The sequence below is a fragment of the Anaerosacchariphilus hominis genome (genome assembly GCF_014290175.1).
GTDB classification, from domain to species: domain Bacteria; phylum Bacillota; class Clostridia; order Lachnospirales; family Lachnospiraceae; genus Laedolimicola; species Laedolimicola hominis.
Genome location: NZ_JACOOR010000002.1, coordinates 115,343 through 173,013 on the forward strand (window position 1 = coordinate 115,343; position 57,671 = coordinate 173,013).

Consider the following 57,671-nt stretch of genomic DNA (forward strand, 5'->3'; position numbering starts at 1 on the left):
GGAGCGGAGATCCGGGGCGATGGCGGCTGCGGCGGAGCCGTTGTTTTCCAAAACGCCGGACTGTCCGAGCGTGGATTTCGCACGGGAGTATTTCCAGGCGATTGTGGAGTGGATCGCCGCCCCGGAAAATCAGTCCAAGATAGAAGCGATAGGGCTGGAAGCCTGGGCGAACGGGCCGAATCAGTACCTGATTACAGGAACCGGCTCTGGGAGCCCGCTGGAGGAATTGGGGGCCTATGCCCGCATTGAGTTTACCAAAATGGACAGCGAGACAGGGCGGATCATTGCAGATAACGCGCAGTTTTCCGTTTATGAGTGGAATGGCGGCGGCTATGAAAAGTCCGATGTTGCTGTTAATCGTGAGGGGGACAAGTATATTTCCGATGATTTGTTCCGTACCGATGAGAATGAAGGGAAGTTTTACCTGGAGGAAACGCTGGCCCCGGCTACAGGGACATTGACCGGTTACTATGGGGATTTTGAAGGAGCTTCCAAACGGAATTATGAGTTTATAGTGGAAGAGGACATGCAGAGTGCGGCGATAAACATCACCAACAGTGGGGATTCTTTCACAAATAAGCGTGTGACCGGGAGCATTCAGGTAAAGAAAACGGATATTGTTCATCCGGATGGCGTGACAGGGGTACTGTATCGGAAAGATGAATTGGTGAAATCTGCCACGATCCAAAATGGTGCGTGTGAGTATACCAGCCTTTATCTGGGTTCTTACTATATACAGGAGAGGCAGAAGGGAGAGACTCTGGCAGACGGCAAGAAGTTTACCTATGCGGAAGGGTATCTGCTGGACGAAACCATTTATCAGGTGACGCTACCCTATGAGGGGGAAACGGTTCCGAATGTATACCGGCAGGTGGAGAGTGATAAGGAGCAGGTCATTAAGGCGAAGGCTCTCATTGAAAAAGTGGAGAGTGCCGCCGGACAGGGAAATATCAATTATTTAGAGGGAGCGGGCTTTACCATTTATCGCATTGATAAGCTGAGTAAAGCCACTTTTTTTGTGCAGAACGCAGATGGAACCTATGACGAGCAGAGTATCCGGGACGCATACCTTGTGGAGAACTATGACCAGGATAGCCCGAAATATGATTTCCGGGGCGAGACGTCGGTCATTGTAACGGTTTACCTGCGGGACACGGATCTCAGGGAGAATACCGCATTTTATTGGGAGGATGCGCAGAAGGATATCAGGGATGGAAAGCTCATCAGCCTGCTACTGTTTATCTCATGAAGGGTGAAAGCTATCGAGGACGAAACTTAAAAACTTATTCGATAGAAATCAGCGATCCCGCTGAATAACTGTCAGTAATCTATCAGCCAAGTAGGTGCATTGGCTATTTCTAATGAGCTTGGCTTGGTTGTTTCTGTTGGACTCTGAGTGGTTAATTTCTCCGGGCTCTAACAATATTTGAGATCCTAGAATAAATCAAAGATAAATTGCTGTATTTAGCTGTCTTTATGCTAACTTATCCTTTTCAAGGTAAAGACAGCCTAGAAAAGAAAACATATCTTAGATCTCATTTATCTACTTTTGCAACAGGCTCCGAGAATGTTATAGATTAAATTCTGCAAAGAGTGCGTCCCGGTATGCGGGATCTTCGGTAACGCGTTTGACATCATCGATGCGGTTACTGTCCAGTAATTTAATGATGAGGGCTGATAATCGTGAGATACCTTGAGAAATACCTTCGGCAATTCCTTCCTGTCGGCGTTCCTCCAGTCGGGGTGCAAATAATTCTTCCAATGCTTCACACATAGATTCTTCATCTCCTTTATTTAGCGAGTTGGCGCGGATGAGCGCATTCATAAAGGTCTTGTATAATGGGTCATCCTCATGAGGCTTGTAAGCGCGACCGAGTTCCTCAAGAGGCATATCTTTCGTAAGTTGGTTTGTCAGGCAGTGCAGCCAGAGGTATTGAACCGATGGAAGCTACGGTAAGACAAGCAGTTGGATAGGAAATAATCCTATATGTATATAATAAAGTCCGTCAATAATTTTTTCAACTGGTTCTTGTAATGTTTGGGGACAATTTTTTCGAATGTAAGAAAATAATTTCTGTGGATGACGATGACACATCAGCGTAAGGGTAAGTTGATGCGAAGTGTTGGGATGACCAAGATAATCCGGAAGACTGCAGGCATAGGAAAGTGCTTTTAGAAAGTTGGAAACATTCATGGATTCATGGGGACCTTTGTAGTCCACCAGGTTGTATTCCCGGAAGATGCGGGCGATGGGAGAATCGATGCTTGTATCTGATTTCTTTCGAATGAGGCAGTCCACTCGGCGCGGCCCCTTGCTTAATGGAAACTCTGGTGAGTAGCTCAGGATATCCCTGGCGCTTTCAAGTTCAATTTGAAGCCCGGACAAAGCTGCCGCGTGCCAATTGATGCGCTGTCTGTGGTTACGTGGATTCATACAATAAGCGGATACCTCCTGTAATAGAAATTTAAATTTCCTTTGGGGATAATTCACAGAACTGTGATGGTGAATTTCGAATATCTGTATGATAACATACAAAATATGTAAATGCAAGGATGAACAATAAAAAACACGAGGAAGAAATCTCAACTAGCAGGATTCCTTCCTCGTATTTTTATTTATCCATATGCTTTTTTTACGCCGCAAATTTCTGCCAATACCCCATCACAAAAATAAACAGCACAATCAGCGGCAAAATATAGCTCACATAGAACCGTGCCCACTTCGGGAACCTGATGCCTTTGCCGGCGTCGGCTTCGGCAATGAAGTTATCCCAGCCCCAGCCATAGCGGCTGGTACAGAAGAGCAGGTATATCAGACTTCCCAGGGGCAGCAGGTTGTTGGAGACAAGGAAGTCCTCCAGGTCCTGGATGGTGCTGCCGGCGCCCAGGGGAGCGATGCCGCTCCAGACATTGAAGCCCAGCACACAGGGTATGGACAGAACCAGAATGAGAATCAGGTTCACAGCCACGGATTTCTTCCGGGTCCAGCCCCAGAGGTCGATAGCGAAGCTGATGATATTTTCAAATACGGCAATGATGGTGGACAGGGCCGCAAAGCTCATGAACACGAAGAACAGAGTTCCCCAGAGACGGCCTCCGGCCATCTGGTTGAAGATGTTTGGCAGGGTCACGAAGACAAGTCCGGGGCCTTCACCCGGGTCTACGCCGAAGGCGAAACAGGCCGGGAAGATCACGAGACCCGCCATCAGGGCCACGACGGTATCCAGGATACAGATATTTACGGACTCGCCCATAAGGGTGCGGTCACGGCTGATATAGCTTCCGAAGATAGCCATGGCGCCGATGCCGAGGCTCAAGGTGAAGAAGGCCTGGCCCATAGCTGCGAAGATCACGTTGCCCACGCCATTTTCCACGATCTTACCGAAGTCGGGAATCAGATAGAATTCCAGTCCTGCGCCTGCGCCCGGCAGGGTGACGCTGCGGATACAGAGAACCACCAGGATCACCAGCAGGAAGGACATCATCACTTTGGTGATGCGCTCCACGCCGTTCTGAAGGCCCATGCTGCAGATACCGAAGGCCAGAAGCACGGCTACAATCATCCAGAAGGTCATGGAACCCGGGGAAGCCAGCATGCCGCTGAACACGCCGCCCACCTCATCCGGTGTGAGGCCTGTGAAGGAACCGGAGGCCATCTTGAAGATATAGGAAATCATCCATCCGCCCACGGTGGTGTAGAACATCATCAGCAGATAATTGCCCGCCATGGCGATGTAGCCCTCGATATGCCATTTGGTGCCCTTGGGTTCCAGCACATGGAAGCTGCGGGCAGCGGACTTGCGGCTGGCGCGGCCCACGGCGAACTCCATGGCCATAATGGGCATACCCAGGATAATCAGGAATACCAGGTAAATCAGAACGAAAGCAGCTCCGCCGTATTTACCGGTGATATAGGGAAAGCGCCATACATTTCCAAGACCGATGGCGCAGCCGGCTGAAATCAGAATGAAGCCCAGCCGGGATGAGAATTTTTCACGGTTCTCCATTGGTAAATCTCCTCTTATTATAATATGTATCAATTTATGCACAGACTTTATCATATCAGAGGATACACCGATGCGTCAATTCGACGCATCAACGCTTCGATGTGCAAAAAAACCGCCACAGAACAGATGAAACGACATCTGCCCGACGGCGGTTTTCAAGTCTGGAATCCGATTTAAAACCAGGGTACATTAAACAGTCTTGAAAATAGAAGCCCGGTAACGATCCAGCACCAACAGCAGAATGGTGCCGACGATGGTAGCGGTCAGGATCTCGCCCAGAGCTACCGTTCCCATCATAAAGGGAATAGGCAGGGGTTCTCCGTAGCCGTATTTCAGCACCCAGGGAATGATGAGGGCATTGGCCACGACCGGCGGAACGGAAGCCAGATACTTGCTCTTATTCCGGAGGGTATAGGTGGCGAAAGCTGCGATGAGAGTCGCCAGGCTTCCTGCGATAACGTCCAGAATGATACCGCCGCCCAGCAGGTTCGCAATGAGGCAGCCGATAAAAAGTCCCGGAATCGCAGCCGGTGTAAAGAACGGCAGAACCGTCAGGGCCTCGGCGATACGGGTCTGGATGGGTCCGTAGCTGATGGGCTGGAAGACCACGCAGAGCACGACGTAGATGGCAGCGATCATAGCTGCCTGGGTGATAAACTGTACCTTGTTTGTTTTCATATTCAGTTCTCCTTTAGTTTTGTTTTACGAGTGGAAGGTCACGAACACTCGGCACATTTATAGGCGGTGACCGCCTGGCAAGCCCTGTACGACCTTGTTTTTATGGGCATTGCAACGGATGTGAGTATAGCATAATCGAAGAGAAAAAGCAAGCCGTCCCCACGATTTATTTACAGGTCCGCGCCTTACGGATTTTTTTCAAAAATCCATTGACGTAAGTGTTATAAAATGTTATGATGTGTTACGGAGAAGGGGAATAATATAACATATCTTAACAGGATGGTACATAGTATGAACCAGCTTAGAAGAGAAAAAATAGGAAAATACATCCAGGAGAAGGGAGCAGCCACTGTGAAGGAGCTGGGAGCCCTTTTTCCTGATGTCAGCCTGATGACGATTCACCGGGATCTGGAGAAACTGGAGCAGGAGGGCGTCATCAATCGGACCAGAGGCGGCGCCATTTCCGTAGTGCAGGGTTCCAGCCCCACAGAGGCCAAGCTGGAGACCCGGATGCAGACAAATATGAAAGCCAAGCGGGAGATGGCAAAAAAGGCCCTGCAGCTGCTGGAGCCGGGAAGCGCGGTATTTCTGGACGCGGGAACCTCCAGTATGGCGCTGGCCCAGGCCATGCCGGATATGGATCTGAACGTGTTTACCACGGGACCGAATATTGCCCTGGAGCTGGGAAAGCTTTCGATTCCCACCATTCACATGTGCGGCGGCACGTTAAACCGCTTTAACCAGGCGGTATCCGGACAGAGCACTCTGAGAATGCTGGAGGCGATTAATATCGCTTACGCCTTTATCGGTGTATCCGGCTACACAGCGGAGGGCGGATTTACCTGCGGCAAGGAAGACGAGATGCTGGTCAAGCGTCTGATGATTCAGCGGGCCGGGAAAAAGATTATGCTGATGGACAGCTCCAAGTATGGGAGGATTCTTCCTTATACTTTTGGAAATGTGGAAGACGTGGACTATATCATCAGCGACGGAAAGCTGCCGGAGGAACTGGTTTCCCGGGCAGAGAGGGCCGGAACCGTGGTGCTTTAAAGGAATTCTTTAAAATGGAGAGTAATAAATCATTTATTCATAAATAACAATGGAGGTAAGAAAAAATGGCAGTAGGGGTATTGATGCCAAAGGCTGGAATCACCGTGGAAGAATGTGTGATTACGGAATGGCTGAAGAAGAAAGGAGACCACGTAAATGTGGGCGATGTTCTCTTCACGTATGAAACAGACAAGGCTTCTTTTGAATGTGAGTCCACAGCAGAGGGAGAGCTGCTGGAGATCTTCTATGAGGACGGAGACGAGGTTCCGGTACTGGTGAATGTCTGCGCCATCGGACAGCCGGGAGACGATATTTCCGGCATTAAGGAAGGCGGAGCGGCACCTGCAGCGGAAGCACCTGCGGCAGCGGCACCCGCACCTGCAGCGCCTGCGCCCGCAGCAGCAGCACCGGCAGGCGGAGCCCATATGGCACAGGGCGTTCTGATGCCGAAGGCAGGAATCACCGTAGAGGAATGCGTGATTACCGAGTGGCTGAAGAAAGAAGGAGACCAGGTCAATGTGGGCGATGTACTCTTTACCTATGAAACGGACAAGGCATCCTTCGAGTGCGAGTCCACAGCGGCAGGAACTCTGCTTAAGATCTTCTACGAGGATGGAGACGAGGTGCCTGTACTGGTAAATGTCTGCGCCATCGGACAGCCGGGAGACAGCATCGAGGGTCTGAAGGAAGGCACCGCACCGGCGGCAGCGCCCGCAGAAGCGGCACCGGCACCTGCAGCAGCACCCGCACCGGCGGCAGCTCCGGCAGGCGGAGCCCATATGGCACAGGGCGTTCTGATGCCGAAGGCAGGAATCACCGTAGAAGAGTGCGTGATTACCGAGTGGCTGAAGAAAGAAGGAGATCAGGTCAATGTAGGCGATGTTCTCTTTACATATGAAACCGATAAAGCATCCTTTGAGTGCGAGTCCACGGCGGCAGGAACCCTGCTTAAGATCTTTTACGGCGACGGCGACGAAGTGCCCGTACTGGTGAATGTCTGCGCCATCGGACAGCCGGGAGACAGCATCGAAGGCCTGAAGGAAGGTACAACACCGGCGGCAGCGCCCGCAGCGGCACCGGCACCTGCAGCAGCATCTGCACCGGCTGCAGCACCCGCAGCGGCACCTGCAGCAAACGGCCCGGCGAACCCGGACGCAAAGGTATCCCCGAGAGCCAGAAAGGCAGCGGCAGAGCTTGGCGTAGACGCTACGGCAGCTGCCGGCACCGGAGCTCACGGAAGAGTTATGGAAGTGGATGTGAAGACTTACGCGGCAAGCGCGCCCGCACCCACAGCAGCACCGGCTGCAGCACCTGCACCCGCAGCGGCCGCACCGGCAGCAGAGGCTCCCAAGGCAGCACCGGCGGCAGACGACGCGGAGTACACCGATGTGAAGTTCTCCGGCGTACGGAAAGCTACTGCAAAGGGCATGATGAAGTCCCTGAGCACCATGGCTCAGCTGACCCATTATCATTCCTTCGACGCATCCGCGCTGCTGGCGCTGAGAAAGCAGATCAAGGCCAATGGCGAAGCCATGGGCATGCCGAATATTACACTGAACGATATGGTACTCTTCGCAGTATCCCGTATCCTTCTGCATCACCCGGATCTGAACGCGACCATGCCTCAGGAGAATATGCTCCGTCAGTATCATCACGTACATCTGGGTATGGCGGTAGACACACCGAAGGGTCTGTTTGTACCGACCATCTTCAATGCGGATCAGATGAGCCTGGCAGAGATCAGCACCGAGGCGAAGCGTCTCGCGAAGATTTGCCAGGAGGGCAAGGCCACACCGGATATGCTTTCCGGCGCGACCTTCACCGTATCCAATGTGGGTTCCCTGGGCGTGGAGATGTTCACACCTATCGTAAATCCGCCTCAGGTAGGTATCCTGGGCGTATGCGGAACCACCACCCGCATCAAGGAAGTAAATGGAGAGATCAAGCCCTACCAGGCAATGGGTCTGTGTCTCACTTATGACCACAGAGCCATCGACGGTTCACCGGCGTCCCGCTTCGTGAAGGAGCTGTGCGGAGCCCTTGAGAACTTCTCACTTCTGATGATGAAATAATATTGCCAACCAACTACGCCGGGGGCGGACACCAACCCCGTCCTCGGCACTGCCATTTTGATACTGTTCAGCAGTGCATGGCTGTGACGCTGCAGACCGTGCAAGTTTACTTGCTGAGGGCTGCAGTGGGACAGACATATAGGGCGCTCAGCCCAAGCGAGATGAAGCGCGAGGCGCGGAATCGAGCTTGCACTGCTGAAGAATATAAATCAACATAAAAAAGGAGAAAAATCATGCCAAAGTCATTGTATGTAGATCCGGACAAAATGCGTGCGGAAGGAAAAATCACATTTAAAGATATTCCGATCAACGTATATAAGAAAACTGTTAAAGAAGAGGTAGAGGAAGGCAACTACACCAAGGAAGACCTCCTTCGTATCTACCGTGATATGACCATCTGCCGTGAGTTCGAGGACATGCTGAACCAGATCAAGACCCAGGCGAAATACGCTGACGTGGAGACCACCTATCCGGGTCCGGCCCATCTGTCTCTGGGACAGGAAGCAGCCGCAGTCGGCGAAGCTTATCTGTTAGGCAAAGAGGACTTCACCTTCGGAAGCCACAGAAGCCACAGCGAGATCCTGGCAAAGGGACTTTCCTGTATCCAGAAGCTGGATGACAAAGAGCTGATGGACACCATGGAGAATTTCTTCGACGGCAAGACCCTGAAGGCTATCCAGACTGTCAGCAAGGCAGAGGGCGATGTAAAAGAGCTGGCTATCGAGTTCCTGGTATACGGTGCTCTGGCAGAGCTGTTTGCCCGTGAGAATGGTTTCCACAAAGGACTGGGCGGCTCCATGCATGCGTTCTTCCTGCCCTTCGGTATCTACCCGAACAACGCGCTGGTAGGCGGTTCCGCAACCATTGCCACCGGAGCGTCTCTGTTTAAGAAATGTAATGACAAAGAGGGCGTAGTCGTAGCGAACCTGGGAGACGGTTCCATGGGACGTGGCCCCGTATGGGAGGCACTTTCCTTCGCTACCATGGATCAGTACCGGACTCTGTGGGAAGAGGGAAGAAAGGGCGGCCTGCCGCTGATCTTCAATATCAACAATAACTCCTACGGCATGGGCGGCCAGACCTGCGGCGAGACCATGGGTTACGGCGAACTGGCACGTATGGGCGCAGGCGTAACCGAGAGCCAGCTGCACGCAGAGCGCGTGGACGGATACAATCCGCTGGCAGTTATCGACGCATACAGAAGAAAGCTTCCGCTGGTAAAGAGCGGCGAGGGCCCGGTATTCCTGGACGTAGTAACCTACCGTCTGCTGGGACACTCCACCTCCGACCAGAACGCATACCGTACCAAAGAGGAGATCGAGGCTTGGAAGGCACAGGATCCCATCGTTACCTTCCGCAAGGCCATCGTAGACGCCGGCATCGCTGAGGACAGTGAGATCGAAGCGATCTGGGCAAAGACCAAGGAAAGAATGGCACGTATCTGCCGTCTGGCAGCAGACAAAGAGGCTTCTCCGTATCTGGACTTCGACAAGGATCCGGCTATCGTAGAGCGCGTTATGCTGAACAACGGTAAGCAGCGCAGCATGGATACCAGCAGAACACCGGCTACCACAGGACCCAAGGAGAGCTGCAAGCGTTACAACGATATCCAGAAGAAGATTCGTACCCATTACATCGACGGAACTGAGGTAAGCTCCATGAAGCGTTACAATATCCGTGACGCTATCTTCGAGCCCATGTTCAATAAATATTATGAAGACCCGACACTCATCGCTTACGGCGAGGATGTACGTGACTGGGGTGGCGCGTTTGCTGTATACAGAGGATTTACCGATGTAATTCCTTACTCCAGACTGTTCAACTCCCCCATTTCCGAGACAGCTATCGTAGGTACCGGCGTAGGTTATACCATGTGCGGCGGCCGTGCGGTGGTAGAGCTGATGTACGGCGACTTCATCGGATGCTGCGGTGACGAGATCTTCAACCAGATGGCAAAATGGCAGGCCATGAGTGCCGGAATCCTGAAAATGCCGTTGATTCTTCGTGTATCCGTAGGTTCCAAGTACGGCGCTCAGCACTCTCAGGACTGGACTGCAATGTGCGCTCACGTACCGGGCCTGAAGGTTTGCTTCCCGGCTACCCCGTACGAGGCAAAGGGTCTGATGCAGGCAGCTCTGAACGGAACTGACCCGGTAGTATTCTTTGAGAGCCAGAGAATCTACGATGTGGGAGAGAAGTTCCACGAGGGCGGCGTTCCCAAGGAAGAGTACGAGATCACCATGGGCGATGTGGACGTGATCACCACAGGTTCCGATATCACCATCCTGACCGTAGGTGCTACCCTGTACCGTGCTTACGACGCAGTGAAGGAGCTGAAAGAGAAATATGGTATCTCCGCAGAGCTTATCAACCTGCACAGCCTGGTACCCCTTGATTACACCAAGATTCTGGAGTCTGTAAAGAAGACCGGAAAGGTAGTTCTCGCTTCTGACGCATGCGCAAGAGGCAGCTTCCTGGATGAGGTGGCTAAGAATATCACCACACTTGCGTTCGATTATCTGGATGCACCGCCTGCAGTGGTAGGAGCTCAGAACTGGATTACACCTCCTTTCGAGTACGACAAGTACTTCTTCCCGCAGAAGGAGTGGATCCTGGATGCGATCAACGAGAAGATTATGCCTCTGAAGGATTACAAGCCGGTCACCAACGTAACGGCAGAAGAGGAAATCAGAAAGCTGAAGCTGGGAGTTTAATACGCACAGAGAACAGAATAAAATGTGAATTTCGAGGGCGTTCCGAATCCGGGACGCCCTCTTTTTGATCTATAGGAAATACCGTGTTACATTAAAGTGCGAAAGCTATGATTCCTATAGAGCAAAAAGCCCTGCCAGAGGATCGCACTGCGGCGGAATGGAATAATGTCGCAAATGCGACCCGCCGCAGAAAAGCATGGCAGAGATTTGCAAGATTTAGCAGGATGCGGCTTGTATCCCGGAAAGGGGTCATGTATAATAGGCAGTGACAGCCGTGGGAAGCCTGCGGCAGAAAAGAAAAGGAGTAGAACCATGCCTGTATTTGATTTTAACAGCGCCCCGACGGAAGCAGCCAAGGGGCCGGAGTGTACATATAAAACCTATCGGACCAGCGCGCCGGAGGCCAGCCCGGAGCAGCCCATTCTCCTGCTCAGCAATCAGAAGCGCCAGTGGAAGCATCATTCCTGCGGCGTCTTTACGAATCCGAACAAGCGGACAGCCTTTGAGTTCAAGGAAGAGGATGGTAAGTTTACCGCAGATATTCTGCTGATCGACGCCCGGTTTGTGAGCCTGCTTAAGTGGCTGGGCGAGCACCAGATTCATGTGCGCCTGTCCGGTATGAACCGGGAGGACGGCTACGCCGTATACAAGATCCGGGAGACTGCCTTCGGAGGCGGCACCAAGCTTTCTGCCGAGGATGGCTTCCTGCAGTTCATGATCGAGCGGCTTTTTGCCAGCAACGCCCCCTCAGAGGAGGAAGTGGACGAGGATCGGGAGGAAGTGGGCGATGATATGAAACTGACCAGCCTCCAGAGCATCACAGACTTCATGACCTGCGCCGGAAGGACCCTGCCGGATAACATCCAGCTCTGGGCCAGAAGAAACCTGGCGGTGGCCCGTTCCCATGAGGTATCGCCCGAGGAAAAGCGTCACGCCCAGAGAGCCCTGTCTATTATGATGAATATTCAGTGGAAGAGTAATTACTTCGAGGCCATTGACCCGGATGAGGCCAGAAGAATCCTGGATGAAGAGCTCTACGGTATGGAACGGGTAAAGCAGCGGATCATTGAGACCATCATCCAGATCAACCGGACCCACACCCTTCCGGCCTACGGCCTTCTGCTGGTGGGACCGGCCGGAACCGGAAAGTCCCAGATCGCCTATGCGGTGGCCCGGATTCTGAAGCTGCCCTGGACCACCCTGGATATGAGTTCCATCAACGATCCGGAGCAGCTCACCGGAAGCTCCCGGGTCTATGCCAACGCCAAGCCGGGCATCATCATGGAAGCCTTTTCCATGGCGGGTGAGTCCAATCTGGTATTCATCATCAATGAGCTGGATAAGGCCAACGACGGAAAGGGCAACGGCAATCCGGCGGACGTGCTGCTGACCCTGCTGGACAACCTGGGCTTCACGGACAACTATATGGAGTGCATGGTGCCTACCGTAGGCGTTTACCCCATTGCCACGGCCAACGATAAGAGCCAGATCAGCGCGCCTCTTATGTCCCGGTTCGCGGTCATCGACATTCCCGATTACACGGAAGAGGAGAAGAAGGTCATCTTCTCCCGTTTCGCCCTTCCCAAGGTGCTGAAGCGTATGAGCCTCCGGGAAGAGGAGTGTATCGTGACGCCGGAGGCCCTGAATGCGGTGATCCGGAAGTATGAGGACACGACGGGTATCCGTGACCTGGAGCAGGCAGCGGAGCATATCGCCGCCAACGCCCTGTATCAGATAGAGGTGAATGGTGTAAAGAAAGTGGTCTTCGACGGAAAGATGATAGAAGAACTGCTGGGATAATGACAGAAGCAGAGCCTAAGGCTCGGCGGGAAGAAGATAATTCTTCCTGCCGGGCCTTTTAAAATAGATCCGGTGAAAATAGAGGGACAATAAAAGAGTCATCAATTCTGCCACCGGGATGGCCAGCCAGGCCCCGGTCACGTCCAGAAAACGGGGTAGAGTCAAAAGAGCCAGCACGATAAAGACGCAGGTGCGTAAAAAGGAGATGATAGCGGATACTTTTCCGTTGGAAAGGGCGGTAAAAAATCCGGAAGAGGCGATATTAAAGCCGCTGAACAGAAAGTTTACCGAAAAAATGCGGAATCCGGTATCTGCAAGCTGAAAGGTCTCCGGTTCGTGGGTGAAGACTGACACCAGGGGCGTAGAGAGCAGGATGGCCGCAGCGGTCAAAGCCAGAGAGGAGACTGTCACAAAAAGAAAGCTGGTCCGGTAAATACTCCGAAGCTGCCGGTGATTCCGGGCTCCGTACTGAAAGCCCACAATGGGGCTGATTCCGATGGAAAAGCCCAGATAAAAGGCATTGAAAGCGAACTGCCCGTAGAGCAGAATGGTGATGGCGGCCACACCGGCCTCTCCGGCCAGCTGAAGGAGAATGATATTAAAAAGAAAGGTGATAATGGCGTTGGACAGCTGGGTCACCATTTCTGAAGAGCCATTGCAGCAGGCCTGAAGAAGCTCCGGAATATGGAGACGGAGCTTTGTAAAGCGCAGGGTCTTTTTTGTAAAAAAGAAAAAGCACAGTCCGGCTGCGGCGGGGACGGACTGCCCAATGCCTGTGGCAAGGGCGGCTCCGGCAATGCCGAGCCCGAAGGTAACGATGAGCACATAGTCCAGAACAGCGTTCAGGATCCCGGCTCCGACAGTGAGTACCAGACCAAGGGCCGGCTTTCCGGCAGTGACCAGATAGGACTGGAACATGGTCTGCAGCATACAGGCAGGGGCAAACAGCAGGGAAACGGACAGATAAGCCTGACAGTCCGTCAGCAGAATGTCTGTGGAACCCAGGAGGCGGCACAGAGGCGTCAGAAATACCTGAGTCAGAACCAGAAGCAGAAGGCTGACAAAGAGGCCAAGGAGCACAAACTGGGTCAGGCACTCCCGGGCGTCCCGGTCCCGCCCCTCGCCCAAGTACTTGCTGATGACCGCATTACCGCCGGTGCCCAGCATGGTGGCGATGGCAATGACCACATTAATCACCGGAAATACGATATTCAGGGAGGACAGGGCGTTGCTCCCCAGAAAACGGGAGATAAAGACGCCGTCCACGATGGTATAGAGAGACATGAAAAGCATCATGACGATAGAGGGAAACGCAAATTTTAAAAGCGCCCAGGGCGTGAAATGCTGATTGATAGATGTACTCATAAAAACTCCTTTTTCATATGGTAAGGAACAGCATAACGAAAATTCGGAAAAAAATCAAGAAAAATAAGGCGAAAAAGGGCGGAAACTGCTATAATGAAAGAAATTATAGACTGAAAAGGAGAGGACAGATATGAACAACTATTTTGTACAGACTTATACCTGGAATCCATGGAGAAATCTGGCTGTGGAGAAATACCTGGCGGACAAGATCGAGAAAGGCGACGTGGTATTCTATCTGTGGCAGAATGAGCATACAGTAGTGATCGGACGGAATCAGAACGCCATCCGGGAGTGCAAGGCGCAGCTTCTGGAGGAGGAGGGCGGATATCTGGCCCGGCGTACCACAGGAGGCGGAGCCGTATATCACGATCTGGGGAATCTGAATTTCACCTTCCTGGCTTCCCCGGAGCGCTACGATCTGGAAAAGCAGTTGAAGGTGATTCAGATCGCCTGCCGGAAGTTCGGCGTGGAGACTCATTTTTCCGGCCGGAACGACATCATTACCGAGGAGGGATTCAAGTTCTCCGGCAATGCGTTTTCTAAAAACTCCCGTTGCAATATCCAGCACGGAACCCTCATGGTCAATGTGGATGTGTCGCAGCTGGGCCGCTATCTGACTCCTTCCAAGGAAAAGATGAAGGCCAAGGGCGTAAAGTCCGTACAGTCCCGGGTCTGCAACCTGAAAGATCTGAACCCGGAGATCACCACGGATCAGATGCGACAGGCCCTGAAGGAGAGCTTCTTTGAACTCTACGGGGATTTCTCAGAGCTGGATCCGGCTGCCTTTGAGAATCCGGAGGTACAGGAGACTTATGATCTTTACTCCTCCTGGGACTGGAAGTTTGGCAAGTCCCCCGAGTGCGAGACCTCCTGCAGCAAGCGCTTCGACTGGGGCGAGGTGGAGGTGTGGCTGCGCCTGAAGAATATGTATATTGAGGAAATCAAGGTATATTCGGACATGCTGGATGTGGAACTGCCTGCAAAGATGGAACAGATTTTCCGGGGAAAACGTTTCGATATGGCGGATCTGAGCCTGGAGGAGAGCGGGGCGGACTGTACGCCGGAGCAGCTGGAAAAGGTGCGTGAGACGGCGGAATGGCTCAGCCACTGCGCATAAAAACCGGTTCTTAAGAAAATCTTACGAAAACATTAAATTTTTGCCCTTGGGAAAAAAATACTTTTCTTTTTCAAAATCATTGTATATAATATAAGTTACGCAAATAGGTGTTGTACACGGAAGGTGAATAACCACCGGTAAATGTGTAAGACTGATAGTATAGAAGATATTGGAAAGAACAGGAAAGTAAGAAAGGGGATTGCGAAAATGGCAGGAATTGATATCGGCATTGACCTTGGTACCGCAAGTATTCTGGTTTATATAAATGGAAAGGGCGTTGTTCTGAAGGAGCCGTCCGTAGTAGCTTTTGACCGCGACACAAATAAGATTCGCGCCATCGGCGAGGAGGCACGTCTGATGCTGGGAAGAACTCCGGGCAATATCGTGGCGGTACGTCCGCTGCGTCAGGGCGTTATTTCCGATTATACGGTTACAGAGAAGATGCTGAAGTACTTTATCCAGAAGGCTACCGGAAAGAGAAGTTTCCGCAGGCCGCGCATCGCTGTATGCGTACCCAGCGGTGTTACTGAAGTGGAGAAGAAAGCGGTAGAGGATGCCACCTATCAGGCAGGCGCAAGAGAGGTTCTGATTATCGAGGAGCCCATCGCGGCAGCTATCGGAGCCGGCATCGATATTTCCCGTCCCTGCGGCAATATGATCGTAGATATCGGAGGAGGTACCAGCGATATCGCTGTAATTTCTCTGGGAGGCGCTGTAGTCAGCACTTCCGTAAAGGTGGCAGGGGATGATTTCGACGAAGCCATCGTTCGTTTTATGCGTAAGAAACATAATCTTCTGATCGGTGAGCGTACCGCAGAGGATATCAAGATCAAAGTGGGAACCTGTTATCCCCGGGCAGAGGTGGAGCGCATGAGCGTGCGCGGCCGTAACCTGGTAACCGGTCTGCCCAAGTCCGTGGAAGTGACTTCCGAGGACTGCGAGGAGGCGCTGCGCGAGACCACCATGCAGATCGTGGAGGCAGTGCACAGTGTTCTGGAGAAGACTCCGCCCGAGCTGGCAGCAGATATCGCGGATCGCGGTATCGTACTGACCGGAGGCGGCGCGCTGCTGCGGGGTCTTGAGGAGCTTCTGGAGGAGAAAACCGGTATCAATACCATGACGGCAGAGGATTCCATGAAGTGCGTGGCCATCGGTACAGGCAAGTTCGTGGAATTTATGGCAGGAAACAGAGACGAGTAGCGTCAGGTCTGAGCGTGCTCGTTTCAGAACAGATACAAAAGAGGGGCATGGCGGACGTGTATCCGTCGTGCCCATTTTTATAGGTGCAGGATGAAGCTGGAAGGCTATGTGGAACATATTATTTACAGAAATACAGAGAATGGATACTCTGTCATAAATCTGGTTTCAGAGGAAGAAGAGCTGACAGCAGTAGGGATCTTTCCTTATCTGAATGAGGGAGAGTTCCTGGAGCTGGAGGGAGACTATACGGAACACCCCATGTATGGCCTGCAGTTTCAGGTACAGAGCTATGAGGCGGTGGCACCAAAGGACGCCCTGGCCATGGAACGGTATCTGGGAAGCGGGGCCATCAAGGGTGTGGGCGCGGCTCTGGCAGCCCGGATCGTGCGACGGTTCGGTTCCAGGACCTTTGAGATCATGGAGCGGGAGCCCGAGCGGCTTTCGGAGATCAAGGGCATCAGCGACCGGAAGGCCCGGGAGATCGCCGGGCAGATGGAAGAAAAGCGGGATCTGAGGGAGGCTATGATTTTCCTTCAGGATTACGGGATCTCTGTGAATCTGGCTGTAAAGATTTACCAGCAGTATGGGCAGGAGATTTATCGTATTATAAAGGAGAATCCCTACCGGATTGCCGACGATATCAGCGGTGTGGGATTCCGGACGGCGGATGAGATTGCCAGAAGAGTGGGGATTCGGGAGGATTCGGACTTCCGGATCCGGAGCGGTCTGCTCTACACCCTGCTGAATGCTTCGGGGGAGGGACATACCTGTCTGCCGGAGCCTGTGCTTCTGCATCGGACGGCGGCGCTCTTAGGCGTGCCGGAGGAGTCGGTGGAACGGCATTTGGATTCTTTAAGTCTCGACCGGAAGCTGATTCGGAAGATGTTGCCGGACGGGCAGGGCGGCGAACTGCCCTTTGTGTATTCTGCGGCGTCCTACTATGCGGAACTCAGTATCGCGGTGATGCTATATCAGCTGAATCTTTCCATAGAAGCTTCCGATACGGAGGTGAGGACCCGGTTGGCGAAGATCGAGAAGGGCAGCGGCATCGAGCTGGACGGACACCAGCGGGAAGCAGTGGCGGAGGCCATGCGCCATGGACTTCTCATCCTGACCGGAGGCCCCGGTACCGGTAAGACCACCACCATCAACGCCATGATCCGTTACTTTGAATCGGAGAATCTGGACATTTTTTTGGCGGCCCCCACAGGCCGGGCGGCCAAGCGAATGACCGAGGCCACCGGCTGTCAGGCCCGAACCATCCACCGGATGTTGGAGCTGACAGGAGGGCCGGAATCCGTAGGCGGCAGAGCCATGTTTTCCAGAAATGATGAGAATCCGCTGGAGGCGGACGTGATTATCATTGATGAGATGTCTATGGTGGATGTGTATCTGATGCAGGCCTTATTAAAGGCCATTGTGCCGGGAACCCGGCTGATTCTGGTGGGCGATGTGAACCAGCTTCCCAGTGTGGGACCGGGCAGTATCCTGCAGGACATGATTCGTTCCGAAGCCTTCCCGGTGGTGCGGCTGACCAAGATCTTCCGGCAGGCGGCGGAGAGCGATATCATTGTAAATGCCCATCGGATCAACCGGGGCGAGCAGGTGACTCTGGATAACAAGAGCCGGGATTTCTTTTTTCTGCAGCGCCAGGATCCCAATGTGATTCTCCGGGTGGTACTGGCTCTGGTACAGGAGAAGATGCCCCGTTACGTCCACGCGGATATCTCGGACATCCAGGTGCTGACGCCCATGCGGAAGGGAGCCCTGGGCGTGGAGAATCTGAACCGGGTGCTGCAGCGCTACCTGAATCCGGCGGAAAAGGACAAGGCCGAGATTCCCTTCGGCCACGGAATCAGTTCCGGGGAAGAGGGGGAGAATGGAAAAGGCGTCCTGCGGGTCGGTGATAAGGTCATGCAGATCCGGAATAATTACCAGCTGGAATGGGAGGTGCGGAACCGTTACGGCATCGCCATAGACAAGGGGCTGGGTGTATTTAACGGAGACATGGGAATCGTCCGGGCGATCAATTCTTTTGCCGAGGAGGTTACCGTGGAGTTTGATGAAGGGCGTATGGTGTCCTATCCGTTCAAGCAGATGGACGAGCTGGAGCTGGCCTATGCCATTACCGTACATAAGTCTCAGGGAAGCGAGTATCCGGCGGTGGTGATTCCGCTGCTGACGGGCCCGCGGCCGCTGATGAACCGGAACCTATTATATACAGCGGTGACCCGCGCCAGATCCTGCGTGACCCTGGTGGGAGATCCCCGGACCTTTCAGGCAATGGTGGAAAATGGCACAGAACAGAAGCGATACACGGGTCTTTGCGAGACTATTAAATCTTATATATCCACGCAGATGTCCGATTTGTGACGGACTGACGGGAGGGGAAGGGCGGCTGGTCTGTGACAAATGCAGACCGAAGCTTCATCCCATAGAAGAGCCCTTTTGTAAGAAGTGCGGAAAAGTGTTGGAACGCTGGGAGTCGGAATACTGTTCCGACTGTTCGAGAAAGAAGCATTCCTTTGAGAGGGGGCGGGCCTGCTTTGAGTACGACAGACGGATGCGGGCCTCCATCAGCCGTTTTAAGTATCACAACCGCAGAGAATACGCGGATTTCTATAGCGAGGAAATATTGAGGACACTGGGGCGGGAGCTCCGGAGCTGGAAGCCGGATCTGCTGGTTCCCATTCCCCTGCACAGAAGCCGGATGCGGAAGCGGGGCTTTAACCAGGCGGAACTGGTGGCGGACCGGATCGGAGAACGGCTGGGAATCCCGGTAGGGACGGACATCCTTCTGCGGGTGAAAAAGACGAAACCCCAGAAGGAACTGGACGACGCCGGACGCCATGGAAACCTGAAAAATGCCTTTCAGGCCTGTGAAAAGAAGACAGAAGGAAAACGAATCGTACTGGTGGACGATATCTATACGACGGGAAGCACCATCGACGCGGCCGCCGCGGAGCTGAAGCGGCGGGGGGCGGAAAAAGTGTATTTTTTAAGTATATGTATTGGAAGAGGTTTTTAAGTATGATATAATGAGAATAAAATGAAACGGGGTACAGTATGTTAAACGAGGAAAAAATCAGGCTGATGACCAAGGCGGCCTCCTTTGAGGCAGGCGAGGGCAAAAAGGCCTTGTCGATGAATAAATTTTTCCAGGGCGACTATATCAGCATCCAGCTGATCTGGGCGTGGCTTTCCTATACGGTGGCTTTTTGCCTCTGCGTGGCGCTCTGGGTCTTTTATAAGATGGAATATCTGATGACGAATATTAATAAACTGGATCTGGCAGCCATGGGAAAAGGACTGGCGCTGCTGTATCTGGGCCTGCTGGGTGTATTTCTGGTTATTAATTATGTGGTTTACCACAAAAGATATCAGGAAAACCGTAGAAAACTGGCGGCTTATCATCATATTCTGAAGCAGCTTTCGCATATCTATCAGATGGAATCCCGGGGTGGAAGCAGCGAATCTACAGCAGGAGGAGAAAAACACCATGACGACCTTACTGGAGTATAGAGAAAAACTGAAGTTATTTCTCAGCAAATACGACACTTACATTTATCCGGTGCTGAAGTTTCTTCTGGCGCTGACCGTATTTCTGCTGATGAACGCGAATATCGGCTTTATGAAGCAGCTGAAGAGTCCGGCCATTGCCTTTGTGCTGGCGCTGATGTGTTCCTTCCTTCCGGTGAACATGATAGCCATCTTCGGAGCGCTTTTGCTCCTGGGCCATTGCTACGCTTTGTCCCTGGAGATTTTTCTGATTGCCTTTGTGCTGCTGGCACTGATGTTTCTGCTGTTCTTCCGGACAGCTCCCGGGTACGGCTATGTGCTGGTGATGACGCCCCTGGCCTTTACGCTGAAGATCCCATACGTGGTTCCGCTGGCTATGGGTCTGGCGGGTACTCCTGCGGCAGCGGTTCCGGTGGCCTGTGGAACCATCGTGTATTATCTGATGCACTATATGCGGCTGAATACCACCATTTTAAGCGGTACGGAGGCCAGCACGGTGACCGAAAAGGTGACCTATCTCGTTGATAATGTGATTAATAATAAAGAGATGCTTCTGACGGTGGCGGCTTTTGCCCTGACCCTGATTATCGTCTATGTGATCCGCAGAATGTCGGTGGATCACGCCTGGACCGTGGCCATCATCGTGGGAACCGTGACAGATTTTGTGGTGCTTCTGACGGGAAGTCTGATTCTGGGGATTGCTCCGAAGATCATTGCCATCGTGGTGGGAAGCCTGATTTCCGCCGGCCTGGCATTTCTGCTTCAGCTGGTGATATTCAGCCTGGATTATTCCCGGACTGAGTATGTTCAGTTTGAGGACGATGAGTATTATTATTATGTAAAAGCGGTGCCGAAGCTCACCATTGCCGTGTCTGAGAAGACAGTAAAAAAGATCAGCACCCAGAAAAAGCCGGCGGCCAGAAAGAAGAGTACGGCAGCCAGACGGCAGACGGGTCATACCCAGAGACCGGTACGCAGCGAACAGACAGGTCACAGTCAGAGAACGGCGCGGAGCGAGCAGCCCAGACGCCGCCGGGACGACTGAGTGGTGACCACAGAGAGGAAGTGATAGCATGCGGGGATCCATATGGAATTCGATTAGTCAATATGCGGCATTTAATACGGTTCACTGGAATGATCTGGTGGATGTGATTATTCTGTCCTTTTTGATTTATGAGATCATGGTCTGGATCAAGAAAACCCGTGCATGGGTGCTTCTGAAGGGCTTTGCGGTTTTACTGGGCTTTATCTTCATCGCCTGGGCCTTCCGCCTGAATACGATCCTGTGGCTGGGTAAGAATATTTTCAGCCTGGGAATCACGGCCCTGGTTATCGTGTTCCAGCCGGAGCTTCGAAAGGCGCTGGAGCAGCTGGGACGGCAGAATCTGATCAGCTCCGTGTTCAGCTTTGACAGCTCCAAGGATACGGAAGCCCGGTTCAGCGATCGGACCGTAAACGAGCTGGTGAAGGCAGTATTCGAGATGGCCAAGGTAAAGACAGGAGCACTGATTGTCATAGAGAAAAAGACGCCGCTGGGTGAGTATGAGAGAACGGGCATCCCGCTGGATTCTGTACTGACCAGCCAGCTTTTAATCAATATTTTCGAGAAGAATACGCCGCTCCATGACGGCGCGGTGCTGGTGCGGGGCGACCGGATCGTATCGGCCACCTGCTACCTGCCCCTTTCGGATAACCTGCTTCTGAGTAAGGAGCTGGGAACCCGGCACAGGGCGGCTGTGGGTATCAGCGAGGTGACGGACTCCCTGACCATCGTGGTTTCTGAGGAGACCGGCGGTGTGTCGGTGGCTTCCGAGGGCAATATCCGTCGGAATCTGACCCAGGAGGAGCTGCGGGCTCAGCTGGTGATCGTCCAGGATAAGACACAGGATACAGGCAGATTCAAGTTATGGAAAGGACGGGTGAAGAAGCATGAAAAAAATGCTGACAAATAACCTGGGACTCAAGCTCCTTTCCGTGGTGGCAGCCATCATGCTGTGGCTGATCGTGGTGAATCTGGACGATCCCTACACTTACAGAGACTTTTCTCCCATTCAGGTAACCATGCTCAATGAAAATGTGGTGACCGATCAGGGAAAGGTATACCGGATCGAGGACAACAGCGATGTGATCAGCCTCAGGGTCTGGGGAAAGAAGTCCGTGCTGAACGGTCTGGAAGCAGATAATTTTACAGCCACGGCGGATATGGAAAAGAATATCAAGTATGATAACCTGGTAGGCATCGAGGTGAGCTGCAGCGATAAGAATATACGGACTGCGGACATCATCAAGAGCCGGGAAAATGTGGTAATCAGTGTGGAAGACGCTTCTTCCGAGCAGTTTAATGTGATTGTGAAGCAGAACGGCAAGGAGGCAGACGGTTATCTTATCGGAACTGCCCTTCCGGAGCAGAGCATGATTCAGATCAGCGGCCCGGCGTCCGTGATCGCGAAGATTAAGCGGGTCGAGGTGGAGATTAAGGTAACCGGTGTGAACTCTGACCGGGTGATCCACGGAAAGCTGAACGTGCTGGACAGCAATGGAGAGGCTGTAGATACCACCTATCTGGAATACACCGGTAAGACGGACGGCATGGATGTGACCATCACCATGCTGCGTACCAAGACCGTACCGCTGAAGATCGGTCATACGGGTACGCCGGGAGACGGCTACAGCTTCAGTTCTATCTCCTATAAACCGGAGTCCGTCCAGATCGCAGGTGCTTCCGATGTCATCAGCGGCGTCAGCGCCATCACCGTTCCGGACGAGGCGGTGGACATTGAGGGTATCACAGAAAATCAGCAGCAGACCATTGACATTACGCCTTATCTGCCGGACGGAATCCGCCTGGCGGACGACGCGGACGCTTCCGTAGCCATCAGTGTGGAAGTGGAGAAGAAGCAGGGCAAGACAGTCCGGATTCCGGTCTCTGATATCGGCCTGAAGAATGTGCCGAGGGGATACGAAGTGGACTTCGGCGATGTGGATGAAATCGAGCTGATTGTAACAGGAACCAGTGCCGAGCTGGCGGCTTTGAATACAGATGAGATTGCAGTGTCACTGGATCTGGACGGCTGCTCCAGGGCAGGAACTTACACCCAAAAGGTGGAGGTCACCTTCCCGGATACCGTCTACAGTCTGATGGATGATGTGGAAGTGGAGTTTGAACTGGTGAAGTCAAAAAGTACCGGGAACAGCTCCGGCAGCACCGGAAATACATCCGGTGTAAGCGGAAATACCTCCGGCGTAAGCGGAAATACCACCACGGGAGGAAGTACTTCGGGAGAAAGCTCTTCCGGGGACAGCTCAGGTACGGAGAACGGAAGCGGTTCAGACAGCGGAACATCGGGAGAAGAAAAAAAGGATGATTCTGCAACAGAGTAAAAACGGGAGGTAGACAACATGGTAAGTCAGAAAGTAACAATTAAGAACCCCACAGGCCTGCACCTGCGTCCGGCAGGAATCCTCTGCAAGACGGCGATGCAGTTCCGGTCTGCGGTAAACTTCACCTTTGGAGCCACCACAGCCAACGCGAAAAGCGTATTGAGTGTGCTGGGAGCCTGCGTGAAGTCGGGAGACGAGATCGAGATCGTGTGCGAGGGTGCAGATGAAAAGGAAGCCCTGGCGGCGATGGTAGAAGCAGTGGAGAGCGGTCTTGGAGAATAAAAAGAAATGGGCGATAGGGTATGCAGTGCTCTGCATACTCTATTTCGCCGTGTCTGTCCTGATGCCCCACGACAGACTGGAATCCCGGGGGCTGGAGGGGATCGGAAAACCCTCCCTGAAACTGAAAACAGAAGCGATTACGGATACTACAGAGCTGAGATTTGAATACCTGCCGGATGCACAGGCGTTGAGCCAGCTTTCTTTTTATTTTACGGCAGGGACGGAAGTCCTGAATCAGGGAGAGATCGAGATCTGCGCCCGTGACGCCCGGAGCGGAGAGGTACTGGCAAGCGCTTCCTATGATCTGGCAGATCTGGGTGAGGAAGCCTTCTGGGGAGTGACCTTTGAAAATGAGCCGGTGGGACAGGCCATGATCGTGTCGATCACCGGAAAAAATATAGAACAGGGACCATATATCTGGCTGAATACCGAGTCCGAGACCACAGGAAGTTCCTATGAGGGCGGACAGCAGCTGGAGCGGAACCTGATTTACAATGCGGTGTACCGGACCCAGGTGCACTATGTGAAAAAGCCGCTGTTGACCACAGCCATGCTGCTGTTACTGGGCGCGCTCTTTTTCCTGGTATGGAGAGGAAAAGGGGGAGCGGGCCGCGGCGCGGACGCAGAGTGCCAAAAACAGAAAAAGGGCGGTGCGCTGAGAGAGAAGGGCATGGCCCTGGGACAGGCTGTAAAGCGGTTTTATGAGAAGTATAAAAAGCTGCTGGGCCTGGGCCTGCTTTTATTTGTGACGGCGCTGCTGTTCCTGTATGTCTATGACGTGCAGATCCGGAAAGCCATGAACAGCACCCACCGGGAAGTAGTCATGAAGGACAACAGCGAACTCCTTCCGGTGACGGCGGAGTCCAGAGAGATGGTGCAGTATTATACCACGGCGGAAAAGGAGCTGGTGGGTCTGGGCGTGCGCATGGATCTGAGCGAGAATTTTGCCGGAGAAGGAACCATCCATGCAGAGGTCTATGACGTGACGGATGCGCGGAAGAACGGAGTTTCGGAGTCGGGCAGTCCGGCTGTGGACGGAAGTCTTCTGTGCGCTGCGGATATCAGTGCTTCTACCCTGCTGGACGGGCAGTACATGGGCCTGATCTTTGACGAATCCCAGAAGAATACCAGGGGACGCACCTATGAGATACGCCTGGAGTTCTCCGAGGAGCTGGTGGATTCCGGTCTGTCGGTGGTCGTGACGCCCGAGGGCTATTATCCGGAAAACCGCTTTTTCGTAAATGGAACTGAGAGTGAAAACCGCCTGAGCATGAATGCTCATACCTATTTTAATCTGTTTCTGAAAAAGTATTTCTTCGGAGTCTTTCTCCTGGCGGAGTTCCTGTGCGCGGGCTTTTATTATCTGACTTTTATCCGCCGGTGCAGAATTGAGAAGGTCTTTCTCTTCACGATTCTCTGTCTGGGGCTTTTATATAATGTGATGCTGACGCCTTATATGACGCCGGACGAGTCCTACCACATTGATATGACCTACCGGCATTCCAATACTCTTTTGGGTATCGAGTCCGCGGGAGAGAATAAGTGCTATAAGCGGGCGGACGACGCGAAGCTGAAGTTCACCTCCGAGCCCAGTCTGGAGAATTATAAGAATATTTACGACGGTCTGTTCCATACAGTGAAGGACGGCCGCCTGGTGGAGGCGGAAGCCACATCCACCACGGAAGCCTCCATCATCGTCTATCTTCCGGCGGTGTTTGGCATGACCATGGCCCGGCTGCTACATCTGGGAACGGTGCCCATGCTGCTGCTGGCCCGGTGGTGCAGTCTGCTGTTTTTCGCGCTGATGACTTATTGGGGCATGAAAAAGCTGCCCTTTGGAAAGGTCAGTCTGTTTCTGCTGGCGATTCTTCCCATGAATCTGCAGCAGTGTACGTCCTTTTCCTATGACGCGGTGCTGAACGGCGTCATATTCCTGTATGTGTGCTACTGTATTGCCCTGACCTACGAGGAACGGGAAGTGAAGCCGGTGGATATGGCCGTGATGGGAATTCTGGCCGTGGTGATGATCTACGGCAAGAGCGGCATCTATCTGCCCGTTGCGCTGCTGGCGTTACTGATTCCGGCAAAGCGTTTTGGAGGAAAGCGGACGCGGAATCTGGCCATGCTGTGCCTCTGCCTGCTTCCGGTACTGGGATTCCTGAATAAGAATGCGGTGGCGGTGAATTATATTACTACCACCACAGAAGCCACGGCCACGGTTGGATCCTCCACCACAGCCGGATATACACTGGGCTATTTCCTGTCCCAGCCCCTGGAGCTGGTTCGGATTCTGGCCAACACCCTTGCCGATAAGAGCTCCTTCTATCTCATGTCCCTGGCTGGACAGAAGATGGGCTGGGTGGAGATCGAGATCTCAGAAGTGATTCCCATGCTATTCCTGCTTCTGCTGGTGCTGTCAGCTATGCGGACGAAGGACGAGCCCCAGTATGTGAAAACGGGACAGAAGTGGTGGATTGCCCTGGTGTGCGCGGCCTGCATGGGTATCATTCTGGCGGGCATGCTTCTGACCTGGACGCCGCGGGATCATATCTCCATCGAAGGAGTACAGGGACGTTACTTTATTCCCTTTATGCCGGCATTTCTGCTGCTGCTTCGAAACGGACGGCTCACCTGGAACCGTTCCCCGGAGCGGGGATTGCTGTACGCAGGTCTGGTGGGTCAGATGTTGACCCTGACTTATCTGATAAAGGCTGTGCTGATCCTGTAGGAAACGGCGCGGTATTCCGGAGAAAGAATTAGTATGAATAAAAAACGAGTAGCAATCAATATGACGGCCCAGCTTCTGGCTTTCGGAGTCAATATGGCCCTGGGCTTTATCCTGGTACCGGTCATCGAGGCGATGATCCCCAATGCCTACGGTTTTACGGACATCGCCAACAAATTCGTATCGGCGGCCCAGATCGTGGTGTCTGCCCTGAATACCATGGCCAGCCGGTTTATCACCATTCGGATTCACCGGAATGAGCAGCAGGAGGCGGAGGAGTATTTCTCATCGGTCTTCTTTGCCAACGTGATCATGGCGGTGGTATTCATGGTTCCGGCCCTGTTTGTGGTACTGTATGTGGGAAGAATCTTTCAGATTCCGGAGGCGGCCAGTCTGGTGGATATCCAGATGCTGTTCTTCTTCATTTTCCTGAACTTTCTGATCAGCATCGTGACTTCGGTGTTCAGCGTGGCTTCCTACAGCAAGGACCGTCTGGAGCTGAGCTCCATTTCCACGATTCTGGGAGAACTGACCCGGCTGACAGTACTGTCCGTGTGTTATCTGTTCTTTAAGCCCTATCTGTTTTATGTGGGCTGTGCTTCCGTATGCTCCACGGTGATTCAGGCGGTGGCGAATCTGACCTTTACCAGGAAGCTCCTGCCGGAAATGAAGATACGGCTGCGGGACTTCCGTTGGAGCAAGATCTGGGAGCTGGTGTCCCTGGGGGCCTGGAATTCCGTGACCCGTCTGGGACAGCTTCTGCTGGACGGACTGAATACCTCCATCGCGAATATTATGGTGAGCTCGGCGGCCATGACCACCATCTCTATTTCCACCCAGATTCCGGAGGTGATCTCGAATCTGATGGGAACCATTGCAGGCGTCTTTAATCCCCAGATGACCATTGCCTACGCAAAGGATGACAAGGAACAGCTGCTGGATATTATTTCCAGCGCCGATCGTATTATGATTTTTATTATCAGTATTCCCATCGCCTTTCTGACCGTGTTCGGCCGATCCTTTTTCCAGCTGTGGGTGGGAAAGACCCAGGATCCGGACCAGCTTTATATTCTGGCGCTTCTGAATGTGGGAACTCTGTTTGTCAGCGCCAGTATTCAGGTGCTGTATCATGTGTTCCTAATCACCAAGCGGGTAAAGCTGAATTCCATGGTCATCGTGGGAAGCGGTGTGCTGACGGTGGCTACGGTGTTTGTGCTGCTGGAGACCACGAACCTGGGAATGTACGCTATCGTGGGCGTCAGTATGGTATACGGTATCCTGCGGAACCTGATCTTTACGCCGCTGTACGCGGCCCGGTGCCTGCAGGTAAAATGGTATACTTTTTACGGAGATATTCTCATGGGACTGGTGTCCATCGGATTGATTTGCCTGGTGGTGCTGCCCTTTGAGTTGTTTATCCATATCGACGGCTGGATCAAATTGTTCGCGGTGGGTATCGTGGCGGGAGTCCTGGCGCTTTTTGTGAATTTCTTTGTGGTTCTGCGTAAAGCAGAGCGGCAGATGGTACTGGAAAAGGTACGCAGCAAGCTGCATCGGCATTAAATAAGATGAGAAGCAGTGCGGTTCCGGTATGAGGAGGGAACAGAAATGGTAAGTGTGATTGTACCTGTGTACAAGAGCAGAGAGACTCTGGTTCGCTGTGTGGAAAGCCTGCGAAACCAGACCATAGAGGAATTGGAGATTATCCTGGTGGACGACGGTTCACCGGATGGATCGGGAAAGATCTGCACTGAGCTGTCCAAGGAGGATGTAAGGATCCGGGTCATCCATAAGGAAAACGGTGGCGTGTCCTCGGCGCGGAACGCGGGAATCGAGAAAGCGAAGGGGGAGTATCTGCTTTTTGCCGACAGCGACGACTATGTGGAACCGGATTTGGTGGAAAAACTGCTGGATGGGATCGGACAGGACGATATGGCTATCTGCGGATTTCATCATCACTATCAGGGACGGGATATTGTCCGGATTCCGGAGGTGCCGGGCCAGAGTGGGGAGGAGAATTTCCTGGCTCTGTACGGTCAGGGTTTCCTGAATATGCCCTGGAATAAGCTCTACAAAAGAGAGCTGGCAGGGCGGTTTGACGAGTCTCTGAGCCTGGGAGAGGATCTGCTCTTTAACCTGGACTATCTGCGGCGGGCGGATGGGATCGCCATCGTGAAGCTGCCCCTGTGCCATTATATCCAGGATGAAACCGGTGAGAGCCTGTCCTCCCGGAAGCGTTCGGATCGGCTGGCTCTGGCCAAGCATATCTGGCGGGAGACCCATGAGTTCTATCAGGATCTGGCAGGGCACGAGGATGAGAGCGGCGTCATCAATGCGCGGCTGATTCAGGATGTGCTGGACGATGTGGAGGGGCTTCCCTTTGACGAGGAGAAGACAAAAAAAGAGAAGCTGGAAGTGATCGACGGTTACTGCCGGGACAGGGAGCTGACCCAGGCGGGCGCAGGCGCGGCTCTGAAAGCTCTGGACTACCAGGTGATTCATTTCTGCATGCGGCGGGGATGGAAGCGGCTGACCTATGAGCTGTGTGAGCTGCGGGCAGTGCTGGTCCGGGCGAAGCGGGCGGCAGCGGAGGAAGAGGCGCTCCAGGAAAAGGATGAACACGATGAGTGATTTGATTTCAGTAATTATTCCTGTTTATAACGTGGAAACATATCTGTGCCGGTGTGTGGATTCGGTGCTGGATCAGTCATATCGGAATATTGAGGTGATTCTGGTGGACGATGGATCGCCGGACGGCTGCCCGGCTATCTGTGACGAGTATGCCAGACAGGACGATCGGGTGCGGGTGATTCACCAGGAAAATGCGGGACTGTCCGGTGCCCGGAATGCAGGCATCGACGCGGCAAAGGGGGCATGGCTGGCCTTTGTGGATTCGGACGATTATCTGGCGGAGGATTTTCTGTCAAGGCTCTATGAAGCCTGTGTGAGTACAGGCAGCGACATGAGCGTCTGTCGCTGGGAATATGTGCGGGGAGAACGGATTCCGGAGCGTGGCACCGGGGAAATCCGGGTGTATTCGGGTCGGGAGATGCTGGCGAATCTCTACACCACGGATGGCGCTTATTATGTGGTGGCATGGAATAAGCTGTATCGGAAGGAGCTGTTTGCGGATATCCGGTATCCTCTTGGCAGGATTCATGAGGATGAGGCGACCACTTACCGCATTTATGATAAGGTGAAACGGGCGGCCTATGTGGACGCTTCTTTGTACGGCTATTTTGTGACGCCGGTGAGCATTACCCGTGGCTTTAACCCGAAGCGGATGGACTGGGTGACGGCTGTGGCGGAGCGTGTGGACTTCTTTGAGCAGAAGGGCTATAAGGAGCTGATGGTGCCGGGACTTCAGGCGCTGGCAGACGGAAGCATTGATATTTATTTCGGCATGCGGGATCAGCTGCCGGGCAGTGAGAAGCAGCAGGAGGAGATTCGCGGGCTGATCCGCAATGGTCTCCGGCAGGTAAAGAAGTACGGGAAGTTTCCGTTGCGGACGGCCATCGGTTACCGGTTGTTTCTGGCCTGGCCGGGACTGTATCGAAAAGTACTGAATCAGGTGAAGGATGAAAATGGAAAGCAGTAAGAGATTAAGCGTTATCGTGCCGGTCTACAATGTGGAGCGGTATCTGGAGCGCTGTGTGGACAGTATTTTGAATCAGACGGTGGAGGATCTGGAAATTATTCTGGTGGACGACGGATCTACGGATGGCTCCGGGGCCATGTGCGATGCCTACGCGGAGAAGTACGGGAATGTCCGGGTGCATCATAAGCCCAACGGTGGTCTGACTACGGCCTGGAAGGCGGGCCTTACGCTGGCATCCGGAAAATATGTGGGCTTTGTGGACAGCGACGACTGGATTGATCCGGATATGTATGAGCGGATGCTCACCCTTGCGGAGCGGGAGGATGCAGATGTGACGGTCTGCGGGCTGGTCTTTGATTTTGAGGATCCGAAGATTCCGAAAAGGAATGAGATCTCGAACTTTAAGAAAGAGGTTTACGACAGGAAAGATCTGGAAGAATTGTTTCCGACGCTGATCAACGACGGGCATTTTTTCGGACGGACTCTGCAGCCGGCCCGGGTGACAAAGCTGTTCAGAGCAAAGCTTCTGCTGCAGAATGTGCAGTTCTGCGACGATAAGGTGGCGGTGGGAGAGGACCTGCAGATCACCTTCCCAGTGCTGCTGGATACGCAGAAGCTATGCGTGGTGCAGGATTTTTATCCTTATCATTACTGGATTAATAATAAATCGATCACGGGGCAGTATGACGGCGGCTATATGGAGAAAGTGAAGCTCTTAAGCGGACGGATTCAGGCCATCAGCGAGGCCAAGGAGGTCTATGACTTTACGGCGCAGATTCGGAATGATTTTCTGAGTATGACGGTGCTGGCGGTGAAGAATGAGATTTATCGCAATTATAAGTCCGGGCGGCGGAATGTGGTGGACAATGTGCGGCGGATCTGCGAGGACGCGCAGGTCAGGGAGGCATTGGCGAAACATACGATGGATAAGCTGTCAGCGTCGATTAAGCTTTATCTGTGGCTGATGCGAAAGGGATATTATAACCTTTGCTATTGGCTGGTGCTTGTATTTTTTAAGGTACATTATTATCTTGGGAGAGAATATAAGAGACAGTAGTTCAAGTACTTTAATAAGTTAAATTAATAAAACAAATTTTTAGAAAACTATTGACAAACCGGAAAAAGGTGCATATAATACAAACAACATCAAAGAGAGAAACCTGTGAAGAAGAGTAGTAGCTGGCAGATGTGGATCTACAGAGAGTTCCGGAGGGTGGAAACGGAGCGTGAGGCAGTCAGTGAATGGACTTCGGAGGGCGGCTTTGAACGAGAAAACAGTCAAGTAGAAGCTGACGGGACCCCACCCGTTATCCATCGGGGCACGTATGATGGTACGTGTAGCGAGAGGACATTTCGCAGGAAATGTCAATTTGGGTGGTATCGCAGAAGTATAGTAGCTTTTGTCCCATATAGGGGACGGAGGCTATTTTTTTCGTATCCCTAATGAGCCAGGCGTCCAGCTATACTTTCCCTCCACACAATCAGCTCCGGCAAAGCCGATTGTTACATCTGCCACCTAAATTAAAAAAGAATGGAGAAAAAAATTATGAAGAAGATGAATCTGAAGAAACTGGTAGCTTTTGGCTGCGCGGCAGCAATGACTCTTTCCATGGTGGGATGCGGCTCCAAGGCCGATACTTCCGCGACGGACACCACCACAAAAACCACCGCAGAGGCGGCCGACGCAGGCCAGACCGAGGAGGAGCTTCCGGTATACAAGATAGCCATTGTAAAGCAGCTGGATCACGCATCTCTGGATGAGATCGCCAATGCGGTAGCGGCAGAGCTGGATCAGCTGGCAAAGGATAATAATGTGGAGATCGATTACGACATTTACTCCGGTCAGAACGACCAGACCACTTTAAAGCAGATTGGCGATCAGGCCATCGCGGATGGCGTAGATGCCATTATTCCCATCGCTACTCTGGCAGCCCAGGTAATGACCGTATGTGCCCAGGATACCCAGACACCGGTGATTTTCGCAGCTATTTCGGATCCGGAAGCGGCAGAGCTGACAGATATCGATTATGTGACTGGAACCAGCGATGCCCTGGATACAAATAAGATCATGGAAATGATGCTTGCCCAGAATCCGGATATCAAGAATGTGGGTCTGCTGTATTCCCTGTCTGAGGCGAACTCCGCAAAGCCCATTGCAGATGCAAAAGCATATCTGGACGACAAGGGAATCGCTTACACCGAGCAGACAGCGAATACAAACGACGAGGTAATTGCGGCAGCTTCCGCATTGGTGGCAGACAAGGTAGACGCTATCTTTACTCCCACCGACAATGTGGTCATGGCAGCAGAGCTGGCCATCTATGAGGATCTGGCGAAGGCAGGGATTCCCCACTACACCGGAGCAGACTCCTTTGTAAGAAACGGCGCTTTTGCCACCTGCGGTGTGAACTATACGGATCTGGGTTCCCAGACTGCTGATCTGGCATACATCGCCATGACAGATGGCATGAATGACCTGGAAGACTACTACGTGACAGAGGGCGGCATCATCACTGTAAATACAGAGACTGCAGCGACCCTTGGCATCGACTACTCCGTATTCAAAGACCTGGGAACGCTCGTAGAGGTTCAGACCACAGAGGAATAAGCAGAAACAGATTTTTGAGAGTAGAATCATGAGATCATAGCAGACAGCAGCGGCGGTGAGCCGCTGTTGTCGTGGTGTAAAGAGAATTTTTGATATGATGGAGGTGCTCCTGTGTTACATATTTTACAAACTGCTCTGGAATTGGGCTTCCTGTATGCGCTGGTGCCCATGGCCCTGTTCTTAAGCTTCCGGGTTCTGGATATCGCCGACATGACCACAGACGGCTGCTTTGTATTGGGTACGGCGGTCTCTGTTACCATGGCGGCGGCCGGACATCCCTTTTTAGCCATTCCGGCAGCCATGGCAGCCGGCGTGTGCGCGGGGTTCGTGACTGCGCTGCTGCAGACCCGTCTGGGCGTACCGTCTATTCTGGCCGGTATTGTCACGAACATGGGACTGTATACTATTAACCTGATGGTGATGAAGTGGAGTGCCAATGTGAGCCTCCTAAAAACAGCGACGATTTTCACCATTTTCCAGCAGACCGGCATCGGCGGGCAGTGGTATGAGGCCCTGCTGGCCGGAACTGTGGTGATTCTGGCAGGGGTGCTGTTGGTTCTGTTTCTGGGAACCCGTCTGGGACTTTCTATCCGGGCTACCGGAGACAATATTGACATGGTGCGTGCTTCTTCTGTAAACCCCACCTTTACGATTACGGTGGGGCTGTGCGTGGCCAATGCCCTGACAGCCCTGTCGGGAGCCATGGTGGGTCAGTATCAGAATACAGCGGATATTAATGGAGGCACCGGAATCGTCGTGATTGGTCTGGCCTGCCTGATCATCGGCGAGACTGTATTGGGCCGGAAGAGTGTGGTAAAGGGCGCTGTGGCGGCCGTGGTGGGTTCCGTTATTTACCGCTTTATCTACGCCATCGTACTGTATACCAAGATCATGCCGGTGCAGGGACTGAAGCTGGTGACTGCGGTGATCGTGGCTCTGGCCATCGCCTTTCCGACTATTAGGAGCTGGGCGGCTTTCCAGAAGCGGAAGAACGCAGCTCACAGAAAGGCACAGACCGGGAAGGGAGGACGTCAGTAATGCTGGATATTCAGAATATTTCCAAAACGTTTAATCCGGGAACGGTGAATGCAAAGACGGCATTGTCCGGTCTGTCTCTGCATCTGGATGAAGGCGATTTTGTGACCATCATCGGTTCCAACGGAGCAGGAAAATCTACCCTGTTTAACGCAGTGGCCGGGGGCTTTTATGTGGATGAGGGCTCGATCCTTCTGGGCGGGGAGGATATTACATTTTTGCCGGAATATAAGCGCAGCCGGTTCATAGGCCGATTGTTTCAGGATCCTTTGAAGGGAACGGCTCCTGGCATGACCATCGAGGAAAATCTGGCTCTGGCTTATCTGAGAACAGCCAAGGGAACCTCTGCATTTTCCCGCATCTCCAGAAAGGACAAAGAGTTGTTCCGGGAGCGGCTGTCTCTCTTACATATGGGACTGGAGGATCGGATGAAACAGCCCGTGGGACTTCTGTCCGGCGGACAGCGTCAGGCCCTGACTCTACTCATGTCCACCCTGGTGACGCCGAAGCTGCTGCTTCTGGATGAGCATACGGCGGCGCTGGATCCGGGAACCGCAGAAAAGGTACTGGAGCTCACAAAGAACATTGTGGAGGAAGAACACATCACCTGCATGATGATCACCCATAATATGCGCCAGGCCCTGGAGCTGGGTAACCGGACCCTGATGATGGCCGACGGCAATATTGTACTGGATGTGGGCGGAGAGGAGCGGAAGTCCATGACCGTGGAGGATCTGCTGACACGCTTTAAGGCGGGCGCAGGCCATGAGCTGGACAACGACCGGATTCTGCTTTCCGATGCGGCCCGGTAGAGAACAAAACGAGAACGAAAAAAGCTGTAATTTCGCGGAATCAAAATGAAATTCGCGGAGTTACAGCTTTTCCTATTTAAGTCTGATTATGTCCGGGCACGGAGAAACCCGGAAATGGTTCAGCGGTGCCGGTGCTTCATTTTATAGAGCTGATATTTCTGCAGACAGATAAGGATCATCCAGACAAGAAAAGCCAGACCGCTGATGAGAGCTCCGGCTGTTTTGCCGGGCGGGTTGAAGCAGAGACGGATCTCATGCTGTCCGGTGGAGAGCCGTAAGCCCGCAAAGGCGGTATTGATCGTGGTAAGCTCCGTTTTCCGGCCGTCCACCAAAGCATACATACCCTTCTGCATGGGAATGGAGGTGATGAACCAGGTGTCGTAAGCCACATCGGCCCGACAGGCCAGGACTTCCCGGCTGTTCTTATCCAGTACCTCCACCGGAGACCAGCTTTTGGCTGAGAAGACGTCCGCGTCCAGCAGGCCAAACCGAATATTCTTCAGGGTGTAATGTCCTTTGGAAAGGCGGATTTTTAAAGTGGTCAGCCCATCCTCTGAGGTATCCAGAAACTGATACCGGAAGCAGTCGTTGCCGTTGGGATAGCCTGCGGCTGCGTCGGACAGCTTATTTTTCACGCCGTTTACGGTGATGACCACGGCTTTTTTCGTCTGATTTTCCACCTGAAACTGCAGGAGCAGAAGCTGATTCTGCAGAGGCTGCTGAAATTCCAGAGTCACGGTGCTGTCCCGGGTCACGGTCAGCTCATAGTTCCGGTTCAGAATATCGGAGCCGGAGGTGGCCACCTGGACGGTGGCGGGGATCCGTTTGGAGGCCCACATGGGGCGATAATAGCGGATGCCTGAAAACCAGAGGGAAGAGGTCATGGTATCAGAATCAGCCAGATCGTCGGGGATGACGGTACAGCGGGTCAGAGCCTCGGCCTGCTCCCAGTCCCGAAGGGAGGAAAACAGGGTCTCGGTCATGGTCCCCGAGGTGAGATAGGCGGTGGGCAGCACGGAATCATTTTCCGATACAGCCAGTCCGTCCTTCTGCCACAGGACCCGGTAGCCGTCGGGCACCTGGGAGGGGGAAGACTCCAGATAGCGGATTCCCATGAAATGCAGCAAAAAGGGATTGTCTGCGGTCAGGATAGCCAGCCGGTTGTTGATTTGGATGGGCGTTTTTAAGATATCGTAATAAAGATCCGAGTATGTATGGTTATAAACGGAAGAATACATGCTGGTCTTTTCCCTGGCAGCGGACACGTCCCGGTTGCCCTTGGCCAGAGGATGGAGTAGTGTATCATAACGGTACAGGGGCTCCTGCTTTAACTGAAAGTCCGGCGTCCGGGTGGCGTCAGCCAGCTGCTCCCTGGTCACGAAGTCCTCCCTGGAGGCGGAACGAAGGAAAAAGAGACAGGGCATGACGAGCAGGCAGAGAAAGGCGGCCCGGGAAAGGATACGGCGAAAAACCGTGCCCGGAATGGCGGGAAGTCTTTTTGGGGCGTCCATTGTCTCCTCTGAGGTGACCTGGGCCAGAAGTACGGCGGCCAGAAGAAAGGCAAAATCAGCCAGAATCAGAGCCCAGGCGCTTCGATGCTGATAACGGAAAATCACCGTCAGCAGGAGCGGAAAGGGCCATAGCTTCCAGGCGGTCCGCCCGGCCCGCAGATCCGCCAGAATTTTGGCGGAATGAAGAATCAGCAGCGGAAGGAACGGAATCAGGATCTTTGGTCTGGCGTAGAGGGTGGCGTTTAAAAGATAGGAAAAGCCGCCCCACAGGAAGAGAAGCAGGAAAATCAGGCTGGTCTTCCGGTACTGGCGGATGCCGATACCCAGCAACAGCAGATACAGGACGATGAGGGTGATTCCCAGTCCGTAGGAACTGTAAAGCAGGGACTGCAGATCCTCAAAAAAGGTGGAAAGGCCTGCGTCTCCCGAGGCGGAAGATCTCCGGTGTTCCAGAATGGAAAGTCCTGTGGGAAGCAGCAGGGAAAAGGCCAGAAAGCCGCCCAGGGCGCAGGAAGCGAACCAGGGGCGGAAAAAGTACTTTCCGGACAGCCAGGCCCAGTACCAGCCCACCACCACAAAGCAGGCGGGAGCATAGTAAAAGCTGTGCAGGCAGATCAGAAGCAGCCAGAGAGGCAAAAGGGGCGGAATGCGCCGGGGATGTCTCTGGACAGAGAGAAGGGCCAGCATCAGAAAGGGCATGTAGTTGACGAACATCAGCTGCCTGTGGGTATGGAAAAAACAGGAAGCGGTCAGAAAAAGAACACTTCCCATAAAGGCGTCAAAGCAGGACAGCCGCTGTCTGCGGAGCCACAGATAAAAAAGCAGCACCGCAGCCAGCCAGCCGCCCAGGGAATAGGCAATGACGATACGGTACATGGGCACGGCAGGCAGGAGGCAGCCCATGAGAATATCCGGACGCAGATAGCCGTAGTAGGAAAACTGGAAGCCGTTACTTCCTCCGCCCAGTGGAAGGAACGAAGGCATCAGACTTTTCTGCTCCAGCATGGCGGTCCGGATGGTCTCCGCCAGCGCCGTGTGCTGACTGAGCCAGTCCGTATTGGAACCGTAGACGCAGCCTGCGGGCAGGGAAAGCCGCACAAGCAGCACAAATAGCCCTGTGAGAGCCAGGGGGAAAAACCAGTGAATCCATTTGCGGGTCATAAAAATCTCCTTGCTGTCAGTGATGAAAAGGCCGTGCAGTTATTCGCCGGCAATGACCTTTTCAATGCCGCGCATATCCGCGGCAATGTCGGTAAAGGAACTCCAATAGCTTCCGATGATTTTATCTGTGGCAGCCAGACAGTAAAGATCCAGCAAAGCGTCGTGCATGCCGGCCACGGAGTTCCGATCGATGGTGCGGTTTTGATTACTGATAATCTTATCCGGGAAACGGGAACGGAGCAGAGCTTCTTCGGAAGCATCGTCCGTGGCCAGGAAAAACCGGCCTTCAGGATGGGCCGTTAACTCCCGTTCCATTTCCCGAATAAACTGTTCGGTGGTACTCTTCCCCATGGAAACCGCATTGTCGGTTCTGCGGATATGGACACCGGTGCAGCGGGGAGCGAACTGTCCAGTAAAGGAATCAATGCGTTTCCGGAGGGCAGCTGTAGGTACATAAAAATGATAATCGTGTACCGGATAAAAATGCTCCCATGTAAAAATGTAAACTCTTTTTTTCAGCTTTTGAAAAAAATCTTCGTGAAGAGTTCCGTCAGTCTTATTCTGAAGAATATCTTCATTGCCGAAGCGCTGGGAAGCAGTGAGCTGGTACCAGAGCTTCCGGGGATCGTAGAGGGAACGGATATTGATGAGTTTCACGTCCGGATCCTGCAGGGGCTGAAACAGCTCCTCGAAGGCACAATTCAGCTCAGGACAGAGGTACCAGAACACAATCAGCTTTTCGTGGCGGCGGCGGGAAAGCTCATATGCGGAATTAATCACGCGCATCCTATTGCATAAACCGCCGGAAGGTTGTATTATTAACATAGTATACCCTGCTGTAGCTGCGGACAGGGAATGCAGCTACAGTTACCTTTCAAAGATTTGATTTATTATTATACCATTCCATGGGAATGCAAACAAGGGAGAACTTATGAAACCTCAGAAAATGAAAAATCTCTTTTTAAGACAAAGCTATCAGGACGCCTGGGAGGAGTACGAAAAGTCTCTGACCAGAACGTATTTTATTCATTGGGATTATGTAATCCTCACAGCCTCCAATGAGGAACAGGCGGCGGCTTATCAGGCCCAGATCGACGCGCGTCTGGAGGCGGGACGCCTGCCGGCGGAGACCGTGTATCGGGTGCTGCCGGATCCGGATGGAAAACGTGTGGGAAGCGGCGGAGCCACGTTCCATGTGATGAAATATTTAAGCGAGCAGGGCGAAGGAGAGAATTTCTTCCGGGGAAAACGGATCCTGGTGATCCACTCCGGCGGAGATTCCAAGCGGGTACCCCAGTATTCCGCCTGCGGAAAGCTCTTTTCCCCGGTGCCCCGGGAGCTGCCGGACGGACGGCGTTCCACTCTGTTTGATGAATTTATGATCGGTATGGCAGGTATGCCGGCCCGGTTCCGGGAGGGCATGCTGGTGCTGTCCGGTGATGTGCTGCTGCTGTTCAATCCGCTGCAGATTGATTTTACCTTCCGGGGAGCCGCAGCCATTTCCATCAAGGAGGATGTGGAGACCGGAAAGGATCACGGCGTCTTTCTGGGAGACGAGAAGGGGTATGTGGGTCAGTTCCTTCATAAGCAGAGCGAGGAGCAGCTCAGGACCCTGGGCGCGGTGAACGAGCACAATGCGGTGGATCTGGATACGGGGGCTATCATGCTGGACTGCGACCTGCTGGAGAGCCTGTTCTCTCTCATCGGAGAGAAGGGAAAGGTAGTTCCGGAGAAGTACGACCGCTTTGTAAACGAGCGCTCCCGCATCAGCTTTTACGGGGATTTCCTGTATCCGCTGGCTTCGGAGGCGACCCTGGAGCAGTATCAGAAGGAAAAGCCCGAGGGAAGCTTCTGTAAGGAACTGGAGGAGTGCCGGAATGAACTGTGGCAGGTGCTGCATCCCTATTCCCTGAAGCTCTTATGTCTGTCCCCGGCCCAGTTTATCCACTTTGGAACCACCCATGAGCTGCTGAAGCTGGTGACGGACGATATTGATAATTACGAATTCCTGGACTGGAAACGCCAGGTGCTGGGCGTGGAAGAAAATGAAGGAGCCAATGCCTGCAGCAACAGCTATATCGAGCGTGATACGAGGATTTCCGAATCTTCCTATATAGAAGACAGTTATATTTACAGCGGTACGGAAGTGGAGGAAGGCTGCGTGATCTCCGCAGTGACCCTGCGGGGTGAGAAAATTCCGGCTCACACGGTACTGCACGGCCTGAAACAGAAGGACGGCCGCTTCGTAGTCCGGGTCTACGGAGTCGGGGATAACCCCAAGGGAACCCTGGAGGATGGCGCACCCTTCCTGAACACGACCCTGCCGGAGTTCTTAAAACAGGCGGGTCTGAAGCCGGAGGAGGTCTGGGAGGCAGACGGCCATTATCTGTGGACAGCGAAGCTGTTCCCGGTCTGCGGCAATATCGAGGAGGCAGTGGCTGCTTCTGTGGAAATGCTGAAGTTGGCTGCAGGAGAGCAGGCGGACCCGGCAGCCTATCGGAGAGCGGAGAGGGTCAGCCTTCAGGAGAGCTTTGAGCATGCGGATGTGAAGGAGATCGTGGCATGGCAGGCCAAGCTTGGCACCCGGGTGCGGATCGCCCGGTTCCTGCTGGCCCTGGAGCAGAGAAAGAGCATCGGGGAAGCAGCGGCTGTATTCGGCAGCCAGGGCGTGACGCCCTCCCAGGTGGAGAAGCTTCGGGCCATTGCGGAGCAGTCGGACTTCAGCATCCGGATGCGGATCTACTATTATCTGTCCAAAATGACGAAGGGACAGGTGAGCGAGGATCTGGAAAATCGGTGCTTCCGCTATATCTGCGACAGCCTGTACGAGGCCAGCATCGGCAAGGCTCTGGCAGATACGGAATACCACATTACCCGGGACGAGGTGAAGGTGGAGCTGCCCATCCGCGTGAATTTCGGAGGCGGCTGGTCTGACACGCCGCCCTATTGCAACGAGCACGGCGGCACGGTGCTGAACGCGGCGGCGAAGCTGAACGGCATCCTGCCGGTTATCGTGACCGTGAAACGGATCGACAAGCCCTGTATCGCCCTGGCCAGCACCGATTCGGGAGCCTATGATGAATTTACGGATGTGGCGGCTCTTCAGAGCTGCCGGGATCCCTTTGATACCTATGCCCTCCACAAGGCAGCCCTTCTGGCCTGTGGCATCGTGCCCCTGGAGAAGCAGGCGACCATGGAAGAGCTCCTTCAGAAGTTGGGCGGCGGCCTGTATCTGTCCACGGCGGTTATGGGAATTCCCAGAGGATCGGGACTGGGCACCAGCAGTATTCTGGCAGGAGCCTGCGTGAAGGCGATCTTCGCGTATATTGGAAAAGAAGTAACGGAAAATGAGTTCTATACCCATGTGCTCTGCATGGAGCAGCTGATGAGCACCGGCGGCGGCTGGCAGGATCAGGTGGGAGGCCTCACGGACGGCATCAAGCTGGTGACCACCAAGCCGGGGCTGATGCAGGATATCGAGGTACAGCATCTGCAGATCCCGGAGGAGGCCCTTCAGGAGCTGAAAGAGCGGTTTGTACTGATTTATACCGGACAGCGGCGGCTGGCACGGAATCTTCTGAGAGAAGTGGTAGGAGGGTATATCGGCTCCAATCCCAACTCCCTGGAGGTACTCTACGAGATTCAGCGTGTGGCGGTTCTCATGAAGTTTGAGCTGGAAAAGGGCAATATCGACGGCTTCGCGGAGCTGCTGGACCGGCACTGGGAGCTGTCCCGGAGACTGGACGGCGGCAGCACCAATACCTGTATCGATCAGATTTTCTTAAGCTGCGAAGATCTGCTGGCAGCCCGGATGATCTGCGGCGCAGGCGGCGGCGGCTTCCTGCAGGCGATTCTGAAAAAGGGTCACACGAAGGAGGAGCTCAGAGAGCGCATTCGGAGCGTGTTCCAGGACAGCGGCGTGGATGTATGGGACTGCACATTAGTATAAGGAGACAGCATTGAAGGTTTTACAGATCAATACCATCTGCGGCAGCGGAAGCGTGGGACGTATCACGGTGGATATCGTACATGCCCTGGAGGCCCAGGGGGATGGGGGAATGGTGGCCTTTGGCCGCCGGACCGGACCGGAGAGAGTGCCCACTTATAAATTCGGCACAGACTTGGACATGGGACTTCACGTGCTTTGCACTTTCTTTAAGGGAGAACATGGCTTTGCATCCGGAAAGCAGACGGGCAGACTGATCGAGAAGATCAGGGAATATGACCCGGACATCATTCATTTACACAATATTCACGGCTTTTATCTGGATGTGGAGCAGCTCTTCCGGTATCTGAAGACGGCCGGAAAGCCGGTGGTATGGACTCTTCACGACTGTTGGAGTTTCACGGGACACTGTGCCCACTTTGATTATATCAGCTGTATGAAATGGAAGACAGGATGCGGACACTGTCCCCAGTACCGGAGCGTGTATCCTTACGCCTTATTTAAGGACAATACGGCGTCTAATTACCGGCGGAAGAAAGCAGCCTTCACGGGAGTGCCGTCCCTGACCGTGGTGACGCCATCCCGGTGGCTGGCAGGCTATGCCCGGGAGTCCTATCTGGGCGAATACCCGGTGCAGGTGATTCCGAACGGCATTGCCCTGGATAAGTTCCATCCGGTGGATCTGGGCCTGCGGCAGAAGCTGGGCTTCGAGAACAAGTTCATTCTGCTGGGTGTGGCCAGTATGTGGGAGGAACGGAAGGGCTATGCCTACTTTGAGCAGCTGGCGGACCGGCTGCCGGAGGATTATCAGATCATCCTGATCGGACTCTCCAGGCAGAAGATGAAAAAGCTTCATCCGAAGATTCACGGCGTCATGCGTACCAATAGCATGGAGGAACTGGCAGAGTATTATTCCATGGCCGATCTGTATGTAAATACGACCCTGGAGGATACCTTTCCCACCACGAATCTGGAGGCTCTGGCCTGTGGAACGCCGGTGCTGACCTTTGCCACCGGCGGAAGTGTGGAGTCCGTGGACGGGACCTGCGGCAGAGTGGTGCCAAAGGGAGACATAGAGGCGTTGGAGGTGGCTGTGAAGGAGCTGCGGGCTGCGCCGCTGAAAACGGAGGACTGCCTGGCGAAGGCGGCCCATTATGACAAAAACGACAGGTTCCGGGAGTATCTGAAGCTGTACCGGAAGCTGCTGGAGGAATAAAGATGGGAAAACCAAAGGTTTCGGTGATTACCGCGACTTATAACGATAAAGAAAATCTGCGGCGGATCATGAAGCAGGTGAGTCTGCAGGATTACGACAATATCGAGTATATCATCGTGGACGGCGGCTCCACAGACGGAACAGCGGAGATCATACAGGAGGCGGAAGCGCTCTTCGGGGAGCGGTTGAAATGGGTCTCCGAGCCGGATAAGGGCATCTATGATGCCATCAATAAGGGCATCCGCATGGCCGACGGAGAGATCCTGGGCTGTTGCTTTGACCGATACGCAGGTCCTGACGTCATCAGCAAAATGGTGGCGATCATGGAAAAAGAAGGTACAGACGGCGTCCATGGAGATCTCTATTATATGGAGGGGGACAAGGTGGTCCGTTACTGGCATCAGGGCCAGGGAAATATCCGCTATGGCTGGATGCCCGGGCACCCCACCCTGTATCTGCGAAAGAGCGTCTATGACCGGTACGGCCTGTATAAGACCGATTACCGGATCTCGGCGGATTACGAGTTCATGATCCGGATTCTGAAGAATAAAAGGGTGAAATTATCTTATCTTCCGGAGGTGCTGATCTACATGTCCCACGGGGGAACCAGCACCAACAGTCTGGGGGCCTATCTGGAAGGAATGAAGGAAGGACACCGGGCGCTGAAAGAAAACGGAGTGCATTTCGCATGGTTTACGGATCTGTGCAGAACTTTAAGAGTGCTTGCACAATTTGTTCAAAAGCGTTAAAATGTGACGTACACTAAGGCATGCGAAAGTGCCCTGGGGCGAAATCGAGCGGCATGCCTGAATAATAAAAAGGAGAACACAGATGAAATGTCTGGTCATTATCCCGGCCTACAATGAGGAAGAGAATATTGTACGGGTAGTGGAAAATCTGAAAAACAATTATCCCATGTATGACTATATTGTCATCAACGACGGTTCTGCGGACGGCACGGCCCGCATCTGCAGAGAGAGAGGTTATGAGCTGGTAGATCTTCCGGTGAATCTGGGATTGGCGGGAGCCTTCCAGACGGGATTAAAATACGCCTATCGGAAGGGCTACGATTATGCCATCCAGTTTGACGCAGACGGCCAGCACCGGCCGGAGTTCATCGGCCCCATGCTGGAGAAGATCCGGGAGGGATATGATATCGTCATCGGCTCCCGTTTTGTGACGGAAAAGAAGCCTCATTCCATGCGGATGCTGGGAAGCAATCTGATTTCGGCGGCCATGAAACTGACCACCGGAAGACGGGTAAAGGATCCCACTTCAGGAATGAGGATGTTCAATAAAAAAATGATTGCGGAGTTCGCCCTGAACCTGAATTACGGCCCGGAGCCGGATACGGTTTCTTATCTGCTGAAGCAGGGGGCCACCATTGCGGAGGTGCAGGTGGAGATGGATGAGCGGATCGCGGGAGAAAGCTATCTGAATATGACAAAAGCGATGATGTACATGCTTCGGATGCTACTGTCCATTCTGTTTATCCAGAACTTCCGGAAGCGCAGGGAGGTGAAAGTGTCATGACACCGGTATTTCGAATCGTACTGATCGTGGTATCTTTGCTCAGTACCTATTATATTCTGAAGAAAATCCGCCAGTCCAAGCTGCAGATCGAATATGCGATCTTCTGGATCGTTTTTGCGGGGGTGCTGGTGATTATCAGCGTATTTCCATGGCTTGTGACATTGTTTACCAGACTGCTTGGCATGCAGCTGCCTGTAAACTTTGTATTTATGGTATTTATCTTTATTCTGCTGGTGAAACTCTTTATGATGACCATCGAGCTGTCCGCCCTGGAGAATAAGGTAAAGGATCTGACCCAGGAGCTGGCCCTGGAGGAGAAAGAGCATATTGACAGACAGAAAGAAGAACAGAAGGGAGAATAACTGTGGAAACAATATACCGGATCGCGGATCGGTTGTGGAAAAGATTTGTGAAATGGTTGGGGGAAGAAAAACATCAGGAGCGGTTTATTCTGACTTGCTTTGTTTTGAGCCTGCTTCCGCTTCTTATACTGAGCTTTTACAATCATCCGGCCATGGATGATTTCAACTACGGAATTCTCACCCGGCACGCACTGACGGAAAATAAGGGGCTGGCAGTGATTCCTGCGGTGCTGGGCGCCGCGGTACAGCGGGCGAAGAATCTCTGGTATTCCTGGCAGGGAACCTATACCTTCAGTATTCTGGCGGCTTTGCGGCCCTCGGTGATTACAGAGCGCCTGACCTTTATCCAGACCTTTATCCTGTTAGGCGTCTTTATCGCGGGCTTCTGGTATTTTACAGAAGTCATACTGCACCGGATTCTGGGCATGTCCAAAGCGGTGGCGGTGATCACGGCCTGCGTGGTCATGACCCTGTGTGTCCAGTATGTGCCCTTCGGCGTGGAGGCTTTTTACTGGTGGAACGGAAGCATCGGTTACACGGGACTGTTCTCCGTACTGCTGGCTTTTATGGGACTGCTGGCGGACGCCCTGCATAAAAAGAAAATCACAGTGAAGCGTATGGTGGGGCTGATACTTCTGGAAGTGCTGCTGGCGGGCGGCATGTATCCCAATGCCCTGCTGACCGGCGTGGTACTGTTTTTCCTGATGCTGGACGTGCTGGCGGATAAAAAGTACGGCAAGGTCATGAAGATTCAGGGAACGGCGCTGTTCCTGGCCTTTATTCCGGCTTTCGGCCTGAGCTTTATCGCTCCGGGCAATGCCAGACGGCAGGCCTATTTTCAGCACCGGACGCCCTTTGAGGCCATTTACAAGTCCTACACCAAGTCTTTGGACTATATGTTCAACGAGGCCACCAATGTGGTTATTGTGCTGGTGCTCATCGCCCTGTTTCTCTATATGCTCTGGAAACTGAAGGATAGTCAGTTTTCCTTCCGCTGCCCCTTCCTGTTTACTCTGGTGAGCTACAGCATGGTGGTGGTGATGTGGGTTCCGGGCATCTATGCGGTGCGTTATATCTCCGGAGGACGGTATTTTAATATCCTGTATTACGGCGTGATTCTGTTTTATGCCTCCAATGCCATTTACTATGCAGGCTGGCTGCGCCGCCAGTGTGAAAAATGCGGCGATCAGGTGATGGAGCTTCTTAAGAAGGCGGCTCCGGCCATGCTGGGCGCAGTGGCCATCGGCTGCGTGGTACTGGGCATGTGGAAGATTGATATTGTGACGAACCTGGAAGAAATCACTTCGGCCACGGCACTGAAATCTCTGGTCTATGGCGAGGCACGGGTGTATGATAAAGAGATAAGGGAGCGGGAAGCCCTTTACAACGATCCGGATGTGAAGGATGTGGTGGTGGACGAGGTTACCTACCGTCCGGTACTTCTGTACTACGGAACCCTGACTACCGACCCCAATGACGGCAGAAATCTGGCCATGTGCGAGTACTATGATAAGGACTCCATGGTGAAATACGATCCGGAGGGCGACGGAAATTCCGGCGACGGGAATACCGATACCCAGACAGACGGGACAGATGCAGATACAACGGAAAACACGGAAACCGAGAATTCAGAGGCTGAAACAGCAGAATAGGAGAATAAAAATGAAAAAGATTATCGTAACAGGATGCAACGGACAGCTGGGACGGGCTGTGAATCAGCAGTATGCGGGCAGCACCGAGTACGAGCTGGTGAACACAGATGTGGCGGAGCTGGATATCACGAAAGTGGACAAGGTACTGGAGCTGGCAAGGGAGGTAAAACCTTACGCCATCATCAACTGCGCGGCCTATACCAACGTGGACAAATGCGAGGTGGAGCAGGATCTGGCCTATAAAATCAACGCCATTGGAGCCCGGAATCTGGCCATCGCTGCGGCGGATACCGGCGCGAAGCTCATGCATATCTCCACAGACTATGTATTTCCGGGCAATGTGTCCGCTCATCCCCTGACCGAGTTTGACCGGGTAAGTCCCAAGAGTATGTACGGCGCTACCAAGCTTGCAGGCGAGAACTTTGTACGGGATTTCGCGAACCGGTATTTTATCATCCGTACCGCATGGCTCTACGGCGACGGTCATAATTTTGCCAAGACCATGCTGAAGCTGGCGGAGACCAATGATAAGATCGGCGTCGTGATGGATCAGGTAGGCACGCCCACCAGCGCGGTGGAGCTGGCAAAAGCCATCAAGTATCTGCTTCCCACCGACAACTATGGCCTGTTCCACGGTACCTGCGAGGGAGATACGAACTGGGCTGAGTTTGCGGCTGCCGTGCTTCGTCTGGCAGGCAGCAAGACAGAGATTGAACCCATTACCTCGGAAGAGTACAAGCGCCGTTTTCCGAATTCCGCGGACAGACCGGCTTACTCCATTCTGGAAAACTATATGTTGAAACTGACTACAGACTTTTCCTTCGCTTCCTGGCAGGATGCCATCGAAGTCTATATGAAAGAGCTGCTGGCAAAATAACTGAGTAGATAAAAAGGAGAACATCCTATGACTGGAAATGATATTTTGTATCTGGTAATTCCCTGCTATAATGAGGAAGCCGTACTGCATGAGACTGCGAAGCAGCTGCTGGCAAAGATGAATTCCATGTTTGATCGGGGAATGATTTCCCGGGAGAGCAAAATCATGTTTGTAAATGATGGCTCCAGGGATAAGACCTGGGAGATCATCAAAGAGCTGCATGAGTCCAATCCAATCTATTCCGGTGTGAAGCTGTCCCGGAACAAGGGCCATCAGAACGCATTACTGGCAGGCCTGATGACTGCCAAGGAGAAGGCTGATATGGCCATTTCCCTGGACGCGGATCTGCAGGACGATGTGGACGTCATCGATAAAATGGTGGAAAAATATTATGAGGGAAACGACGTGGTCTACGGTGTGCGGAGCTCCCGGGACACAGATACTTTCTTTAAGAAATTCACGGCTGAGGGTTTCTACAAAATCATGCAGGCCATGGGTGTGGAGCTGGTATTCAATCATGCGGACTACCGGCTCATGAGCAGGCGGGCCATGGAGGGACTGTCGGAGTTCCGGGAAGTGAACCTGTTCCTCAGAGGCATCGTGCCCCTCATTGGCTACAAATCTGATATCGTCACCTACGAGCGTCATGAGCGTTTCGCGGGCGAGTCCAAGTATCCGCTGAAGAAGATGCTGGCCTTCGCCACAGACGGCATTACCTCTTTCAGTATCAAGCCCATTCGAATGATTACCACCTGTGGAATCCTGATTTTCGGCGTGAGCCTGCTGATGCTCATCTATTTTCTGGTGGTACACTTTATGGGCAAAACGGTACACGGCTGGACCAGTACTATTGTGTCCATCTGGGCCATCGGCGGACTGCAGCTTCTTGCCATTGGCATTGTGGGCGAGTATATCGGTAAGATTTATTTGGAGACCAAGGCGCGTCCCAAGTATATCATCGAGACAGTACTTGATTAATAAGTAGGAGAATTTTATGAACAGCTTTTTAAAGAAGCGGGGACTGGACCGGATGGATCTGTGCTATCTGGCGGTCATGACGCTGATCGGTCTGGGTATCCGGGTGATCCTGCGCGTGGTGATTACCGATGACTGGCTGATGTACTGGGATCCGTGGATTTCGGATATCAAGGAGATGGGATTTTCCTATCTGGCCACGGACCGCTATGACTATACACCGACTTTTATCTATATTCTGTGGATCATCAGTAAGCTGCCCATCAATCCTATGACGGGTTACAAGGGATTGCACTGTATCCTGGATTTTGTGGCGGCGGCCATTTTAGGGAAAACGATTTATAAAGTCACCGGAAGCAAGCGGAAGGGCATCCTGTCCTACGGCCTGTTTCTGATTGTGCCTACCATCTGGGCCAACAGCGCGCTCTGGGCCCAGTGTGACATTATATTCATGACCTTTTTGCTGCTGTGCTTTTATTATCTGTTTGAAGATCGCCCCTGTCTGGCCATGTTTTTTTACGGGATGGCCTTTGTCTTCAAGCTCCAGTCTCTGTTTATTTTCCCGTTTCTGGTGATTCTGTGGGTGAATAAGAAGGTGGATTTGAAGCATTTCCTGTGGATTCCGGTTCTGTATTTTTTAAGCATTGTGCCTGCGTGGATCGCGGGACGGCCTCTGATGGAACTGATTAATATCTATATGGCCCAGGGGGCCCAGGATGTATGGTCTCTGTCCATCAAGTGGCCGAATATCTATCAGATCATCGGAAATCAGTTTTTCCTGCTGGAATACGCTTCTGCAGGAACCTGGCTGATTCTGGGGATTCTGATGATTATCCTGTTTGCGATGGCCCAGAAACGCTATCGGATTACCAACGAGTTCATTGTGCAGATGGCCCTGTTTTTTGCTATCCTGACGCCCTGGTTCCTGCCTCATATGCACGAACGGTATGGCTGTGTAGCAGATATTCTGGCGATCATTTATGCTATGATGAATGTGAAGAAGTTTTATTTCCCGCTGGTGCAGATTCTGGTGTCCTTTAATTCCTACATGGCGTATTTAAGTCATCTGGGTTCCGATGAGCCGACCATTTATTACGGGGTATGGGCCTTTGTGGAACTGGGATTGCTGGTTCTGGTTGGGCTGGATATCTGGCATTATATGCGGAATCCGGAGAATCAGCTGCCAATGGATCCTGGGATTGTGAAGAAGAAGGAGGCCGCATGATGGATGATTTCCTGAGAAATTTCATTTCAAAAAAATGGAATGTGAAAGGCCTGACCTTTACGTTTTTGGATATCCTGCTGGCGGTGTGTATCACCGGAACAGGTCTGGCGCTGCGTTCCACCGTTATTGCGTATACACCGACAGATATCCGGAAGATCGTCGCCATTGTGCTGGAGCTTGCACTGGCGGTACTGTGCGGAGCCATCGTACACAGCGATACGGGCAGCCGCCTGCGGTCTTTCCTGACCTATGCGGTTCTGGTGATTTATCCCACGGTGATAGCCAATGGTTCCCTGTGGAATATTAACTGCATCTACTATGTGATTTTATTTTTCCTGGGCCTGTATCTGTACGGCCGGGGAAATCAGATACTGGGAGGCGTGAGTATTCTGGCAGGACTGGTCATCGCGATCTATCGGATGCGTTCCTGGTGGATGGCGCTGAATGTGGCTTACCCGGTATCCTTAAGCCGTGGCTGGCCAAATTTTTATGAGATTATTGGAAAAAAGGCTTTTGTAGAGCTTTATGATAAGGTAGCCCTTCTGATTCTGATGGGAATGTTGCTGACGGGCGTCTACTGGTTTGCGGAAAAGAAGATCAAAGTGACAAAGGATCTGGCGTTGACGGTGTTTTTATTTCTGGCGATTCTGATTCCTTATTTTGCGCCTTATATGCCCGCCTGGGCAGGCTATACGGCGGATGTGGCGGCGCTCCTTTACTTTATGAAACGCCCGGAGCGGTTCTATGTGCCTATGCTGCATCTGATCGTATCCTACAGTGCTTATGCGTATGCCATCAACGGGGAAACCAAGCTTCCTATGGTTGTTTTTTCGATCTTATTGCTGTTTATGCTTGTGATTGTGGGACTCGATGTATACCATGGAGGAAAGCAGGATGGAGAAGAAACAGTTCGATCAGAACATAGAGGAGGTTCTTCTGGACGCTTACCGGAAGAAACGGAGTAAAGAGGATATTATCCGTCTGGCCCAGGAGCGTTTTGGATTATCTGTATTGGAATGCAAACGGATCGCGGATGCTGTGGAAGAACAGGTGGAGGGAGAACTTTCGGATGGAGAGCAGGGAGACAAAGCCCGGTATGAGACCCGGGTCTTTGAGTTCTGCCCCAGCCAGTATTTCTGGAAAAACCTGATTTTTAAGCTGGTATTTCTGGTGTTTCTGACGTTGGGACTTTTTCGGGTGGAACGTCTTTTTACCCGGAATTTGCAGACGATTATTGCGGTGACCATGCTGGTGATCATCGGTCTTCTGGTGCTGTTTATCCATCAGTTTTGCAGGAGATCCACCTCAAAGGTACGGATTGAGCCGGGAAAGTTGAATTATTCCTATTATACCCTTCGGTATATGAACGGCGAGGAACTGGAGCGGGCACCGGTGGCAGAAATCTGGGGCTTCTGCATGAATCATTATCTGGATCAGATTCGGGAAGTCAAGGAGCTGGGTCCCTATATTGTGGTAAAAGGGAAGATTCATCTGCAGGTTACGGATTCCCGGTATGCCTTTCGCCATGATCGGGTCATGCGGGTGAAGGAGCTGAAGTCTGTGGCGATTCCCAAGTATTTTGGAGATAACCGGGAGCTGTTTGAGTGTCTGCAGCTCTATGTGACCCCGGGAATGGAAAAAGGAGAGAGTAAGTGACATCTGATATCATACTGACCCTGTTATTTCTGGCAGGGGTTCTGGCGGTTTATTATCTGGTGCCCAGGGGAAGGAGAGTCTGGGTTCTCCTGGCGGCCAGCGTGATTTTCTATGTGAGCGCCGGTTTTTGGATGCTGAAATGGATCGTCGGAAGCGGACTCTGGACCTTTTATGCCGGAGTGAAAATGGAACAGGCGGAGACGAAAGAGAAGAAGAAAGTCTGGCTGCGGGCGGGAATACTGGCAGTACTGGGCTTTCTTTTTGCAGAAAAATATCTGGGCTTTCTCTGGAAAAATCTGCTCCTGCTGAGTTCCGTGCTGCGCTTCCCGCTGGCGGCGGATTTTCCATTTTCCATGAAAGTCCTTGCACCGCTGGGAATCTCCTATTACAGCTTTAAGATGATCAGCTATCTGGCGGACATTTATCAGGAAAAGCGACATGCGGAGCGGGGCGTGGAGGGCTGTGGGATCTACCTGGCCTATGTATTGTTCTTTCCGCAGATTCTCTGCGGACCCATCGAGCGGTCGGAGCATTTTACCGGGCAGCTCCATGAGGGACCGGTATACCGGTCGGAGCTTTTTTCCCTGGGCCTGCAGCGGATTGTACTGGGACTTTTTAAGAAAATGGTCATTGCCAATCGCCTGGCAGGCTACGTGGATGCAGTTTTCGGCGCGCCGGAAAGCTATCCGGGTCTGGCCTGTGTGATGGCGGCCTTCTTTTATTCCTTTCAGCTCTACTGTGATTTCTCCGGCTATTCTGATATTGCCGTGGGTATGGCCAATGTGCTGGGGCTGGATAGCCGGAAGAACTTCGACTGCCCTTATTTTTCACGGGGGATCAAGGAATTCTGGGCGAGATGGCATATCTCCCTGTCCGGCTGGCTGCGGGATTATATTTACATTCCCCTGGGCGGAAATCGGGTGAGTAAGACGAGACACAGGCTGAATGTGCTGGCAACATTTTTGCTCAGCGGTCTCTGGCACGGAGCGGACTGGAGTTTTGTATTGTGGGGAGGTATTCATGGGGTATGGAATCTGGTGAGTACCAAAAAAGAAGAAGCAGTGAGCCTGGGACGCCGGATCTGGCAGACTCTGATTACTTTCTGCGGCGTGACTCTGGCCTGGGTTTTCTTTCGGGCGGACAGTCTGGGGCAGGCCGTGAGCTTCCTGCGGCATGCGATAACGGGATTTTCCCTGTCCTATGCGGAGATTCAGAATTCGATTCTTCCTTTTACCGGGGATAATACCTGCGCAGCCTATTTTCTGACGGCCTGCGGCTTTCTGTTCCTGCTGTTTTTCTATGAAAGGGAGCAGGTCTATGGAAAAAAGAGAGACCGGGATGTGATACTGGGCAGCGGCTGGCTGGCCGTTATGACAGTGAGTGTTGTGCTGTTTGGAGTCTTTGGCGCGTCAGGTTTCCTGTACGCGAATTTTTAAGGGGAACTTATGAAACGAGTAATAAAGGCCATAGGGGCGGCATTGGCTCTGTCCCTGGTTCTGATTCTGGCAAAAAATGAATACGCCCGTCTCCTTCCGGCGTCCACCTACGGTATGCAGGCGGTTCTCAGGAAAGGTGAGACGGAGAATCTCTTCATAGGATCTTCCATGTTCCGGCAGGGACTGGATATCGACGTACTGGAGGAGCGTCTGGAGGGCAGCTCTTATATTCTGTCCTATAACGGAAATCAGCCGGCTCTGATGGCCATGGAGCTTCAGTATCTGCTGGAACAGGGGCTGAAGATCCGGAATCTGTATATTGATCTCTATCCCTATACAGCGGCTGCGGATCCCTGGATCAGTGATACGAAGATTCTGCTGGACACGGATCTGAAGTTTAAGGCACGGGCCTGGCGGCTGATGAAAGACAGCACAGGCGCAGGATTCCGGGACTTCTACGAGTTCTTTGTGACGGCCAATAACGAACAGCTTCTAACCTATCCATTGAACAATAAAATCGTCTCGGCCCAGTTCCGGAATGGAGGCAGCCTGATAGCCCAGCCGGGAAAAACGAAAGAAGAGCTCTACGGGCTGGGAACTCTGGGGAGCCGGGATGGCGTGAACCGGACCCAGGCTGAGGGCTATGGAAAAATCGTGGAGCTGGCAGAGGAATACGAGCTGAATCTCTGGTTTCTGGAGACGCCCAAGTATGAGCGGATGTACGCGGACGCAGATTATCAAAAGCTGTATGGAGAGGCACTGGATATTGTGCGGGAGCTGCAGCAGGACTGGACGGGGACCGGAAGCTTTACCATTCTATGCACAGAGAATCTGGAGTTTGATATTACCGATGCCGGGTGCTATCAGGACTTGATTCATCTGTCGGCAGAGGGAAGAGAGAACTATACAAAACTGCTCTGTGAGAATCTGAAAATGGCAGAGTAGAATAGCGGATAACCGCAAATGCGAGGCAGGGAGACGAAAAGGAGGAAACAGCTTGAAAAAACTGGATTATATCGACGGACTGAAAGGAATCGGCGCGCTGATGGTATTTTTCTGCCATTTTGTGTTTGCATTTTATTACGCGGCCTACAGTCTGACCGAAGACGCAGTAAATACAGCGTCCGGTATCGAGATTGCCATCGGTAAAACTCCGTTGAATCTGCTCTACAGCGGCAACGCGGCGGTGTGTCTGTTTCTGGTGTTCAGCGGCTTTGTGCTCTGTCTGTCGTATTTTCATACCAAAGACAAAAAGCGTCTGAAGAGTGCAGCCTGGAAACGGTATTTCCGATTGATGCCCATGATTTTGCTCAGCAATACGGCGATTTTTCTTCTCATGAGCCGGGGACTCTACCGGAACAGCGAGGCGGCCGTCCTGACCGGGTCTACGGTCTGGTTCGCAGGCTTTAATCAGTTTCAGCCGGATTTTTTGCAGATGCTGGGAGAAAGTCTGGCAGGCTGCTTCCTCTTTGGAACGAACAACTATAACGGTGTGCTCTGGACGATTCCATATCTGTTTTCAGGGGCGCTGGTGGTCTATCTGGCAGCTTATCTGGTGGGTGAGAATCCGTTCCGGTATGTGGCCTACGCGGTGATGATCCTGATGGCGGTGAAGACGGATATTTATTTTGCGGGCGTATTTCTGGGCTTTGCTGCTTCCGACTTTTTCTGTACCCAGAAGAAGGGGATGGAGCTCTGGGAGCGGTTCTGGCTGCTGCCTCTGGGAAGCTTCGTGCTGGGGGTGTATCTGCTGTCCTACCCGTCCATCGGATCGGATATGAGCGGAACCGTCTATGGGCTGCTGCCCTCGGCTTATACGACTCTTTACCACATGGCCGGGGCAGTACTTCTGCTGGCGGGTGTGCTGGGACTTCCGGGACTGCAGCGGTTCTTCGGGGCAAAGCCCTTCCGGTTTCTGGGAAAAGTATCCTATTCCCTCTATCTGCTGCATTTTCCGGTGATTGCCACCTTTTCCTGCTGGCTGTTCCTGGGTCTGTACGGAAAAATGAGCTATGGAATCCTGGTGGGACTGAACTTCCTGTGTACCTTCGGGCTGGTGCTGGTGCTTTCAGAGCTCAGCAATCGGTATCTGGAGCCGGTGAGCGGCTGGCTGACCGGGAAGCTTTCCGGGTTTTTTACCGGTAAAACGAGGTGATGACAATGGAGACGATGAAGCTGGAAAAGAAGAGAATTCCATGGCTGGATGCGGTGAAAGCTGTGGGAATTCTGGTGGTGCTGCTGGTGCATACGGGACGTTCCTTTGGGGCGGTGAGCTTTTATGGGGGTATGTTCTATATGCCCATCTTTTTCATCACGGCAGGTATGACCTTTTCCTATAAACCGGAGGAGCGCTTTGGAAGCTTCCTGAAGAAGAAGGCGAAGCGGTTGCTGGTGCCATATCTGGGGTATAATCTGTTCCTGTTATGCTTTTTCCTGCTGAAGGGCAGCGCCGGCTGGCATGACCTGTGGGGCGTCCTGTATTCCCGCAACTGCCTGATGCCCATGGATTCTGTTACCAATGTGTATCTCATGCAGATTCTGAATGCGCCCACCTGGTTCCTGACCTGTATGTTTGTAAGCTACCTGCTGTTCTGGCTTCTGATGCAGGCGGTGAAGGGCGACTCCAGGAAGGCTTTTGTGGGAAATGGAGTCTATCTGATGATTGCCATTGTTCTTCATTATATGAGCCCGGTTTTGCTGCCCTGGAGCATCGACTGCGCGTTCTATGCGGTGACCTTCCTGATCATCGGCAAGCTGGCGGCAGTGCAGGACTGGGTCGGAAAGCTGGTAAAAAAGCCACTTTATCTGCTTCTGCTTTTCGCAGTTTTCGTATTGGCAGCCCGCTGGAATGGCAGTGTGAATATGTCTGTGGGCGATTATGGACGGAGCATGGCGGTATATCTTCTGGTGGGAACGGCAGGATCTCTGATCGTGATGGTTTTGTGCAGCGTGTTGTATCAGACGAAGCATACGGAGTGGCTTCAGAAAGCCATGGGATTTATCGGGCGGCATACGCTGCCGCTCCTGTGCCTGCATCTGTTTGTATATTCGGTGATTGGCACAGTGCTTGCAATGTTGGGTGTGGCGCTGTAAGATAGTATTATAAATGGAGGTATCAGTATGAACTATCATGTAAATGAACATATAAAAAACACCGTCCGCGTATTCCCTATGCAGAATCGCTACGGCATGCACCGCTATGACATGAATGAGAACCCGGAGGGACTGCCGAAGGAGTTCGTGGATTCTGTGCTGAAGGAGATTACTCCGGAATTCCTGGCGATCTATCCGGAGCCTGACCGGTTTCTGCATAAGTACGCGAAGTTTATCGGCGCGGCTTATGAAAATGTGCTGACCACCAATGGCTCCGATATGGCCATCCGGTATCTTTTGGAGACCTTCGGTGAAGTAGGCAAGGAGGTCGTAACCGTGGCTCCCTCCTTTGAGATGTACTGGGTCAACTGCAGCATCCTGGGGTATAAGCATGTGCCGGTGGCCTATGAGCCGGATCTGACTATCAAAATCGAGAACATTCTGAACGCGATTAACGACAATACCCGTATTGTAGTACTTCTGAACCCCAACAACCCGGTAGGAAATGTGTACACCGAGGAGGAGCTGCGGCAGGTTATTGCCCGGGCGAAAGAAGTGGGCGCAATCGTTATTGTGGACGAGGCTTATCATTATTTCTACCCGAATACCTTTATCGAGCATGCCCTGAAGGATGAAAATGTAGTGGTACTGCGTACCTTTTCCAAGCTGTTCTCCCTGGCAGCCTGCCGCCTGGGTGTCATCATCAGTAACCCGGAGATTATCCATTATGTGAAGAACGCGCGCCTGACCTTTGACGCTAATTCCATTGCCCTGCTGTTCGCGGAGCGGATTCTGGATCATCCGGAGATGGTGGAGGAGCTGATCCGCATCGAAAACGAGGGCAAGGCATATACGTTGGAGGAACTTCGGAAAAAGGGCTACGAGTGTCGGGACTGCCGTGGAAACTTCATCTTTGTGAAGCCTCATCATAATGCGAAGGAGGTGGCGGAGCGCCTGGAAAAAGAGAAGCAGGTGCTGGTACATCCCTATGGAAATGAGCTTTTGAAGGACGATATCCGTGTATCGGTGGGTTCTAAAGAAGCCATGAAGATATTCCTGGACGCATTCTTTGAGGTGGACGCGCAGTAGCGCAGGGGGATTTTATGACGAGAGTGATCACATACGGAACCTATGATTTGCTGCATTACGGCCATATTCGTCTGCTGGAGCGGGCCAGGGCGCTGGGAGATTATCTGATCGTGGGCGTGACCGCCGAGGATTTTGATAAGACCCGGGGCAAGATCAATGTACAGCAGTCCCTGATGGAGCGCATCGAAGGCGTGCGGGCCACGGGACTGGCGGATGAGATTATCATCGAGGAGTATGAGGGCCAGAAGATTGATGATATCCAGAGATACCATATCGATATTTTTGCGGTGGGATCAGACTGGAAAGGAAAGTTTGATTATCTGAATGCCTACTGTAAGGTTGTTTATCTGGACCGGACGGAAGGTGTGTCCAGCACCCAGCTGCGGAGCGCCAGACGAGAGGTGCGTCTGGGAATGGCCGGAGAGGCTTCGGATCTGAAAAAATTTGAAAAGGAAAGCAACTATGTGAACGGCGTGACTCTGTCGGGAATCTGCGGAGATTCCGGGGAGGAGTTTGAGAAGCTTCTGGAGCAGTCGGACGCCATGTATATCCTGTCTCATCCGAAGCTGCATTACGAGCAGGTGAGAAGGGCTTTGGAATCCGGAAAACATGTGCTATGCGAAGCGCCGGTGGCCCTTTCTGTGAAGGAATGTGAGGAGCTCTTTGCCCTGGCGGCCGAAAAGAATTGTATTTTGATGGAAGCAGTGAAGACGGCTTATTCCACAGCCTATTATCGTTTGCTTTTGTTGGCAAAAAGCGGACGTATCGGTAAGGTAGTATCTGTGGACGCAGCCTGTACCAGGCTGAAGGAGCAGGGAACGGAAAGCCAGGGACAGTTTAACCAGAGCTGGGGCAGCCTCTACGACTGGGGACCTACGGCATTGCTGCCGGTGTTCCAGCTTCTGGGTACGGAGTATCGGGAAAAGCAGATCATCAGCCATTATGTAGATACGGAAAAGACTTATGATGCTTTTACGCGGCTGAATTTCATCTACGGCGACGCCACGGCCTCCCTTCTGGTGGGAAAGGGAATCAAATCAGAGGGCGACCTGGTGGTCTCCGGCACGGAAGGATATATTTATGTGCCTGCTCCCTGGTGGAAGACTGATTATTTTGAGCTTCGCTATGAGAACCCCGCCAATAATAAGCGATACTTCTATCAGCTGGAGGGCGAGGGAATCCGCTACGAGATCGTGGCCTTCCTGAAAGCTATCGAAAACGGCCGGGATAATTCTTATATTTCCATGGAAGTGTCGAAGGCCATCGCGGGAGTGATGGAGGACTTTTGCGGGAAGAAGGGTGTAAGGGAGATTTAGGGAAAATACGATAAAAGGGGAACTGCTGTTTGGATAGAAAAAGCATCTGAGCAGCAGTTTTTTGTCGAATATCGTCGAATGAAAAAACTTGTATTCCAGCATAAAAGATGCTATTCTCATCTTATCGAATTTCTATATTTCACAGGAGAAAATCTCTCCGGAATTTCCGAAAAGTGATGAAATAAAATTGCATATTACCGGAGTGCGGAAGCCTTTACTTCGGAACAGAAATTGATTATAATTTGAGAAAGAAGCGATAAAGGAGGTATGGCCATGCCTTTAATGAAACAGGAATTTTATACGATAGAAGATATCTTTACCCTGCCGGAAGGCGAGAGGGCGGAACTGATAAAGGGGGAGCTGTACATGATGGCGCCGCCCAGTACGGGACATCAGAGACTGGTACATTTCTTTGACAAAAAGATAGGAAATTATATTGACGCGCATCACGGAACATGCGAGGTGTTCCCGGCGCCGTTTGGGGTATTCCTGAAGGATGATAAGGGAAATGACGCCTATGTGGAGCCGGATATCTCCGTGATCTGCGATCCGGATAAGCTGGACCATAAGGGCTGTCACGGAGCACCGGACTGGGTGATTGAGATTGTGTCGCCGTCCAGCAAGCGGATGGATTATCTGAGAAAGATGAATCTGTATCTG

The 57,671-nt window shown here is 52.7% G+C and carries 47 protein-coding genes and 1 other annotated feature (1 of these 48 cut by a window edge); of the genes, 40 read left to right on the plus strand and 7 right to left on the minus strand.

From position 1 onward, the window contains the following. Positions 1 to 19: 19 nt before the first annotated feature. Positions 20 to 1,249, plus strand: a complete 1,230-nt coding sequence (locus H8S44_RS03095) for an MSCRAMM family protein (protein WP_186873302.1) — start codon at positions 20 to 22, stop codon at positions 1,247 to 1,249. Between the two features lie 321 nt (positions 1,250 to 1,570). Here H8S44_RS03095 and H8S44_RS03100 read toward each other — a convergent pair whose 3' ends face one another. From H8S44_RS03100 to H8S44_RS03115, 4 genes are all read right to left on the minus strand, one after another. Next, the gene (locus H8S44_RS03100; protein ID WP_186873301.1) at positions 1,571 to 1,774 is read right to left on the minus strand and encodes a hypothetical protein; all 204 of its coding nucleotides are present in this window, start codon (positions 1,772 to 1,774) and stop codon (positions 1,571 to 1,573) included. 174 nt (positions 1,775 to 1,948) lie between these two features. After that, a complete protein-coding gene (locus H8S44_RS03105) occupies positions 1,949 to 2,434 on the minus strand; it encodes a hypothetical protein (protein WP_186873300.1) in 486 nt (161 codons plus the stop codon). 199 nt (positions 2,435 to 2,633) lie between these two features. Further along, a complete protein-coding gene (locus H8S44_RS03110; RefSeq protein ID WP_186873299.1) occupies positions 2,634 to 4,007 on the minus strand; it encodes a sodium-dependent transporter in 1,374 nt (457 codons plus the stop codon). A gap of 189 nt (positions 4,008 to 4,196) precedes the next feature. Continuing rightward, positions 4,197 to 4,685: a QueT transporter family protein gene (locus H8S44_RS03115; RefSeq protein WP_186873298.1), complete on the minus strand. Its 489-nt coding sequence runs from the start codon at positions 4,683 to 4,685 to the stop codon at positions 4,197 to 4,199. Positions 4,686 to 4,976: 291 nt separating this feature from the next. On the opposite strand from H8S44_RS03115, the gene H8S44_RS03120 reads away from it, so the two are divergent. The 4 genes from H8S44_RS03120 (at position 4,977) to H8S44_RS03145 (ending at position 12,321) form a co-directional block, all read left to right on the plus strand. Next, positions 4,977 to 5,735 carry a DeoR/GlpR family DNA-binding transcription regulator gene (locus H8S44_RS03120; protein ID WP_186873297.1) on the plus strand — a complete coding sequence of 253 codons (759 nt, stop codon included), beginning with the start codon at positions 4,977 to 4,979 and terminating at the stop codon, positions 5,733 to 5,735. Positions 5,736 to 5,800: 65 nt separating this feature from the next. Continuing rightward, positions 5,801 to 7,807 carry a 2-oxo acid dehydrogenase subunit E2 gene (locus H8S44_RS16295; RefSeq protein ID WP_243167464.1) on the plus strand — a complete coding sequence of 669 codons (2,007 nt, stop codon included), beginning with the start codon at positions 5,801 to 5,803 and terminating at the stop codon, positions 7,805 to 7,807. 233 nt (positions 7,808 to 8,040) lie between these two features. Continuing rightward, positions 8,041 to 10,521, plus strand: coding sequence for an alpha-ketoacid dehydrogenase subunit alpha/beta (locus H8S44_RS03140; RefSeq protein ID WP_186873296.1), 2,481 nt, complete (start codon positions 8,041 to 8,043; stop codon positions 10,519 to 10,521). 312 nt (positions 10,522 to 10,833) lie between these two features. Continuing rightward, positions 10,834 to 12,321, plus strand: coding sequence for an AAA family ATPase (locus tag H8S44_RS03145; protein WP_186873295.1), 1,488 nt, complete (start codon positions 10,834 to 10,836; stop codon positions 12,319 to 12,321). 15 nt (positions 12,322 to 12,336) lie between these two features. Here H8S44_RS03145 and H8S44_RS03150 read toward each other — a convergent pair whose 3' ends face one another. Then, positions 12,337 to 13,686, minus strand: coding sequence for an MATE family efflux transporter (locus tag H8S44_RS03150; protein ID WP_186873294.1), 1,350 nt, complete (start codon positions 13,684 to 13,686; stop codon positions 12,337 to 12,339). Positions 13,687 to 13,816: 130 nt separating this feature from the next. Between H8S44_RS03150 and H8S44_RS03155 the strand changes: the two genes are divergently transcribed. The 17 genes from H8S44_RS03155 to H8S44_RS03235 all read left to right on the plus strand — a co-directional run bounded on the left by H8S44_RS03155 (position 13,817) and on the right by H8S44_RS03235 (position 33,963). Continuing rightward, positions 13,817 to 14,803, plus strand: a complete 987-nt coding sequence (locus H8S44_RS03155; protein ID WP_186873293.1) for a lipoate--protein ligase — start codon at positions 13,817 to 13,819, stop codon at positions 14,801 to 14,803. Between the two features lie 207 nt (positions 14,804 to 15,010). Beyond that, a complete protein-coding gene (mreB, locus tag H8S44_RS03160; protein ID WP_186873292.1) occupies positions 15,011 to 16,003 on the plus strand; it encodes a rod shape-determining protein in 993 nt (330 codons plus the stop codon). Positions 16,004 to 16,093: 90 nt separating this feature from the next. Next, complete coding sequence (gene recD2 / locus H8S44_RS03165) at positions 16,094 to 18,376, plus strand: SF1B family DNA helicase RecD2 (protein WP_186873291.1); 2,283 nt, start codon at positions 16,094 to 16,096, stop codon at positions 18,374 to 18,376. Next, on the plus strand, positions 18,297 to 19,031 hold the full coding sequence (locus tag H8S44_RS03170) for a ComF family protein (RefSeq protein ID WP_186873290.1): 735 nt from the start codon (positions 18,297 to 18,299) through the stop codon (positions 19,029 to 19,031). Before recD2 ends, H8S44_RS03170 begins: the two co-directional genes overlap by 80 nt. Positions 19,032 to 19,069: 38 nt before the next feature. Continuing rightward, positions 19,070 to 19,525, plus strand: coding sequence for a hypothetical protein (locus H8S44_RS03175; protein ID WP_186873289.1), 456 nt, complete (start codon positions 19,070 to 19,072; stop codon positions 19,523 to 19,525). Further along, positions 19,503 to 20,567, plus strand: coding sequence for a hypothetical protein (locus tag H8S44_RS03180; RefSeq protein ID WP_186873288.1), 1,065 nt, complete (start codon positions 19,503 to 19,505; stop codon positions 20,565 to 20,567). Before H8S44_RS03175 ends, H8S44_RS03180 begins: the two co-directional genes overlap by 23 nt. A gap of 28 nt (positions 20,568 to 20,595) precedes the next feature. Next, a complete protein-coding gene (gene cdaA / locus H8S44_RS03185) occupies positions 20,596 to 21,474 on the plus strand; it encodes a diadenylate cyclase CdaA (protein WP_186873287.1) in 879 nt (292 codons plus the stop codon). After that, positions 21,452 to 22,903, plus strand: coding sequence for a CdaR family protein (locus tag H8S44_RS03190; RefSeq protein WP_186873286.1), 1,452 nt, complete (start codon positions 21,452 to 21,454; stop codon positions 22,901 to 22,903). Before cdaA ends, H8S44_RS03190 begins: the two co-directional genes overlap by 23 nt. Positions 22,904 to 22,921: 18 nt before the next feature. After that, positions 22,922 to 23,185 (plus strand): HPr family phosphocarrier protein, encoded by a 264-nt coding sequence (locus H8S44_RS03195; protein ID WP_186873285.1) that lies wholly within the window; start codon positions 22,922 to 22,924, stop codon positions 23,183 to 23,185. Then, complete coding sequence (locus H8S44_RS03200) at positions 23,175 to 25,913, plus strand: DUF2142 domain-containing protein (RefSeq protein ID WP_186873284.1); 2,739 nt, start codon at positions 23,175 to 23,177, stop codon at positions 25,911 to 25,913. The genes H8S44_RS03195 and H8S44_RS03200 overlap by 11 nt, the downstream gene beginning before the upstream one ends. A 33-nt stretch (positions 25,914 to 25,946) precedes the next feature. Then, on the plus strand, positions 25,947 to 27,473 hold the full coding sequence (locus H8S44_RS03205) for a lipopolysaccharide biosynthesis protein (protein WP_186873283.1): 1,527 nt from the start codon (positions 25,947 to 25,949) through the stop codon (positions 27,471 to 27,473). Positions 27,474 to 27,518: 45 nt separating this feature from the next. Continuing rightward, positions 27,519 to 28,541: a glycosyltransferase family 2 protein gene (locus H8S44_RS03210; protein WP_186873282.1), complete on the plus strand. Its 1,023-nt coding sequence runs from the start codon at positions 27,519 to 27,521 to the stop codon at positions 28,539 to 28,541. Next, entirely contained in the window at positions 28,534 to 29,508 is a 975-nt protein-coding gene (locus H8S44_RS03215; RefSeq protein WP_186873281.1) for a glycosyltransferase family 2 protein, read from the plus strand. Before H8S44_RS03210 ends, H8S44_RS03215 begins: the two co-directional genes overlap by 8 nt. Next, positions 29,495 to 30,565 (plus strand): glycosyltransferase, encoded by a 1,071-nt coding sequence (locus H8S44_RS03220; protein ID WP_207724141.1) that lies wholly within the window; start codon positions 29,495 to 29,497, stop codon positions 30,563 to 30,565. Before H8S44_RS03215 ends, H8S44_RS03220 begins: the two co-directional genes overlap by 14 nt. 96 nt (positions 30,566 to 30,661) lie before the next feature. Further along, positions 30,662 to 30,919, plus strand: a binding site (T-box leader). 135 nt (positions 30,920 to 31,054) lie between these two features. Further along, positions 31,055 to 32,116 (plus strand): ABC transporter substrate-binding protein, encoded by a 1,062-nt coding sequence (locus tag H8S44_RS03225; protein ID WP_186873279.1) that lies wholly within the window; start codon positions 31,055 to 31,057, stop codon positions 32,114 to 32,116. 111 nt (positions 32,117 to 32,227) lie between these two features. Then, on the plus strand, positions 32,228 to 33,154 hold the full coding sequence (locus tag H8S44_RS03230; protein WP_186873278.1) for an ABC transporter permease: 927 nt from the start codon (positions 32,228 to 32,230) through the stop codon (positions 33,152 to 33,154). Next, on the plus strand, positions 33,154 to 33,963 hold the full coding sequence (locus tag H8S44_RS03235) for an ABC transporter ATP-binding protein (protein WP_186873277.1): 810 nt from the start codon (positions 33,154 to 33,156) through the stop codon (positions 33,961 to 33,963). Before H8S44_RS03230 ends, H8S44_RS03235 begins: the two co-directional genes overlap by 1 nt. 119 nt (positions 33,964 to 34,082) lie before the next feature. Here the strand turns inward: H8S44_RS03235 and H8S44_RS03240 are convergent, their stop codons facing one another. Further along, positions 34,083 to 36,635, minus strand: a complete 2,553-nt coding sequence (locus tag H8S44_RS03240) for a YfhO family protein (RefSeq protein WP_186873276.1) — start codon at positions 36,633 to 36,635, stop codon at positions 34,083 to 34,085. Between the two features lie 39 nt (positions 36,636 to 36,674). Continuing rightward, the gene (locus H8S44_RS03245; RefSeq protein WP_186873275.1) at positions 36,675 to 37,421 is read right to left on the minus strand and encodes an O-fucosyltransferase family protein; all 747 of its coding nucleotides are present in this window, start codon (positions 37,419 to 37,421) and stop codon (positions 36,675 to 36,677) included. 145 nt (positions 37,422 to 37,566) lie between these two features. Here H8S44_RS03245 and H8S44_RS03250 point away from each other — a divergent pair, with 145 nt between their 5' ends. The 18 genes from H8S44_RS03250 to H8S44_RS03335 all read left to right on the plus strand — a co-directional run. Next, positions 37,567 to 40,584: a fucose pyrophosphorylase domain-containing protein gene (locus H8S44_RS03250; protein WP_186873274.1), complete on the plus strand. Its 3,018-nt coding sequence runs from the start codon at positions 37,567 to 37,569 to the stop codon at positions 40,582 to 40,584. A 10-nt stretch (positions 40,585 to 40,594) separates the two neighbouring features. Further along, a complete protein-coding gene (locus tag H8S44_RS03255) occupies positions 40,595 to 41,797 on the plus strand; it encodes a glycosyltransferase (protein WP_186873273.1) in 1,203 nt (400 codons plus the stop codon). 2 nt (positions 41,798 to 41,799) lie between these two features. Further along, positions 41,800 to 42,546, plus strand: a complete 747-nt coding sequence (locus H8S44_RS03260) for a glycosyltransferase family 2 protein (protein ID WP_186873272.1) — start codon at positions 41,800 to 41,802, stop codon at positions 42,544 to 42,546. Positions 42,547 to 42,628: 82 nt separating this feature from the next. Beyond that, the gene (locus H8S44_RS03265; RefSeq protein ID WP_186873271.1) at positions 42,629 to 43,330 is read left to right on the plus strand and encodes a glycosyltransferase family 2 protein; all 702 of its coding nucleotides are present in this window, start codon (positions 42,629 to 42,631) and stop codon (positions 43,328 to 43,330) included. Then, positions 43,327 to 43,692, plus strand: a complete 366-nt coding sequence (locus tag H8S44_RS03270; protein WP_186873270.1) for a DUF2304 domain-containing protein — start codon at positions 43,327 to 43,329, stop codon at positions 43,690 to 43,692. The genes H8S44_RS03265 and H8S44_RS03270 overlap by 4 nt, the downstream gene beginning before the upstream one ends. Positions 43,693 to 43,694: 2 nt before the next feature. Continuing rightward, a complete protein-coding gene (locus H8S44_RS03275) occupies positions 43,695 to 45,344 on the plus strand; it encodes a DUF6056 family protein (protein ID WP_186873269.1) in 1,650 nt (549 codons plus the stop codon). Between the two features lie 10 nt (positions 45,345 to 45,354). Then, complete coding sequence (rfbD, locus tag H8S44_RS03280; RefSeq protein ID WP_243167465.1) at positions 45,355 to 46,221, plus strand: dTDP-4-dehydrorhamnose reductase; 867 nt, start codon at positions 45,355 to 45,357, stop codon at positions 46,219 to 46,221. Positions 46,222 to 46,248: 27 nt separating this feature from the next. Beyond that, entirely contained in the window at positions 46,249 to 47,199 is a 951-nt protein-coding gene (locus H8S44_RS03285; RefSeq protein WP_186873267.1) for a glycosyltransferase family 2 protein, read from the plus strand. Positions 47,200 to 47,215: 16 nt separating this feature from the next. After that, complete coding sequence (locus tag H8S44_RS03290) at positions 47,216 to 48,421, plus strand: hypothetical protein (protein ID WP_186873266.1); 1,206 nt, start codon at positions 47,216 to 47,218, stop codon at positions 48,419 to 48,421. Next, the gene (locus tag H8S44_RS03295) at positions 48,418 to 49,386 is read left to right on the plus strand and encodes a hypothetical protein (protein WP_186873265.1); all 969 of its coding nucleotides are present in this window, start codon (positions 48,418 to 48,420) and stop codon (positions 49,384 to 49,386) included. Before H8S44_RS03290 ends, H8S44_RS03295 begins: the two co-directional genes overlap by 4 nt. Then, positions 49,316 to 50,077 (plus strand): hypothetical protein, encoded by a 762-nt coding sequence (locus H8S44_RS03300; protein WP_186873264.1) that lies wholly within the window; start codon positions 49,316 to 49,318, stop codon positions 50,075 to 50,077. Before H8S44_RS03295 ends, H8S44_RS03300 begins: the two co-directional genes overlap by 71 nt. Next, positions 50,074 to 51,513, plus strand: a complete 1,440-nt coding sequence (locus tag H8S44_RS03305) for an MBOAT family O-acyltransferase (protein ID WP_186873263.1) — start codon at positions 50,074 to 50,076, stop codon at positions 51,511 to 51,513. The genes H8S44_RS03300 and H8S44_RS03305 overlap by 4 nt, the downstream gene beginning before the upstream one ends. A 9-nt stretch (positions 51,514 to 51,522) precedes the next feature. After that, entirely contained in the window at positions 51,523 to 52,458 is a 936-nt protein-coding gene (locus H8S44_RS03310) for a hypothetical protein (RefSeq protein ID WP_186873262.1), read from the plus strand. Between the two features lie 52 nt (positions 52,459 to 52,510). Further along, positions 52,511 to 53,668 (plus strand): acyltransferase family protein, encoded by a 1,158-nt coding sequence (locus H8S44_RS03315; protein WP_186873261.1) that lies wholly within the window; start codon positions 52,511 to 52,513, stop codon positions 53,666 to 53,668. 5 nt (positions 53,669 to 53,673) lie between these two features. Next, positions 53,674 to 54,606 carry an acyltransferase family protein gene (locus H8S44_RS03320; RefSeq protein WP_186873260.1) on the plus strand — a complete coding sequence of 311 codons (933 nt, stop codon included), beginning with the start codon at positions 53,674 to 53,676 and terminating at the stop codon, positions 54,604 to 54,606. Positions 54,607 to 54,633: 27 nt separating this feature from the next. Beyond that, positions 54,634 to 55,695: a pyridoxal phosphate-dependent aminotransferase gene (locus H8S44_RS03325; protein WP_186873259.1), complete on the plus strand. Its 1,062-nt coding sequence runs from the start codon at positions 54,634 to 54,636 to the stop codon at positions 55,693 to 55,695. A 14-nt stretch (positions 55,696 to 55,709) separates the two neighbouring features. After that, the gene (locus H8S44_RS03330; protein WP_186873258.1) at positions 55,710 to 57,011 is read left to right on the plus strand and encodes a Gfo/Idh/MocA family oxidoreductase; all 1,302 of its coding nucleotides are present in this window, start codon (positions 55,710 to 55,712) and stop codon (positions 57,009 to 57,011) included. Positions 57,012 to 57,284: 273 nt separating this feature from the next. After that, on the plus strand, positions 57,285 to 57,671 hold the 5' portion of the coding sequence (locus H8S44_RS03335) for a Uma2 family endonuclease (RefSeq protein ID WP_186873257.1). It continues 153 nt past the right edge of the window; the window shows 387 of its 540 coding nt (coding positions 1-387); the start codon lies at positions 57,285 to 57,287; the stop codon falls past the right edge of the window.

Excerpts from the sequence above, each read along its gene's own strand:
- H8S44_RS03330 (WP_186873258.1), top strand. The coding sequence starts at position 55,710 with ATGACGAGAGTGATCACATACGGAACCTATGATTTGCTGCATTACGGC.
- H8S44_RS03245 (WP_186873275.1), bottom strand. The coding sequence starts at position 37,421 with ATGCGCGTGATTAATTCCGCATATGAGCTTTCCCGCCGCCGCCACGAA.
- rfbD (WP_243167465.1), top strand. The coding sequence starts at position 45,355 with ATGAAAAAGATTATCGTAACAGGATGCAACGGACAGCTGGGACGGGCT.
- H8S44_RS03290 (WP_186873266.1), top strand. The coding sequence starts at position 47,216 with ATGAACAGCTTTTTAAAGAAGCGGGGACTGGACCGGATGGATCTGTGC.
- H8S44_RS03285 (WP_186873267.1), top strand. The coding sequence starts at position 46,249 with ATGACTGGAAATGATATTTTGTATCTGGTAATTCCCTGCTATAATGAG.
- H8S44_RS03310 (WP_186873262.1), top strand. The coding sequence starts at position 51,523 with ATGAAACGAGTAATAAAGGCCATAGGGGCGGCATTGGCTCTGTCCCTG.
- H8S44_RS03225 (WP_186873279.1), top strand. The coding sequence starts at position 31,055 with ATGAAGAAGATGAATCTGAAGAAACTGGTAGCTTTTGGCTGCGCGGCA.
- recD2 (WP_186873291.1), top strand. The coding sequence starts at position 16,094 with ATGAAGCTGGAAGGCTATGTGGAACATATTATTTACAGAAATACAGAG.
- H8S44_RS03190 (WP_186873286.1), top strand. The coding sequence starts at position 21,452 with ATGAAAAAAATGCTGACAAATAACCTGGGACTCAAGCTCCTTTCCGTG.
- H8S44_RS03150 (WP_186873294.1), bottom strand. The coding sequence starts at position 13,686 with ATGAGTACATCTATCAATCAGCATTTCACGCCCTGGGCGCTTTTAAAA.
- H8S44_RS03100 (WP_186873301.1), bottom strand. The coding sequence starts at position 1,774 with ATGTGTGAAGCATTGGAAGAATTATTTGCACCCCGACTGGAGGAACGC.
- H8S44_RS03155 (WP_186873293.1), top strand. The coding sequence starts at position 13,817 with ATGAACAACTATTTTGTACAGACTTATACCTGGAATCCATGGAGAAAT.
- H8S44_RS03250 (WP_186873274.1), top strand. The coding sequence starts at position 37,567 with ATGAAACCTCAGAAAATGAAAAATCTCTTTTTAAGACAAAGCTATCAG.
- H8S44_RS03145 (WP_186873295.1), top strand. The coding sequence starts at position 10,834 with ATGCCTGTATTTGATTTTAACAGCGCCCCGACGGAAGCAGCCAAGGGG.
- mreB (WP_186873292.1), top strand. The coding sequence starts at position 15,011 with ATGGCAGGAATTGATATCGGCATTGACCTTGGTACCGCAAGTATTCTG.
- H8S44_RS03095 (WP_186873302.1), top strand. The coding sequence starts at position 20 with ATGGCGGCTGCGGCGGAGCCGTTGTTTTCCAAAACGCCGGACTGTCCG.
- H8S44_RS03115 (WP_186873298.1), bottom strand. The coding sequence starts at position 4,685 with ATGAAAACAAACAAGGTACAGTTTATCACCCAGGCAGCTATGATCGCT.
- H8S44_RS03265 (WP_186873271.1), top strand. The coding sequence starts at position 42,629 with ATGAAATGTCTGGTCATTATCCCGGCCTACAATGAGGAAGAGAATATT.
- H8S44_RS03235 (WP_186873277.1), top strand. The coding sequence starts at position 33,154 with ATGCTGGATATTCAGAATATTTCCAAAACGTTTAATCCGGGAACGGTG.
- H8S44_RS03270 (WP_186873270.1), top strand. The coding sequence starts at position 43,327 with ATGACACCGGTATTTCGAATCGTACTGATCGTGGTATCTTTGCTCAGT.
- H8S44_RS03120 (WP_186873297.1), top strand. The coding sequence starts at position 4,977 with ATGAACCAGCTTAGAAGAGAAAAAATAGGAAAATACATCCAGGAGAAG.
- H8S44_RS03240 (WP_186873276.1), bottom strand. The coding sequence starts at position 36,635 with ATGACCCGCAAATGGATTCACTGGTTTTTCCCCCTGGCTCTCACAGGG.
- cdaA (WP_186873287.1), top strand. The coding sequence starts at position 20,596 with ATGCGGGGATCCATATGGAATTCGATTAGTCAATATGCGGCATTTAAT.
- H8S44_RS03180 (WP_186873288.1), top strand. The coding sequence starts at position 19,503 with ATGACGACCTTACTGGAGTATAGAGAAAAACTGAAGTTATTTCTCAGC.
- H8S44_RS03195 (WP_186873285.1), top strand. The coding sequence starts at position 22,922 with ATGGTAAGTCAGAAAGTAACAATTAAGAACCCCACAGGCCTGCACCTG.
- H8S44_RS03325 (WP_186873259.1), top strand. The coding sequence starts at position 54,634 with ATGAACTATCATGTAAATGAACATATAAAAAACACCGTCCGCGTATTC.
- H8S44_RS03105 (WP_186873300.1), bottom strand. The coding sequence starts at position 2,434 with ATGAATCCACGTAACCACAGACAGCGCATCAATTGGCACGCGGCAGCT.
- H8S44_RS03260 (WP_186873272.1), top strand. The coding sequence starts at position 41,800 with ATGGGAAAACCAAAGGTTTCGGTGATTACCGCGACTTATAACGATAAA.
- H8S44_RS03220 (WP_207724141.1), top strand. The coding sequence starts at position 29,495 with ATGGAAAGCAGTAAGAGATTAAGCGTTATCGTGCCGGTCTACAATGTG.
- H8S44_RS03320 (WP_186873260.1), top strand. The coding sequence starts at position 53,674 with ATGGAGACGATGAAGCTGGAAAAGAAGAGAATTCCATGGCTGGATGCG.
- H8S44_RS03215 (WP_186873281.1), top strand. The coding sequence starts at position 28,534 with ATGAGTGATTTGATTTCAGTAATTATTCCTGTTTATAACGTGGAAACA.
- H8S44_RS03205 (WP_186873283.1), top strand. The coding sequence starts at position 25,947 with ATGAATAAAAAACGAGTAGCAATCAATATGACGGCCCAGCTTCTGGCT.
- H8S44_RS03140 (WP_186873296.1), top strand. The coding sequence starts at position 8,041 with ATGCCAAAGTCATTGTATGTAGATCCGGACAAAATGCGTGCGGAAGGA.
- H8S44_RS03210 (WP_186873282.1), top strand. The coding sequence starts at position 27,519 with ATGGTAAGTGTGATTGTACCTGTGTACAAGAGCAGAGAGACTCTGGTT.
- H8S44_RS03300 (WP_186873264.1), top strand. The coding sequence starts at position 49,316 with ATGGAGAAGAAACAGTTCGATCAGAACATAGAGGAGGTTCTTCTGGAC.
- H8S44_RS03175 (WP_186873289.1), top strand. The coding sequence starts at position 19,070 with ATGTTAAACGAGGAAAAAATCAGGCTGATGACCAAGGCGGCCTCCTTT.
- H8S44_RS03110 (WP_186873299.1), bottom strand. The coding sequence starts at position 4,007 with ATGGAGAACCGTGAAAAATTCTCATCCCGGCTGGGCTTCATTCTGATT.
- H8S44_RS16295 (WP_243167464.1), top strand. The coding sequence starts at position 5,801 with ATGGCAGTAGGGGTATTGATGCCAAAGGCTGGAATCACCGTGGAAGAA.
- H8S44_RS03295 (WP_186873265.1), top strand. The coding sequence starts at position 48,418 with ATGATGGATGATTTCCTGAGAAATTTCATTTCAAAAAAATGGAATGTG.
- H8S44_RS03170 (WP_186873290.1), top strand. The coding sequence starts at position 18,297 with ATGGCACAGAACAGAAGCGATACACGGGTCTTTGCGAGACTATTAAAT.